Origin of the sequence: Zooshikella ganghwensis DSM 15267, from assembly GCF_000428585.1 — a bacterium.
GTDB classification, from domain to species: Bacteria; Pseudomonadota; Gammaproteobacteria; order Pseudomonadales; family Zooshikellaceae; genus Zooshikella; species Zooshikella ganghwensis.
This window is the reverse complement of the sequence record NZ_AUAF01000016.1, coordinates 1-57671: the sequence shown is the minus strand read 5'-3', so window position 1 is coordinate 57671 and position 57671 is coordinate 1. Positions and strand designations below refer to the sequence as shown.

Here is a 57671-nt window from a genome sequence, read left to right as displayed (position 1 = left end):
AGACGTCGCTAAAGGGTTGGTCAAAATGACGCAAAAAGCATGGAATGTCTATGGCCCTACCGAAACAACAGTATGGTCAACCACATACTGCTTGAATGAAATCACTAATAAAGTATTGATTGGAAAACCTTTAGCAAATACGCAATGTTATGTACTTAATGATGAGCAAAAGCCTGTAGCACCAGGTGTAGTGGGTGAACTCTACATAGCCGGTGATGGTGTTGCACAAGGATACTTCAATAAACCTGAACTGACAGCAAAAGCATTTATTGCTAACCCATTTGTTCATTTGGGCAATAATCATAGCGCTACTATGTATCGGACAGGTGACAAAGTTCGTTATTTATCATGTGGTAATATTGAATATTTAAGCCGAGCAGACTTTCAAGTTAAGTTACGTGGGCATCGTATCGAGCTGGGTGATATTGAGTCGGCTATTAAACACTATCCAGGAATAGAGCAGGCTGTTGTTCAGTTACAAAAAGACCAGGAAAGTGATGTTGAGCCTTTTCTGGTTGCTTATTATACCGCTAAGGAACCCATTGGGGTCGATCATTTAAAGGATTGGTTAAAAAGTTATTTGCCTGAATATATGATCCCTGTCGATTTTATGTTCCTTGCTTCTATACCATTAAATATTAATGGAAAGGTAGATCGCAAGGCTTTACCTGCGATAAACCTGGTGCATAACAATCGGTTTATTGCACCCGAAACACAGACTCAGCGTATATTGTGTCAGCTGTTTGGTTCAGCGCTAGGAGTAAATAAGAATACTATTGGTTTAACAGATGATTTTTTTGCTTTAGGTGGAAATAGCTTATCGGCAATTAAGTTGGTTAACTTAATCAATACTGAATTTCGCTGTGACATAAAAATTAAAGATATTTTTGAACAAAAAAATGTATCCAGCCTAACACCTTTGGTTAATGCTGGTAAGGGTGATTTTCTGTATCGTGATTTTATTATTAAATCGTCAGATATTACGCATCAATATCATCCATTTACCCTTAATAATGTTCAGCAAACTTACTATTTTGGCCGTTTTAAAAACTTTGAGTTAAGCAATGTATCGACTCATATTTATCATGAGTATGCATTTTGTTATATAGATCATGCCCGGTTAGAAAGTGCATTCAACCTGTTAATCAAACGTCATTTATCACTCAGAACTGTTTTTGAAAATGGAGAACAACGTTATTTAAACCAAGTCCCTCATTACCAAATTCGTTATCAGGAGTTTACTAATCACTCTGAGCTAGAAGAGATTCGCCAGGCGTTTTCCCATAAAGTTTATGCGGCAGACGTTTATCCACTATTTGACATATTGCTGTCTAAAGTAGGGGATAGCTACATTCTTCATGTGAGTTTTGATGCGATTATCATTGATATGAAGAGCTTTGAGATTCTATTTTCAGAGTGGATCACTTTATATCAAAATCCGCAGGCAGTGTTGCCCAAGCTATTAATTAACTACCGAGATTATCATACTCAATATGAGCGGATACGCCAGAGTGAGCTGTTCCATCAGGCTGAGCAGTACTGGCATGAAAAAACACAACAAATGTCGTTAAAAATGGATTTGCCTTTAGCTGCAAACCCATCAAGTATTGAGAAGCCATACTTCAAACGAGTAACCCGGACTGTACCGCAAGCAACATGGCAATTAATTTTAGATAAGTGCCGCTGCAATGATATTAGTCCAACGGCATTGATTGCCGAGCTATTTTGTCGTGTGCTCTGTTTTTGGTCTGATCAAGAGAAAGTCACGCTTAACTTAACGCTGTTTAACCGACTGCCACTACATGCTCAAGTAGATGACATCATTGGTGATTTTACTGTTTTAAGTTTGTTTGATTATCAATTGCGTAATGATATCTCTGCCCGACAGCAGCTGGAGTTAGTGCATTCCCGGTTGTTGGAAGACGTTGATAACAACTTGTGTGATGGTATTGATGTGCAACGTATGCTCAAGCAAGCACGAAGTTTACCCTCTCACCAAGTAGTGGCACCGGTTGTATTAACCAGTGTTATTGGTATGAATGGTAAAGCCAGCATGTTTGACTTGCCATTGGATGAGAGTTACCAGGGTACTCAATACGCTATTTCTCAAACTTCTCAGGTTTGGTTAGACCACAAAGCGTATGAGACAGATGCAGGGTTTGTTGCAGAGTGGGACTATGTAGATCAGCTCTTTTCGCCACAAACAATTCAGGCAATGCACGACAGCTATTGTGCTTTAATCGAGCAAGTTGCACATCGCGACTGGGACTTAATGGCTTTGCCTTTTGTTAAATTACCGGACTGGCAAAAAGCACAAATTACCCACTGGAATAACACTCAGGCAAGCTACCCATCAAGGACATTGGTTGAACTGTTTGAAACATCACCCAGCTTAATAAATACCTCCAAAGCTACAGCCGTTGTTGACTCACAATTACAAACGAGTTTTACCTATGCTGAGATTCATGAGGCCTATTTGAGCGTGGCCTCAGCCTTAATGGCTAGTGGAGAAACTCAAGGCCAATTAATTGCCATTTTAGCTGAAAAGGGCTATTGGCATGTCACTGCTACTTTGGGAATTATGAAAGCAGGGGCCGCGTATGTACCACTGCATCCTGACTGGCCAATTGAGCGCTTGAATGACATTTTGGAACAATCTGGCTGCCATACCGTTGTTGTGTCTAAATCACAGCATGCAAAGCTCAAACGTGAATCTTCACTTTTAAATGCAACGGTCTTGGAACTGGAAACACTTGTTCAAGCGAAAGGGCAATGTGAGGATATTGTATGGCCAAGCGTTAAGCCGACAGATTTGGCCTACGTTATCTTTACTTCAGGCTCAACGGGACGGCCAAAAGGTGTCGCTATAAGCCACCATGGTGCTTTTAATACGATTGAAGCGGTTAACCGACGTTTTAATATTAACGCCAGTGATACGGTTCTTGCGTTATCAGAACTGAGCTTCGATTTGTCTGTATACGACATATTCGGTGTGCTCGGAGCTGGAGGAAAAATTGTTTTTCCATGCCAGGCAGATTGTAAAAAACCTGAGGTTTGGCTAGAGCTTGTTCATAGACATCATGTCACGCTTTGGAATACTGTCCCGCAGCTGGCCGGTTTAGTCATTGATGAGTTTGAGTCTCGCTCGGATATTTCAATGAATATTCGGCTTTTCCTGATGAGTGGAGACTGGATACCGCTTAATTTACCTAGCCGTATTAAAACACTCAATAATAAGACAGATGTCATTAGTTTGGGGGGCGCGACAGAAGGAAGTATCTGGTCAATCTGGTACCCAGTTGAACAGGTAGACCCAGAATGGACAAGTATTCCCTATGGAACAGCGATGCCAAACCAGACGATGTATGTGCTGGATAATCGGGGCGAACACTGTGCGTTTGGGGTTACTGGTGAAATTCATATTGGTGGGGATGGTGTTGCCCTTGAATACTGGAATGCACCTGAGTTAACCAAAGAGAGGTTTATTAACCATCCAGAGTTAGGCCGACTTTATAAAACAGGTGATCTAGGTCGCTGGTCAGAGCAAGGCTTCATTGAATTTTTAGGGCGCACTGACAATCAGGTTAAACTGAATGGTTATCGTGTTGAGCTAGAAGAAATTGCAGCACATATCAATAAGCTAGAAGGAATCTCGCAAGCACTGGTTCACTTACAGCAACAAGAGACCAGCCCTGCGTTAGTGGCTTACCTGATTCCAGAAAAAGAACAGCCTGTTCCTGTCTATACGGAAGATAAAGAGCTATTCATTCTTCAGCAAAGAGGCATTGTCCCCGTTGAAAATGCTGGTTTGGCATTATCACACTCACTGCAAAAAGATGATTATCTGCGTCGTAAAAGCTATCGGAAGTTCGATGACTGTGGCATTGATAGCCACAGGGTTAATACCCTGATTACATTACGCCAGAATCGCTCTTGGTCTTCAGCTACTGGTAATGCAGCGACTTGGTATGACTTACAGCGCATTCTCTCCGTGTGTGCTGGGTTGGAACTTCCCAATCGAGTGCTTCCTAAATATCGCTACCCATCAGCAGGGAGTACCTACAGTGTTCAGGCTTACGTGGGTCTCAATGATAAGGTTGATGCGACTCGTGACGGGTATTATTACTATCATCCCACACGTCACTCACTTTATGAGTTACCTAATGTTGAGCGGCCCAATGGTGTCGCTTCAGTAAACTTCATTGATCTAGTCATTAACTGGGAGGCAATCCGGCCTCTTTATCATGACCGTGCAAAAGCGCTCGCACTTCTGGAAGCGGGACATATGCTGGCTTTACTTGCGGATCAGTGTGAGCAACTGGAAGTAGGTTATCACGTAGCATTTTTTGAGCCGGATGTATCAGCGACTAAGTCATTAGTATGTCGGTTAGTACTATGTGCTCCTCTGAATCAGTCAACACAACAAGCAGATACTAAGCTATCACTCTATAACCGGGAAGGTGCTTATTTCCGTAGCACGACAGGCAGTAATCTGTTCGACATCGAGCAGCAGCCTGTACTGGTCAAGGCTTCTGATGTTCATGCCATTGTAAGTGGTGCCCAAGGGTTAATTCATCTTGAAGGTCCTCAGAGCACATCGAACTATGTCTATGCTGGCTGGTTGTTTCAGCACCTAAGTGATGACTTAGTCAGTCATGATATTGGCTGCTGTATGCTCGGGTTAACACTGAGTGAAAATAACCTGTACACCATGGCGATAGGTGCTGTGCGGGAAGAGGATAAAGCTGTAAGTGATGTTCATGCGGATGTCCAGCCTCTAAATGCTTTGGTACGCCAATACTTAGCACAATCATTACCCGATTACATGATTCCTCAGCACTTTGTGCTGCTCAATGAGTTACCTCTATCTGCAAATGGCAAAGTCGATGCCTCCCGCTTACCACAAGTCACCGTTGATGCAAGCTTTCAGGGACCCGTCACTAAGTTGGAGCAGCAACTCTGTGAAGTCTGGGCCAAGATACTGAAGTGTCAGCCCACCGATATTGATTGTGCAGAAAGTTTTTTCAATTGCGGAGGAAATTCACTTTTGGCGATGCGCTTGGTTCGTCGCCTTGATCAGCAGCTGGGCGTCCAGCTCAAACTGGAAGATATCTATAACAACAGCACCGTGATTGCAATGGCCGAACAAGCTGAATCACAAATGGAAAATCACGAGCGAGTAGTTGGAGTTCTGTAGTGACAATTATAAGCTTATTAAACGACCTAAAATGCCAGCATATTTTTCTTTGGGTGAATGAGGCTGGAGAGCTTAACTATTCATTCGATAAAAATCGGGGTTTTCCTGATGCGATTAAGCAGCAGGTTATTGCGCACAAAGCAGTACTGATTGAGCTGCTCAATGCTAATAAAATTCATAACGAAGAGCAGGCGAAAGCTTCGCCATTTCTGTCACTGCCACGGGTAAATTGGCCAGCCAAACTAGACTCGATACAGCAAGGCATGTATTTGCAGGGTCAGATCGACAGCTTACCTTACACCTATACTATTCCACTGTTTATTGCCTTCAATGAACTGGATGCACAAAGAATGCAACAGGCTATACAGCTGTTCTTAAAAAAGCATCCACTATTTTGTCAAAGTGTTGCTGATGACTTGCAGCGAGCGTTTCTTCCAGCTTCGTTGTTTCACTGCCCAGTGAGGGAAATATCTTCCTCTGAACTACAGCAGCATAAAGATAGCCTGGCCAAAACGGTGTTTCCTCTTGAAGAAGGACAGTTTACGTGTTTTGAGTTGCTCTATCTCACGGACAAGAGTACCTGGGTACTGGCCTGTATCCATCATCATATGCTGTCAGATGCCTACTCAGTCCCTGTGATAGCAGATGAACTGGCTGCGGCTTATGAAAATCCACAACGTTTTGCAGCAACCTTAAAACAGTCAACCTATCTTGATTACTCTGCTTATCAACAGGCTCAAGCGCTTGGGGAGGCTGAAGCTCAATTCAAAGACAGGCTAATTGCCGAGCTTAATGAAGCAGAGGTGCCTCAGTTAAGGCAATGTTACTCAGCTACTGGCTCAAATGCTGCTACCCACCTAACAGCGACGCTAACTGAAGAGGAGTATCAGTACCTTACTGATTTATGTGGTAAGCATGAATTAACACTTTATCCACTCCTGTTTACCCACTTCATCCATTCAATCGCGGTGTACACCGGTCAAAACGAGTCATTTCCTGTGGGAATGACACTTGCTAACCGGCCAGAGGCATTTCAGGCTGCCATTGGACCATTTATTAATACGTTGCCTGTTGTTCCTGCTCTCAACAGAAAAGAGAGTGTTTTAGCCAATGCGAAGACTTTGCATCATACCGTTATCCAATACCAGCAAATGAATAATCTCAACATTGAGCAACTGGTGGAGGGTATTCAGGGGGGCGCGCCAAGGCTGGCTGAACTGGTTCAGGTGCTGTTTACCCTGCATAACTTTGATGAGTATTCAGCACAAACTCAAAACACTGAATATCAAATTCAACCTTATGCAGACCTGGCGGAAAAGTTCGGCATCTCACTGATTGCAGGTGTGCAATCCTCCTGTTTGTCATTCACACTGACCTATGCTGCAGAAAAGTACGAGCAGGCACAAGTTGAAGCCATATTTAATAGCTTTGTGGATTCGCTAAAACAGCAATATGAAGGTGTGTGGTTGTCTCCACTGAGCCAGTTGTTACCTATTTCAAATCGAGTAGAACATCAGCTACTCCAGCTTTGGAACGATACACGTTGTGACTTTTCTGATCAGACCCATGTCGCGGCTATTTTGGAGCAGCAGGTTGAACAAACACCTTACAATTTAGCGGTAGCAGATGCCAGGCAGCGGCTGACTTATCAGCAACTGAATGAGCGCGCTAATCAGCTTGCTCACTACCTTACAGAGCAAGGGGTTGTCCAAGGTGGCCTGGTTGCATTAAGCCTGGAGCGAAGTGTAGATACTGTCATCAGTATCTGGGCAGTACTGAAAACTGGTGCCGCGTATATTCCGCTTGAGCCAGATTTTCCGCAGGATCGAGTGGAATATATCCTCAGTGACAGTCAGGCTGCCATGATCTTGGCTCACAGTAAGCACGCAGACAGCCTCGTTGATTTTAAAGAGCGTTTGCTGCTACTCGACACTCCTGAAACTCGCTGTCTGCTTGCTGATCAGCAAACTCAAAACCTGTCTGTTGCGGTGAATCCTACCGACTTAGCTTATGTCATTTATACCTCAGGCACGACAGGCAAGCCTAAAGGTGTTATGTGTGAGCACCGTGGGTTGGTTAATCGTATAGAGTGGATGCAAAAGAACTATCCACTGGCTGTGGATGATCGTGTTCTGCAAAAGACACCCTATGTATTTGATGTGTCTGTTTGGGAGCTGCTCTGGGCTAACTGGTATGGCGCTGCGATCATTATGGCGGAGCCTGATGGACACAAAGATGCGGATTATTTGATTGATTTGATCGAGCGAGAAAAAATTTCAACACTGCACTTTGTACCCTCAATGTTAAGTGCCTTCACCCAGACCCTGGGCGCTCGACCTAACGCACTCGCACGTTTGGCCTCATTGAAATATATGTTCTGTAGTGGTGAGGCGTTGCACTTATCTCAGGCGAAGGACATAAAAGCCTTATTGCCTGATGTCCAGCTTCATAATCTTTATGGGCCAACCGAAGCTTCAATTGATGTGCTGTTTTTCGATTGTAATGATCCGGCATTATCAAAAGTGCTGATTGGTAAGCCAATCGATAATATCCAGGCTCTCGTTTTAGATGAAAATTTACGATTGCTCCCACCTGGGGCGGTAGGTGAGTTACATCTGGCTGGTGTTGGACTGGCTAGAGGTTATCTTAATAATCCTGCACTTACTGCAGAAAAGTTTGTAGAAAACCCTTACCAGAGCACGGAAGATAAACAACACGGAATCAATGGACGACTTTATAAAACGGGTGACCTGGTATACCAGCAGCCCGATGGCTCTGTGGTTTATTTGGGACGGAATGATTTCCAGGTCAAAATTCGTGGCTTTCGAATTGAGCTGGGTGAAATCACAACGAACCTAGAGTTACATCCTCTCGTCTCTCAAGCAGCGGTAACTGTGGTGAAGGACACGCAGCCCTGGCTGGTTGGTTATATCGTTGCCGCAGATGAATGTAGCGATGAAATGCTCAAGTCGCACCTATTGGCAGCCTTGCCTGAGTACATGGTTCCAGAGTCCTTTGTCCGTTTAGATGCGCTACCCGTAACAGTTAATGGCAAGCTGAATGTAAAAGCATTACCAATCCCGGAACGCACACTCACAGATAATGTGGTTGCCCCGAAAAATGAACTAGAAGCCTCTGTGCGAGACATTGTTGCAGCACTGTTAGGGCTGGAACCTCAGCAGTTGGGATGTAGCTCCAACTTATACCAGCTCGGGTTAGATAGCATCATGGCCATTCGGCTGGTCAGCCAGCTTCGTCAGGCGTCACTGCTGGACTTATCAGTAAAGGATGTGTTTGCGCTAAAAACGATAAGTGCGCTCTGTCAGTTAGCAGGCGAAGAACGATCAAGCGTTACCTATCAAGTAGAAGAAGGGGTGTTAAGCGGCGAGGTGCCCTTACTGCCTATTCAGTCCTGGTTCTTTGCGCGTCAATTTATTCAACCAGAGCACTGGAACCAAGCGTTTTGCATAGATGTACCGTTGTTAGAGCAGAATGCGTTGCAACATGCTGTGTCTGAGCTAGTAAAGCACCATGACGCCTTGCGACTGCATTACACCGATACCCCTGAAGGTCAATATCCACGCCAGTTCTATGGTGAGCAGCAGCCAGTCAACGTCATACAGGTGAATCTGGATGAGCATACTGATGCGCAAGCGTTGAGTGAGTTAATGACCAGCTGGCAAAGCAGTTTTGATCTCACCTCAGGCCCTTTATTTCAGTTTGTCTATATTGAGGGACTCAAACCAGATCGAGGACTGCTGTTCTGTGCTTTCCACCACTTGATCATGGACAGCGTCAGCTGGGGCATTATTGTTCATGACCTGCAGGTGTTATATCAAGGCAAGAAGCTTCCGCAGAAAGGCAGTAGCTATCGACAGTGGAGCCAGTGTATTGAACAGTATCCACATCAACACCCTGAAGAATTAAGGTATTGGCAAGCATTAATGGAAGATTACCGTGTCCCGCAAGGTTTTCTGTCCAATAAACAGCCATTTACTTCAAGTCAGATTAAACTGCCCCAATCATTGACCCAGTCGCTGCTTGGAGAGTGCCATAAAGCATTTAATACGCAGATTAATGATGTACTGATTGCAGCGGCAGACACCGCATTAACCGAAGTGTTAGCGGGCGAAGTCACCCATATCTCTCTAGAAGGCCATGGCCGAGAAGTCATTGCAGAGGTCATTGATAGTCCACTGGATATTGAGCGGACAGTGGGTTGGTTTACCAGTTTATCTCCCTACAAACTGCAATCCTGCCAGAATCTGCAAACAACCTTGATAGGTTGTAAAGAGCAGCTGCGGGCGATGCTTGGTAATGGCGTAGGCTATGGTACCTGGGCACAAAGCAGCGATCTGCCCATACCATCAGTGTGTTTTAACTACTTAGGTCAGCTAGATTCCTTGGTACAACCTACGTCAGAGCATACTGAGCAGTGGCATCTAGTAGTGACAGATACAGGACAAACGATAGGGCATCCTGAAGACTGGCCTTTTAGCATCACCATTTTTGGCTTTGTTGTTGATGGGCAGCTGCATATCGAAGTTAAATCCTGCCTGACTGAAGCGGTTAATCAGAAACTCCTGGACTGTTACCAGACAGCATTGGTTGCGCTGGTTGACTTGTGTGCCAACCAAAAGACGACAGAATACTCGGCGAGTGATTTTAAGTTTATCTCGGGAGAGGCTGATTTAGCACAGTTGCCTTTATCAGCTAAAGGGGAAAGCACGCAAGACTTTGCCATGACGGAAATCCAAAAAGCTTATTTGCTTGGACGTATGGGGCAGTATGAAATTGGCAATGTGGCAAATCATATATACAACGAGTATGTGTACAGCTCACTGGACATTAACCGGCTGGAAAATGCAATCAACGAGCTGATTAGCCTGTGTCCTGTGTTACGCACAGTGTTTGATGAAAACACCATGCGCCAGCGCTACTTACCAACAAGTGAGGTTGGGCATTACTGTGTGCATACCAACTACTTTGATGTTAATAAGAGCGATGCCACTCTGGCAGATGTTCGCCATAGGCTGTCTCACGCGGTCTATGATGTTTCCTGCTTTCCGCTGTTTACCTTTGAAGTCAGTCAGTTTAAAGACTGTTATGTGCTGCATGTCAGCATTGACTTAATTCTGTTGGATGTGCAAAGCCGGCTGATGATGTATTCCTTACTCGACAGGCTATATCGTGGTGAGGATATTACGGCCAGTTTGCCAAAGGTTAACTTCAAAGATTATCAGGACTATGTCGTGCACCTGCCAAACTCTGTTTGGTATGAAAAGGATAAAGCATATTGGGCTGAAAAGTTACAAACCCTGCCTTTGCGCCCCAATTTACCGCTTAAGCAAGAGCCTATGAACGTCACTCAGCCGACGTTTTCCGAGCATACGCTTTATCTGGAGCCTGAAATTTGGCAGCAGTTTAAGAAAAAGGCTCAAGATTATCAGGTGTCTTACTCTTCTGTACTGCTTGCACTATACGGTTACCTGATTGCACGCTTTTCTGGTAATGACGAGTTCTTAATTACCCTGACGCTGTTTAACCGTTATCCAGTTTGTGAGCGTGTTGATGAGATCTTGGGTGACTTTACATCGACTAACCTATTTCACTTCAAGGATGCTGGCAGTCAGCTACTTGAAACCATCAACCGCACTCATGACCGCATGTGGGATGATGTCAATCATGCACTTTATAACGGTATTCAAGTACAGCGAGAGCTGGTGAAACGACATCAGCTTGATGCGAATGCTGCTACATCACCTATTGTCTTTACTGGTGTTATTGGACAGCAGACTGATCGCTGGGAGAAACGGTCATTTCTTGTCGAGAGTGAGCTAAGGGAACAGCGTTACTGGTGTGCGCAGACATCCCAAGCATGGATTGATTTGCAGGCGGTCGAGTCGGGTGATCGATTCATGAGTAAGTGGCTGTATGTCGATCAGCTTTTTGAGCCGGATTTTATCCCCCATTTAAATCACTGCTATTGCGAGCTGATCACCCACTTGGCTACACAAGAATGGTCTAGGAGTGTGCCCCGTGGCTATTTACCGCCAGAGGATGAGCGCTGTATTGCTCTGATCAACAGTGCCAACCAGCCGGTGAGTGAAGAAACTCTGGTCAGCTTGTTTGAAAAGCAGGCCAGGGAAGCACACCGTATTGCAGTTTATGATGAGCGTTTAGGACAAAGTTATACCTACGCCCAGTTACAGCAGGATAGTGAGCGTTTAGCCAGTCACTGTGTAGCAATGGAGGGAGAGTTAATAGCCGTTTTGGCAGATAAGGGATACGCCCAGCTGTGTGCTTGTTTGGCGATAATGAAGGCCGGTAAAGGTTATTTGCCACTGCATGTTGACTGGCCTGAAGAGAGAATGAATGGTGTGTTGGCACAGGCTGAGGCAGATCATCTTTTAATCACAGAGCTTCAAGCTCAGCGTGATTTTAAGCTGATGCAAAGCATCTCAAGCCTTTGCATTGAGACGGCTTTGGCCGATGAGTTCTGTAGCGCCAAAGTGAGCTTACCCGAGGTTAAGCCAGATGATGTTGCTTATGTCATTTTTACTTCGGGCTCTACTGGCAAGCCTAAAGGCGTGACGATCAGTCATCGGGGTGCAGTGAATACCATTGTTGCGGTGAATGAGCAGTATAACGTCACTGCCAATGATGCTTTATTTGCGCTGTCTGAGCTCAGTTTTGACTTGTCAGTTTATGACTTGTTCGGTGCACTCGCTGTAGGTGCCAAAGTTGTTTTTCCTGATCAGCAACATGTGAAGACCCCTGACTGCTGGTTACCGTTGATACAGCAGGAAAAGGTCAGCATTTGGAATACTGTTCCCCAGCTTGCGGGTCTGTTGGAAGAAGCTGCCTCTGCAACCAATACTCCGCTGCCATCGCTGCGACTGTTCATGATGAGTGGAGATTGGATTCCACTCAACCTCCTCGATAGGCTCGCTTGTACATTCCCGGCAGCCAAGCAACTCAGCTTAGGGGGGGCTACAGAAGGGAGTATTTGGTCAATTTGGTACCCGATTGAATCTCGTCAGTCTGATTGGGCTTCAGTGCCTTATGGCAAGGCAATGCCGAACCAAACCATGAGTGTTTTGGATAATCAGCTGCAGCCCTGCCCGGTGGGGGTGACTGGTGAAATCTACATTGGTGGGTTAGGCGTGGCGCTAAGTTACTGGAAAAATGAGGCGTTGACCGGTGAGCGCTTCATAGAGCATCCAGACTTAGGGCGGATTTATAAAACCGGTGACTTGGGCCGTGTTGAGTCTGATGGCAATATTATTTTCCAGGGACGCAATGATTTTCAGGTCAAGGTGCGCGGCCATCGTATTGAGCTTGGTGAGATCGAAGCAGTGATTACTCAGTTTGAGGGGGTTGAGCAGTCGCTTGTCCTCACTCAGCCTGTGGATGGAGAAAACTCAGCGGTAAATCTCGTGGGCTATTATGTGACGAAAGCTCAGGTCGATGAGCAGTCACTCCGCCAGGCGCTTGAGTTGCGCCTACCAGAGTATATGGTACCGCCTTTCCTCATTGCTCTGGACTCACTCCCGCTAACGGCCAATGGCAAGCTGGACCGGGATGCATTGCCTGTGCCAAATACCCATACTCCACACCAGCACTGTCAGCCAAGCAACTCGATAGAGGCTAAACTTTGTCAGCTTTGGGCGGGTGTACTGAACATTTCCCAAGAACGGCTGGGGATTCATGATGATATATTTTCTCTAGGCTGCGACAGTGTCATGGCGATTCAGATGGTGGGCCGTCTGCGCCGTGAAATGCAGGTAGAGCTTGGGTTAAGGGAGCTGTTTACTTATCGTTCAGTAGCTACCTTGGCTGAGTTTGTCTCAGACAAACTGCAAAACTCAAACCCTCATGTTGCTGAGCCTCAAACCGGACAGCCGCCACTGACAGGGGAAGTGCCTTTACTCCCCATTCAACAGTGGTTTTTTTCAAACGAATGGGCGGTGGCCAGTCACTGGAATCAGACGGCCATGTTAGTGACGCCGCCACTGTCCCTTTCTCGTCTTGAGCAAGCTGTCAGTCAAGTGGTAGCGCACCATGATGCCTTTGCACTGCGTTTTACGGTAAATGATAGTGGTGAGTGGGTGCAGCATTATCAACCCGACTCTGCAAAACCGGCCTGTCATCGAGTGGATATTAGAGAGCTGTCGGTCAAAGAACATGAGCCTGGGTTTGATGCCTGCTTGAAAGAGACGTTCGCTAATCTTCATAGCCAGTTTGACTTGGCAAACGGTCCATTGAGTGTGTTTGCTTACCTTGATGGTTTCAGTGATGGACAAGGTCGGCTCTTTATGGCCTGGCATCACTTAATTATTGATACTGTTAGTCAGTCGGTTTTGATTGAGGATTTATATCAGGGCTATCTGAGGCAGCCACTCGGGTCCAAGAGTAGCAGTTATCGGCAGTGGAGTGAGCTGGTCAATAGCCTATCCCTTACTGATGAGGAGATGTCATTTTGGCAAAGTCAATTGCCTGGGCCAGAAGCAGCGTTACTGGCCGCGTCCAAAGGTAGTGAATCAACAGAATATCGTTTACAGCTAAGCAGTGACACCACCGATTCTTTGCTTGAGCGGACTCGTCCTTTGGGTATGCAACCCCAAGACTGCCTGGCTTGGACGCTCAGCCGTTTTCTTCAACAGTACACGGGGCAGCAATCCCACTCGTTATGGTTAGAGGGGCATGGACGACAGCATGAGCATGAAACGCTTGATGTTTCCCGCACTATGGGCTGGTTTACCAGTCGCTACCCTGTTCGTTTGACAGCGAAAACCAATGGCCGTGAACAGTTAATAGACACAAAAAATCAGTTAAGACGCTGTGCAGAAAAAGGGTTGAATTATGGTGCTGCTTTTTCGATGCCCTGTACCTCTTTGGATGGGGTGAGCCTTAACTATTTAGGCAGGATTGAGTCTACTGAGTCTTCTCCATGGCAATTGGCTTTAGCGTATAGCGAACTATCTAGCCACTCAGAAAACCCATCACTTCATCTACTGGAAGTCGTCAGTTGGCTGGCAAATGGTCAGTTACAGCTGTTAGTAAAATCCAGCCTCAGAGATATAACAGCACAGAACGTGGCGGAAGCACTTTCTGCGCAACTGGATATGCTGCTATCTGAATTGGGAGATGAGCAACGCACTTGGTTGACAGAATCTGATGTTAACTTTGTGGTGTCTCAAAATTATCTGGATCAACTGCAGAAGCACCAAGAAGTTGAGCAGGTATTTAGGGCAAATAGCCTGCAGCAGGGGATGATACATCACAGCCTGGCCTATGGTGATCAGGATGCCTCATATCGTATTGCTGTCCGTTGGGATTACCACGCTCAGGTTGAACCTCAGCTCTTTCTCCAAGCCTGGCAGCTGTTGCAAAACCAGCTTGCCTGTTTGCGCTCCCGGTTTGACTGGCGGGGAGAGATTGTCCAGGTGGTTGACCGAGATATGGACTTTCCCTGGGCTTATCATGACTTCAGTGACATGAATGATAGCGACCGTGAGCAGGCGTTAGCGCAGCTTCAGCAGCAGGACCGGCAGTGCAATTACGACCTTAGTGCTGGAGGGCTGTTCAGAGTTTGTTTGGTGAAGCTGGATCAGCATCACTATTGCTGCTTGTTTAATGTTCATCATGCCATTCTTGATGGATGGAGCAGCCCTATTTTAATGGCTCATTTACATGACACTTATGATGCGTTGCAGAAAGGCACCCCCTTACCTTTAGTTTCTGATGCTTTCAGTGCCGTACAAAACTACATACAGCAACATCAAAATGCCGATAAAGACTATTGGAGTGAGTATTTAAGTGATGTTGAAGAGGCCATGCCTTTATCTTCGCTGCTGCATCCAGAGGTTTCACCGGCAGATTATCGACAACAGCGTCAGGTTAAATCATTACAGAGACTTAGTCTCAAACTGAGCAACGCTGAACTGTCTTCTTTGAGTGGGCTGGCACAAAAGTACGGTATTACGGTGAACTCCGTGTTCCTGTTTGCTTGGCACAAGCTCTTATCACTGTATTCTGGGGCGGCACAAACGGTTGTCGGTACTGTCATTGCGGGCAGAATGTTACCTGTAGCGGGCATTGAACATGCTGTTGGCATGTTTCTCAATACACTGCCAATTAAGCACCAGCATGATACAGGTACCAGCTTACTCGCGCAGATCAGTGCATTACAGGATGCCGTGGGAGAAGCCAATAGCCGCAGTTTAGTCAGTTTGGCAGACTTACAGCAGGGTGGCAGCAGGCTGTTTGACTCATTGTATGTTTTTGAAAACTATCCTGACCCAAGTTTGCAGAACGACCTTGACCGTTTACATCATCAATTCGTATCCCGAGAGGAACATCGGGACTATCCATTGGCACTCCAGGTTGAAGAGCAAGCAGACGCAATCAATATCCATCTGGACTTTGCGACAGAGTGGTTCAGCACAACTAAGATGCAGCAGGCTTTAAATGTGTTGCAGCAGATAGTAACGCAGGTGCTGGCTGATCCTAATGAGCAGCAATTGCAGTTTGCGCCATCCATAATGACAGGTGAAAAACTGCAAAACATGGTTCCAGCAATCCCAACGCGTAACCTGGCGGCAGCGATTGGGCATTATGCTTGCCTTCAGCCAGATGCGCCTGCCCTATGTCACTCTGGTGAAGTGCTCAGCTACTTACAACTGCATCAGCAAGTATTGGCGGTGGCATACTGTCTTCAGTCGGAATACGCCATAAGCTCAGGACAGCGAGTTGCGCTATTAATGCCAAGAGATGCGTTAGCATTAACGGTCATTCTCGCTATAGGGAGGCTTGGCGCAACCTATGTGCCCCTGTCTTATGACTATCCTGCAGAGCGAATTGAGTATATTTTGCAGGATTGCCAGGCTGACTGTTTGGTTACTGATGGTTTGCATGACCAGCTATTACTAAATGTATCTATTCCTACACTTGTCCTGGACAGCGCCAAACAGGCATTACTCAATGTTCCAGCGAATTTAGCTGAGCCGGAGATCAAGCCACAAGATACCGCGTATATCCTGTATACATCTGGCACCACAGGCCAGCCTAAAGGTGTTGCGTTATCCAATAGTGCGTTTATAGCGACGTTACATGGGCTATGGCAGGCTCACTTCCCGAATAAGACTAGGCTGAATACCTTCAGCATGACCAACATGGTGTTTGATATTTTCGGGGCAGAGTTTGGTTTGCCATTCCTATCGGGAGGTACGTTGACACTGGGTGATTACAGGGAAAGTCCTATTAACTGTCAGTCACTCGACTTTATTCAAACCACGCCAAGTATGCTTGAGTTTACGTTGCCATCATTCGAGCAAACCACAAAGTGTACGCTGCTGGTGGGGGGGGAAGCCTTATCTCATCACTTGGCCCAACGTGCATTGGCTAAGTTTTCGCGGGTGATTAATGTTTATGGGCCAACAGAAACCTGCATCTGGTCTACCAGTAAAACCTATTTAGCAGGGCAAGACACAGGCGTTATCAGTATTGGGTGGCCTTTGCCCGGAGAGCGTTGCGCTGTGTTAGGTCTGCAGGGTGAGCCTTTACCATTAGGCGCATGTGGTGAACTTTATATCAGCGGTACAGGTGTAGCACAGGGGTATGTGAATAAGCCTGAGTTAAACGAAAGCAGGTTTATACGTTTGCCCTTTGCAGATGGGACTTGGTATCGAACAGGGGATATGGTCAGGCAGCTGGATGATGGCAGCTTGCTGTTTATGGGCCGCCAGGATGGGCAAATTAAAGTCATGGGGCACCGTATTGAAAAAGCGGATATTGAGCAGGCGATGCTGGCTCATCCGCAAATACAGCAAGTCACTGTTCAGCTGGTAAATAGTTCAGCAGGGTCCAGCAATGCTCAGGTGTTGGTAGGCTATTATGTGTCGTCGGCTGTTGATATGAGTTCGCTTACCCTGGCGCAGTGGGTGAAGCAAAAACTGCCTGATTATATGGTTCCTGAGCAATTTATTGCACTGGAAGCCTTACCTATGTCGGTAAATGGCAAGCTGAATTCCAAAGCACTGCCTGCACCAACCTTTGATAGCCTGGCAACTGATGATGAAGCATTTAAGACTGAAAGTGAGCCACTGGTACAGGTGTTGCAGTCTGTTTGGTGTCAGCTGCTGCAAAGAGAGTCAGTTGGGCTTCAGGAAAAGTTTTTTGAGTTAGGCGGAAACTCAATACTCCTTACCCGAATGCATGGGTTATTACCTGCAGATGTGCAGTCTACAGTGTCATTGATTGACCTGTTTAAGCTGCCGACTATTGCCAGCATTGTGCACTATGTTGAACAGCAGGCTAGCGTATCGAAGCCAGCAGTGGTTAAGCCAAAAGCACAGTCTATCGCACATAACGATATTGCAATAATCGGTATGTCGGGCCGTTTTCCACAATCCGCAACCCTGGCTGAATTTTGGGAGCACCTGAAAGTAGGCAAAGAGCTTGTGTCACGTTACTCCTTTGAAGAACTGCAGGGGTTAGTACCAGAGTCGCAGCTTAGTAACCCCAACTATGTGTTGGCACAAAGTAAACTAGAAGGCATTGAGTACTTTGATGCGGGCTTCTTTGGGCTAACAGCCAAAGAAGCCATGATGATGGACCCACAACATCGCGTTTTCCTTGAGTGTGTTTGGCATGCTTTTGAAAATGCTAACTATGACCCGTTAACCATCACGGATGATGTGGGGGTGTATGCCAGTGTTGGGAATAATCATTACGAGTCAGACTATGTGCTGCCATCGATGAAGCATGCTGACCTGGTTGATCACTATCAGGTGATGATTAGTAATCAGTCGCACTTTTTGGCAACCAGAGTCGCTTACACCCTAAACCTTACAGGGCCTGCAATGACCGTGCAGACGGCTTGCTCCTCCTCGCTGGTGGCCGTGCATCAGGCCTGCCGCGCAATACAAGCTGGTGATTGCCAGATGGCTATTGCAGGAGGTATTTCATTGGGGCAGCTTGAGAAGCAAGGTTACCTTTATCAGCCAGGAATGATTTTCTCAGCGGATGGTCATTGTCGTCCTTTTGATAGTGAGTCCACGGGCACAATTGAGGGTCAGGGTGTTGGCGTTGTATTACTCAAGCCCCTTGCTCAAGCACTGGAACACGGTGACAGTGTGATTGCTGTTATTAAGGGCAGCGCAATCAATAATGATGGCAATCATAAAGCGGGGTTCACCGCGCCGAGTGAAGACCGTCAGGCTGCTGTTATTCGGCAGGCAATGGCCAATGCACAGGTTTCTGCTGATGATGTGTCTTACATAGAAGCGCATGGTACAGGTACTAAGTTAGGAGACCCTATTGAAATTGCTGGCTTATCTCAGGCGCTTTCTAGCAGAACATCTAAACAGCCCTGCGCAATTGGTGCGTTGAAGAGTAATCTGGGACACCTTGATGTTGCGGCTGGAATTGCAGGACTCATAAAAGTCGCTTTATGTTTACAGCATAAAACCCTGGTGCCAACGGTTCACTTCCAGCAGGAAAATGTTGAACTGAAGCTGGCTATACGAGGCTTTAAAGTGCAGCAAACGACAGAGGAGTGGACGCAAGATCAAGGCAGTGGGCTAAGAACAGCGGGGGTCAGTGCTTTTGGTATTGGTGGAACCAATGCCCACGTGATTTTACAAGAGGCGCCGGAAACGAATCCTTCACTACAGGAAGGTGTTACAGGTAGACCGTTACTACTTTGCTTGTCAGCACCCGATGAAGAAGGCTTACGCCGTCAGTCTGCAGCAATGGCCGCGTTTGTGCGTGATGCGCAAACAGAGCAATTAGTGCGTGCGGGCTATACGCTAATGCACTCCAGGAGCCGATTTGATTGCCAGAGGGTGGTGACGGGCAACAACAGTAAGGAATTGGCAGAGGCTTTAGTAGCACAGCCCCAGATAATCCATAAACCTGGTCGAGTACCGTCAGTGGTCTTTATGTTCCCAGGGCAGGGAGCGCAATATAAAGGCATGACTCAGTGGTTATTTGATAATGAGCCAGCTTTCCGTTTTTGGGTAGAACAGTGCTTGGATATTGCATCCCCAATGCTAGGGAACGAGGTCTCACGTGAGGATCTGCTGGCAGCCAGCGAGCGCATCAATGACACAGCGATTACTCATCCAGCGCTGTTTATCTGTGAGTTTGCACTGGCAAAATGGCTGATGGATAAAGGCGTTTCCCCTGCAGCAATGATAGGCCATAGTCTTGGTGAGTATGTCGCAGCTTGCTGTGCAGGTGTTCTGTCACTGACTGATGCGCTATCACTGGTGATTAAGCGTGGGCAGTTGTTAGCATCTCTGCCCCAAGGTCGAATGGTATCGGCGCGCTGTACTTATGAGGAGGTTCGACCCTTTGTTGAGACTCACCAGTTGGATATTGCTGCTATTAATGAGGTGCAGTCATGTGTGATATCTGGCGCGCCTGACAAGGTAGAGGCTTTGGAAGCCGTATTAAACCAACAGGGAATAACCTACCGTAGCGTGAAAGTCTCCAGAGCTTTCCACTCTGCTATGCTTGATCCCATTTTGGATGATTTTGCACAGTTGGTTGGCTCAGTGCAGCTGAACCCTCCAGTGTTGCCTTATATTTCGAATTTGAGTGGTGACTGGATTAAGCCAGAGCAAACATGTTCTGTGGCGTATTGGGTAGAACATCTCCGCCAAACCGTGATGTTTGAAGCGGGTCTTTCGACACTGTTCAACAGCAAGCAGTTTTCCGACATGGTGTTGGTTGAAGTAGGACCTGGCACGATTTTGAGTGGACTGGCAAAACGTCACCAAGGTCGCAAGCTAACGCATCATGTCATTCAGGGCCTGGCTGAGCGCTCCCCCTATCAACATTTGATGTCGATGGTTGGGCAACTGTTCTGCCTTTCTGTCCCCGTTGATCTGCAAAAGTTCTGGCAGTTATCCCCAGAAAACAGAATTAAAATGCCAGGCTATGCTTTTGCGCGTGATCATTACTGGATAGGTGAAAATAAGGCTAAAACCGTTGTTCCTGAGGCTATAACGCAGGAAAACACCATCAGTTCTGATAAAGCGCTTAATGAGCAAGTCAGCGATATTTGCTGCCATGTGCTTGGGCTTGAGACAGTAAATCCTGATGCTGATTTCTTTGAGCTTGGAGGCGATTCGCTCACTGCTGTTCAATACAGTTCCAGAGTGACAAATCAGTTTGGTGTCACCATTGAGTTTATGCAGTTACCAAGATTGACTGTTAATGCCATTGTTACTGCGCTTAATGCTGCTATGCAAAAAGATCAGTCAGAAGCACAGGATACAATTGTATTATTGCAAAAAGGGAAGCAATCCCATCCCCCGATCATACTCATTCACCCTATTGGTGGAGATATTTATTTTTATTGGGATCTCGCAAAAGCTTTACCTGAAGACTATCCCGTATACGCCATTCGTTCCCCAATGCTCACCAGTGATGTTCACTTTAGTCGTTTGGAAGACATGGCAGAAAGTTATCTGCAAGGGGTTATCTCTTGCGTTGGGAAAAAACAAACACCGATATTTGCAGGCTCTTCTTTTGGTGGCATTGTCGCTTACGAAATGGCTCAGCAGTATAAGCATAGGTATGGCGTCAATGCACCTGTCATAATGGTAGATAGCCCATGTTACGGGAATTTACCTGATGGCATGTCTGGCGCTGAAATTCTTGATTATTTGTTGACCTTTGGTATGGCAGAAATCAATGTGGATAATGCCGTATATGCAGCACTTGAGACCTTGGAAGATAAGGTTGAGTACCTGGGGAAAATAAGCCAAGGTACAGCCTATGAATCCATTCTCTCCGCAGCGTTTTTACCGCGTTATTTGCGTGTTTGGGAATGTAATAATGGATTAATGCAAAAATACCAACCATCAAAATCGGTAAGTGATATTTTATTTTTTGCGCATACTGAAGTTATTCCGAGTTTTCCTGCGCATCAAGATCGCTTTTGGAAAAAACTTGGCCACACGTCCTTTAAGGTGATACCTGTTGCTGGAAATCATTTAACGATGAATGGACCGAAAAACTCTGCTTTTCTCGCTGAGAGTATCGCGGATTGGTATGAAAGTGAGATATGCCATGTGGTTTGAAAAAAAACGTAGTCATTGTACTGAAGAAAAAAATCATACGCTCTTGCTTTTTCCGTACTCAGGAGGAAGCTCAGATGTATTTGATGAGCTTTTGAGTCATATACGAGAAGATATAGACTGTTATGTTTTTCAGCTCCCAGGAATGGGAAAAAGGCTGTTGGAACCGCTGAGAAATGATGTCGAAAATATTGTGAGTGAAGCAGTAAGTGAAATAAGTGATATCGTAAAACTAAATAGCTTTTCATTATATGGGCATAGTACAGGAGGCTTATTTGCTTTCCTCTTTGCTCAGTCTTTACTAAGCATGGGCTTACGTTCCAATAAAATATTTATTGCTGCAGAAGCTGCACCTCATATACCTGAGTTTATGGAAGATCCTGCTTCATACAATGATGAAGAGATTTATCAAAGGTTAAAGGGGTACGGAAAACTAGATGATGAGTGTCTTCAAGACGATGATTTTAAAGAGTTCTATTATCCTATTATGAGAAATGAATTCTCGATTAATTATAGGTTAAAGAACATGATACCCCGTGAAAAATCTGAGCATGAGTTAGTGCTTGTTCATGGCATACAAGATAATCATGTCAGTTATGAGAACTTGCAAGCCTGGCAGGACTATACCCATGTTTTAGTGGATAGCCATCAGGTAGACGGGGGGCACTTTTTTGAGGGCGATATCAATAAGTTGGTCGCAAAAATTGTTTCATCCAGTTTATGATTTTTTGCTCTTTAAATTTTTATATGAGACTACCTTAGAGGATATCAAGCACAAGGTTAAAAGTTGATTATACGGCTAAGGTCTTATATATTGACCATACAGCATTATATGGTTTACGAAATGAAATTAATAAGAAGGCAAAGCTCTGTGCAGATACACGATGAAGTGTTGCTCAGAGCCTAAATAACGAAATCTTCATCAGACATACTCTCAGCGAAGCGTAATATACCCATAACAAAGGGTATACAAAGATGCGTAATTTCTCGTAGGGAGTTTATTGTCTGTGAAAAATTGTAAAAGGCCGGTGATGACACCTCATCACCGGCCTTTTTTATATCCGATAGTTAGATATAAATTAAATTGCAAAATCCTTGGGCCGGTACTTAGTTACCGGCTTTTTTTATGGTTTAAATAATATGAGCTTACTAATAGTAAAAGACCTGACATACCAAATTGCAGAAAAACGTCTTTATCAACAGGCTAATTTTTCGCTGCACCATGGTGAACACCTTGGCGTAACGGGAGAGAATGGGGTAGGAAAAAGTACTTTGCTTAAATTACTGCGTTCTGAGCTTTTACCTGATCAAGGTGAAATCCTTTGGCAACCAGACATTATGATTGGCTATCTGGATCAGCACACGACCTTTGATCCTGAACTAACCATATTTCAATTCCTATCAAGCGCCTTTGAGACATTATTTGAAGCAGAAAAAAATTTGAATAACCTTTATGCGCAGATGGCTACAGATACATCTTCTGCAGTGCTTAACCGTGCTGCGGAGTTGCAGTCTCTGTTGGAAAAAGAGCAGTTTTATAGTTTGAATTATCGTATTGAGCAAATTGCTGCAGGATTAGGAATTGATGTTTTGGGGATGGCCAGCAAGATGGGTAGTTTGAGTGGAGGGCAGCGCCATAAAGTAATGCTAGCAAAGTTATTACTTCAGCAACCTGAGGTTTTGCTGTTAGATGAGCCCACAAACTTTTTGGATACTGTGCATGTAGAGTGGTTAGCTAACTTCTTAGCTAATTATGCTGGCGCTTTTTTAGTGGTTTCTCATGATATTAGCTTTTTGGACTCTATTGCGAATGGAATCTGCGATATAGATTATCAACAAATTAAAAAATATAAAGGTCATTATTCCAAAGCAATGTCTCAGAAAGAGCAGGAGCGTCTTCAGTTGCAAAGCCAATATGATGCTCAACAGCGCCAAATACAAAAACTGGAAAATTATATTGCAAAAAATGGTGCTGGTGTGAATGCAAAGATTGCAAATGGTCGAAAAAAACAGTTAGCTAAAATTGATAGAATTGAAATAAACCAGCAAAAACAAGCTTATTCTTTTACTTTTAAACACTCCCCACTCAATGCACAGACTGTCATTGTGAGTCGAAAATTAGGTATTGGTTATACCTACTCATTATTGCCAGATCTTAACTTATATATTCAGCGCGGCGAGAAGATTGCGGTGGCAGGTTTTAATGGGGTGGGCAAATCTACGTTACTTAAGTCGTTAATTGGCGAGATTCCACTGCTTTCCGGACAGCTTGATATCGCTAAATCAATTAAATGGGGGTACTTTGCTCAAGAGTTATATTGGCCTTACCCTGAATCTACGCCAGTACAGGTGGTATGCTCTGCAAATACTACGCTTACCAATAAAACAGCTCGAAAATATCTGGCTGAGTTTGGAGTGGCTGGTAGTAAAGCAGTACAACCTATACATACTCTAAGTGGTGGAGAACAAACCAAGGTGAAGCTGTGTTGCTTGGCGGTTGAAGAAACCAATGTGCTGGTATTGGACGAACCGACAACACACCTGGATATAGAAATGAAACAAGCCTTGAAAGAAGCTCTGATTTGCTATCCGGGAACCGTTATTTTGGTGTCTCATGAACGGGAATTTATTCAAGGCTGGCCGGACCGCGTAATTGATATTTCTTGTAAAGCGCTGGTTTAGCTGATGGTGAGGAGTAAACAACACGTTAAGTGCTTTGGACTGTTTGTATAAGAAAAAGCCGCTAGACAGGTCCTGTCTAGCAGGCTAGAAGTTAATTAAGCAACGCTTGTATCTTTCGGCCTCTACCCATTGGCATTAAGCGTTGAAGTCACTACAATAGCGCGTTTTGCGGATAAGTCTCTTAGTCATGAAGTTTCCAGGCAAGCGCAAAGTTAAACACTACTTTCCCGTGGGTACGCCACGTCCCTTTTCCCCTGAGCGTGATCTCATTGCTGAAGCGGTCTATCCCTTGGTTGGTGTTGAACAGACCTTGGTCGATATTGAAGCCCATGTCACCTACGAGTTTATGGAAAAGTATGGCATTCAGCCTGGTACCTCTGTTTTACCGGCCCCTGACGTTGGTGAAGCGATCTTAGCTGATTTAACTACTCAAGGACTCATCCGTAATCAGCAAGCGGGTAGTACCATTGGTAATACACTACATAACTTTTCTATCTTGGCGGATGCACCCGCTATTCAGCTAGGCGTTATGGCTGATCCCATTCATGTGGGTTCACCTGCTTATCACTTCCTTAGAACGACCAGTACCCGTGTTAACTTAGATTATATGCAACCAGTACGGAGTATTGGTCGGGCACTGACTTTAATTACTCCAGACAGTGAGCGTAGCTTTGTTATTTTGCCTGGGGATATGGACTTGCTTAAAGCTGAGTCTATACCTGAAGAAGCCTTTGAGCGTGCTTCAGCGGTTGTGTTTAATGCGTATCTGTTTCGTACGCGTGAGCATGGCACTATCTATGAGGCTATGGAAAAAAGTATTGAGCTTGCCAAAGCCAGAAACCTGCCTGTGGGCTTAACGCTCGGTACTCATTTTATGGTTTCTGAGTACCGTGATGAAATCGAAGACTTTATCCGTGCTCATGTTAATCTGGTTGCTTGTAATGAAGATGAAGCAGAAGCACTAACAGGTGAGTCAGATCCATTAGGGGCTATAGATAAATTATTAGATATGGCTGATATGGTATTGTTGACCGCAGGACCTGCCGGTTTATATTTTGGTGGGTACACTGATAAACAATGTGCGCGAATTACAAAATACCCGTTAAAGTCAGGTGTTATCCCTGAATACAACCGCTACGAATTCTCTCGGCCATTACTCAAAGAAAATTGCGAAGAACCCATTAAAGTAATTTCCCACATAAGTCCATTTATGGGGGGCCCGGAACGTATTGTAAACACCAATGGTGCAGGTGATGGTGCGTTAGCCGCTTTATTGCATGATATGGCAGCAAATCGTTTCCACAATAAAGTGATGCCCAGCTCAAGCAAGCACGACCGTAATTACATGACATATTCTTCTTTTGCGCAGGTTTGTAAATACGCAAACCGGGTAAGCTATGAAATTCTGGTGCAAAGCTCACCACGTTTAGCACATGGTTTACCTGAGCGGGAAGACAGCTTAGAAGAAGCATATTGGGATATGTAGTGATTTTTTAGTAGCTTTGTTTTAATTGATTTAAAAAAGCCAGGATATTTATTCCTGGCTTTTTATTTTAAGATCAGCTCAAAAGTTCTACCCACAATGAAAGACATATTGTTCTTCGATACCTAATAAAGCATTAGCTTCTCGTTGAGGAGCAACATTATGGTAAGAAAAGATTGCGAATTAAACGATTTGAGTAAAAGTGATGCTTATTCAAATAACTCATGCTCCAAAAGCTCATAAATAAACTCTTGCTCTATTCGGCTACGAAGGACGCTCTGCATTTTCTTGACTGTTTTTAACTCAGTTATTTCTCTTTCAAGCTCTTCGACTTGATTGCTGAGATGCAATGCATACTCAGTAATGGTTTTTTCTCTTGAATGCTTACTGCCGCCACCAAATTTTTTCCATACTTGGTTTTGTATATCTGAACCTTGCTGTTGCTGATAATAAGCTTGATTAAGTTGTCTTATTTTATCTTCCAGTGCGGCTTGTAAGCCAGAAAAGGTTTTTTTATCAAGCTTGAACTCAAAGTCAGGAAGATGTGTTTGAGCCAGTAAAATCATTGCAACAGTATCTTTATCTTTTTTAGCTTGAGAAAGCTGTTGCATCAGCTCTTTTTTATGTTGTTTTTTCTGTGGATCATGCTCTTTATCTGGATGCAACCGGTTAGCAAGTTGGCGATATAGCATGGTGATTTCTTTGTCTTTAAAAAAAGCTAGTCCTTTCTCAGAAGACACCTGGTGTTCATGGTGTGAATATCCACGGTGATGAAAGAAATCATCGTCAAATGCATTCCCGTCAGTATCTTCATGGGTTTCATCATCAGAGTCATGAAAGGTTTCTTGAATAAACATTTCAAGAAATTTCTTTAAGTCAGTGGGTTCCTTAAGTAAATTTGTAAGTTCTTCATCACTGAGGCTGAAGGCTTTTTCGCCAATCATATCTGCGAGATCTTCCCGAAAGTAGTCGAGTTCTTCAGCATCCAAGTTGAGTTTTTGTAAGGGCTTGTGGCTGAAGTTGAGTACTGCTTGAAGAAAGTCATTCCTAAGTGGCTCTATGCTGAACTGGCGGAATGGATTGGCATCCAGTGCACGTAACTCATCTTCAATCCATGCATAAAGTGCTTCACGCTGTGAGCCTTTGATAGTTTTGCGGGGTATAAACGTCAACAAGTGACGGATGTATTTTTCGACAGCAACGCAGACGCTTTGCTCGTGTGTTTGAACCTGCCCTTTAAACTGCTCAAAGAAATCAGAGACTTTTTTTTCGTAGCGCTGGTTCCTGGCTTGCTTCTTATCTATCTCATGCCAGAGTTTTTGAAGCTTTCTCCATTCTTTGTTCGTAGCGTTATTACTATTTGATTGAGTAGCAAAATCAGTAATGGTTAATGTTGTCATGAGCTTTATCTAGTTGACTGGTACGGGACCAGCTTATCTTATCACAATATCACCAGGAAAAGTCGGCTTTTATTGTGTGTTGAGGTCAACTGCTAAGTTCAAGCGTGGTAATCAATGTTTATAAAAACTCATCCAACCACTTTTTCGCTAACAAGTGCGTTAAGTTCTTGTTGTAAGCGCTTTTTGGGTTTGTGTTCGGTACGAATTCTAGCAATACGCTTTTCCCATTCCTTTAGACGGTCATTTTTTTTAAACACAACATGCATTTTACGTAAATAATCGATGGCAGCTATATAAGATCTGGCGTTTACTTCAGCAATTAATGATTCAACTATTTGGTCCCAAATTGTTAATGCAATATTGGGGTGAGTGTCAGCAACGGCATTAGCAACATCTTTTTGATAGTGGCTGTAGCGACTGAAAACCCGGTTATTACCTCCCTGTTGGCTTTTTAAATAGAGGGCTACCACATCATCATTACGCTTTTCGTGAATGGCTATTGAAATGAGTAAGTCGTAATCAGGAAAAATCGTTTTAAACTTTTGTTCTTGAGGGTAGAGCACTTCAGGCTTAGGTAATGGCCAGTCTCGTTTGCGATTATTTTTGGCTGTCAAATCAGGTCGCTGACCCGTTTCTAAATAATTAATAATTTTATTGCGAATCTCATCCCAGCAGTCTATTTTTTCACAAGCTTTTTGTAAAACCTGATAGGTATCTAGAGAAGGCATATTAAAAAAACTTTGCGCATGGTAAGCAGCGATTAAATCATACTGACAATTTTTTTTGGCCATTTCACATAATTGCTTTTGCAGTTGGCTTGCTATTCCTGGCGAATCCTCCAATGTTTTATAAAAACCATCAATACACCACTGTCGGGCTTTTTCGACTTCACCTATGCTTAGTAATTCATCGACAAGGTCTTGGTAATTTTCGCACTGCTCCACTTCTGTTTCCAGTAGAGATACTATTTTTGCTGACTGACCACTGGCTTTTAGGGCGTCAATAATTTTTTCTACTAATTGCTTACGATAATAACGTTTAGAAAAACTTCTGTTTGCGGATAACGTAGGCATTACGTTTAATTTTTTTATAAGGCTATCAGCAACGTGTTGCCAGTCAGTCGGCGTATATCTTGAAAAATCGAATTGATTAGAGGCAATATCTAATACGCTTATATCGTCATTTAACTGCCGATCAATAAGCCACAGTAGCTGATCTACAGGGGGTAGGCTCGTATTAGGCAGTGCTTGTACAATAATTTCCATGCATTCGCCAAGTTCACTTGCTGTTTCACCTTCGTCATTGGCATTTTGTGCCTGGTCATAACTCAGCTGCCACAGATACTCCCCTAGTTGCAGAACATCATCAGCATGACCTTGCTTTAATAGCGCTTTTAACTGAATGCGAACAGGGGCATAATCTGGAATATTACTGTCATTGTCCCAGTGGTTAGACCAGGCATCGATTCGACTTAGTTCTTTTATTTTTTTGCGTAGTAATGCAACCTGTTGCTTTGCATCACTATGATTAAAGCGATGACTTTCTAAAATAGTTTTTCGTATTTCAGGATATCTATTCGTTATTTCTATTAAGAAATCACATAGCTCTTCATGGCTTTTTTTAATCAGTACTCGATGTACTTGTAATTCATAGGTGGAAAGCGTTGTTTCGCTATTAGCTTCTAAAGAAGACTCATCATCTTCACTGTTGTCATCGTAAAGCTCATAATAGAGATCATCATCTTCGGTGAGTAATGGAAATTTCTTTGAGTTTTTTAAATACTGTCCAGCTTTTAAAATCAATGCAATAGCATGTTTACAATTTGCATAGTAAGGACAGCTACAATCAGCGCTTAATTGGTTTTCTTTATCTAGAAATATACGGGTTACATAAAACTCAGTGCCTTCGACTTCAGCAACCAACTCATCTTGTTCGGTGATAAAAATATCACCCACATAACCAATATAGCTTTTACCACGCTTAACAATAGAAACACTTGCCCAGTCGTACAAATCATTAATGGTTAGCTTTGGGATAAACTGATGAATACTTGTCATTGCAACACTCTTAACTCGTCCATTTGCCATTGCTGGAGACACTTTGAGGTAGTCGTAGGTCCATAACTATACGCTGAACATTAGGTAATGAACATCTGTAGTACTTAGCGTTAATGGTTATTGGTAGCTTGAAGGGCGTCAGTAGCAACAAGGCTACAGGGTTGATTGCTTCTTGTGCTGTACTGATGCACACGATATTTTAAACAATAGTTATTTTAAAGGCGCTAGCTGGCCCATTAGGCTGAGTGCTATGAAGAAATGATTATTGAAAGATATTGAGTGATTCGCGAAGGGTATGAGGGAAAACACGACGGATAAGATTATTTACTTCGCCCGTGTCAGAAGACCATCCATGGCCTCTGCCCCTCACACTGCTCCCGGCAGTTGCTCCGTAAACAATCTCACCCGTCGTTTTGCCAACATTGTGCTTTAGGATTGTAAGCTTTGCTTAAGAGAGAACTTTGGTTTAGAAATGTCCTTTAGCTTACAGGAAGGCTGTTTTTTTTGAGTTTTGCATTAACAAAGTGGTGCAAATGTTTTTCTCGTAGTTTTTAGAAATAAGAGGCAGAGAGTGTCGTAGAAACGTTTGGGGCCTTTTGTCGAGTGATGTATCATTGGCCTTATGTAAACAGCATATACACTTGGTAATAGGCTTATAGGCATGACACCCATCAATCAAGAATCCATCAACAAAGCCCTATGGGCTGCCTGTGACACCTTTAGGGGCACCATCAGTGCAGATACCTATAAAGACTTTATTCTAACTATGCTGTTCTTGAAGTACATCAGTGATGTATGGCAAGACCATTATGAAGCATACCAAAAAGAACATGGTGATGAGCCGGCGTTGATTGAAGAGCTAATGAAGCAAGAGCGCTTTGTGCTCCCCAAATCCGCCAGCTTTTACACGCTCTGGGAACACCGCCACGAGCCTGGTAATGGTGAGCGCATTGACCAGGCACTGCATGCGATTGAAGAAGCGAATGGCAATAAATTAAAAGACGCCGGTAAGAGTGTATTCCAGGATATATCTTTTAACACTGACCGGCTCGGTGAAGAAAAACAAAAGAACACTATCTTACGCCACCTGCTAGAAGACTTTGCCAAACCTGAACTCAACCTGAAGCCCAGCCGGGTCGGTTCACTGGATGTCATTGGTAATGCCTACGAATACTTAATCAAAAACTTTGCGGCCAGCGGCGGACAAAAAGCTGGAGAGTTTTACACCCCACCTGAAGTATCTGAACTGATTGCTGAGTTGCTGGACCCAAGGCCCGGCGATACCATTTGCGACCCAGCCTGTGGTTCCGGCTCGTTATTAATGAAATGTGGCCGAAAAGTAAAAGAGCACCACAACAGCAAAAACTATGAGCTCTACGGTCAGGAAGCGATTGGCTCAACCTGGTCATTGGCCAAAATGAACATGTTTTTGCACGGTGAAGACAACCACAAAGTTGAATGGGGCGACACCATCCGCAACCCTAAGTTGCTGGATAAAAACGGTAATTTAATGCTGTTTGATATTGTTACTGCTAACCCACCCTTCTCGCTAGATAAGTGGGGCCATGACGAAGCAGAGCACGATAAATTCAGCCGGTTCCGCCGAGGCATTCCGCCTAAAACCAAAGGGGATTATGCGTTTATTTTGCATATGATCGAAACCCTCAACCCCACCACTGGCCGAATGGGTGTAGTAGTCCCCCATGGCGTATTATTCCGCGGCAGCAGTGAAGGGAAAATCCGCAAGCAATTAATTGACGAAAATTTATTAGATGCCGTAATTGGCCTGCCAGAAAAATTATTTTACGGCACGGGTATACCAGCAGCTATTTTATTATTTGCTCGTGATAAACAAGATGATTCCGTCATGTTTATCGATGCCAGCCGAGAATTTAAAGCCGGCAAAAACCAAAACTTACTCACTCAAGACAATATCGATAAAATCGTTAACACCTATCGTGGTGGTGAAAATGTCGATAAATACGCCTACGTCGCCAGTTTAAAAGAAATTCAAGAAAACGATTACAACCTAAATATCCCTCGTTATGTCGATACCTTTGAAGAAGAGGAAGAAATTGATTTGATAGCTGTGCGACAACAGCGGGAACAATTAAAGGCTCAGTTGGCAGAGCTAGAAGTCGAAATGGCAAGGTATTTAGAGGAGTTAGGGTATGAATCCTAAAGAATGGTTAGTATCTCCCTTGTCAGACATCGTGAAAGAAAAAATTTCTTACGGTATAGTTCAAGCTGGCCCACATGTTCCTAACGGAGTACCCTACATTAAAAGCTCTGATGTTAAAGGGACTATTAAACCTGACTCTTTGCAAAAAACCAGCCACGATATACATTACAAGTATCGCCGATCATCCGTGCACCCTGGTGATATAGTCTTCTCCTTGAGAGGCAATATTGGTGAATCTGCAATAGTACCTAAAGACTTGCCCGAGGCTAACCTTACACAAGGAACAGCTAGAATTTCAGTAAATGAAAATCATCACAATATTTTTCATTTCTATCAAATCTCAAGCTCTCCAGTTCTTAATAGAATAAATGCTTTGAGCAAAGGTAGTACTTTCAAAGAAATCTCTTTGGAGGAACTAAGAAAAGTTAAAGTGATATGCCCCCCCCTCCCCGAACAAAAAAAAATAGCCAAAATCCTATCCACCTGGGATAAAGCCATTACCACCACAGAACAACTACTGGCGAATAGCAAACAACAGAAAAAAGCACTAATGCAACAGTTGTTGACTGGTAAAAAGCGTTTGCCGGGATTTAGTGGGGAGTGGACGGACCACCATCTCACAGACATAGCAAAAGTAATTGTGAGTCCAGTTGATAAAAAAACTGTTGATAATGAGATTCCTGTTGAGCTTTGTAATTACACAGATGTTTATTACAACACATACATTAATCGCAAGCTTAAATTTATGAGGGCAACAGCCAAACAAACTGAAATTGATAAGTTTACATTACAGGTTGGTGATGTAATTATCACTAAGGATTCAGAAACACCAGGAGATATTGCTGTACCAGCATTAGTTGCAGAGGAGCTTGGAGGCGTCGTATGTGGTTATCATCTAGCAATCATCCGTCCAAACAATAAAAAGCTTGATGGAGCTTTTTTAAATTTTTTGTTATCAATGCCCCAAACACGATACTACTTTTTCACCCTTGCAACAGGGGCAACTAGGTTTGGATTATCGATCAATGGAATTAATAAAGCCCATTTTTCTCTCCCTCCACTAGAAGAACAACAAAAAATTGCCACCATACTCTCAACTGTTGATAAAGAAATCGAAACCCTACAACAAAAACTCGATTGCTTAAAGCAAGAGAAAAAAGCCTTAATGCAGCAATTATTAACTGGTAAACGCCGAGTTAACGTTGACGAGTTGGAGGTTGCTTAAATGGATTGGTCGGTGGAGGAGGTTTATCAGGAATTATTAGCGCTGGATGAACACCCTCGCATCGAGGCGAAACGCGCCACGCATATTGGTGACTCCATTATGCAAACCGTTTGTGCATTTGCTAATGAGCCTGGTTTAGGTGGTGGGTTTTTATTACTGGGTATTTCAGAACCTGATGAGACACACGACAATTATTGGGTAACAGGCGTTACTGACACCGATAAGTTACTAAATGAATTACAAGGCAATTGTCGCACCCAGTTTGACATTGCGATACCAGTCCAAAGCCAGCATACCACTATTGAAGGAAAACTGGTGATTGGTGTTTTTGTGTCTGAGTTAGACCCAGCCGCCAAACCCTGCGGATTTATTGGCAAGCATGGCAGTAAAAACAAGCGTAAAACGGGGGTATGGCGCCGTGGCTTAAATGGTGACTATGAATGTTCTCAACAAGAATTAGCACCATTATTACTGGCTAAATCAGGAATTAGTTTTGAGCAGGTTATTTTACCTGACGCTGAATGGGATGATTTAGACCCTTCTGCCATTGAGCTTTACCGGCAACTACGCTCCCGAGTGCGTCCTCAGGCAGAAGAGCTGCAAGCCGGTGATGAGGAAATGCTGCGTGCATTAAGGCTGGTAGAAAAACGTAATGACAGTTATCTACCCAATGTAGCCGGGTTATTGTTATTGGCTAAACCGCTCTCTCTTCGCCGTTTACTGCCTGTCGTCAGAGTAGATTATGTGCGTATTCAAGGCACCCAATGGGTAGAAGACCCAAGCCAGCGTTTTGCGACAACCCAAGATTTTCGCGAACCGATTATTCGGCTAATTACCCGGTTAGAAGCCACCATTTTGGATGATATGCCTCGTCACTTCATTTTAAAAGAAGGCGAAACGCAACGGGCTGATCAACCATTACTGCCTCACAAGGTGGTTCGAGAGGCCGTAGTCAATGCGCTTATGCATCGTGACTATCAAGTAAACCAGCCAACCTTGGTGGTGCGCTATAGTAACCGGCTGGAAATTCGCAATGCGGGTTACTCCTTAAAGCCAGAAACCATGCTGGGTGAAATGGGCTCGCAGCTCCGCAACCCGATTTTAGCCGCCGTATTATATGACCTAGACTTTGCCGAAACCAAAGGCACTGGCATTCGCACCATGCGCCGCTTATTAACTGAAGCAGGGCTTACTGTGCCCGTTTTTACCAATCACCAACTGGAAAACCAATTTACTGCCACCTACTTATTACACCAGTTAATGGTTGCAGAACAGCTGGAGTGGTTAAAGCAATTTTCATCCTTGCAACTAACCGATGTAGAAGCAAAAGCACTGGTGCTGGCGAAAGAAACAGGGGCGATTGATAATGCCACCCTCCGTTCAATAAGTGGTTTGGATACTTTAGGTGCAAGCCAAGTACTTCGTCGTTTAAGCCACCAACTAGCACTTCTTGATAAAGCAGGCGCAGGACCTTCAACCTATTACCAGCTGTCTAGCAAAGTATCGGCTGATACAAATACAAGTGAGCTCGAAGCAAATACAAGTGAGCTCGAAGCAAATACAAGTGAGCTCGAAGCAAATACAAGTGAGCTCGAAGCAAATACAAGTGAGCTTGAAGCAAATACAAGTGAGCTATCTGAATCACTACAAAATGCCATCAGCCATCTAGGCCCTAAAGCACGGAAAAATAAACTGTGGCCAGTCATTTTAGAATTATGTTCTTTAGGCCCACAGAGTGCCGAGCAACTGGCTACTTATTTAGGCAAGCAGGTTAATTGGCTTAAAACCAGTCATTTAACCCCATTACGAAAAGAAGGGCTGATTAACTACCTTTATCCGGATGTAATCAAACACCCTGAGCAAGCTTATCAAATTACTCCTAAAGGGAAAGAGTGGCTCAAGGATCACCCCATTTAAATTTGTAACTCATTATTGAGTTGATGACTTAATTGAATTAAATATAAAGCAGTAGCCGTATAAAACAAGGACTTACCATGCAAGTCGGCCCAAAATTTCAAGAAGAATACAGTGCCAAAATCCCTGCGTTAACATTGCTGAGCAAACTTGGCTGGACATTTTTATCCCCAGAACAAGCATTAAAAGTCCGTAACAATAATGCTAACGATGTCGTATTAAAAAGTATCCTCAAGCAGGAACTGCAAAAACGTAGCTTTGTATTTAATGGTAAAAGCCACAGGTTAAGTGATAAAGCAATCGACAATATGATTGGCATCATTGCCAGTCCAGCGCTTAACGAAGGTTTAATAGCGGCGAATGAAAAGCTCTACAACCATTTGCTCTATGCTATTTCAGTCACAGAGTTTATTGATGGTAAAAAAGTAAACCCAACCATCCCCCTGATTGATTGGCATAATGTTGAAAACAACAGTTTTCTCTTTACTGAAGAATTCACTGTGTTACGCAGTAATGGCATAGAAAGTCGCCGACCTGATATTGTTTGTTTTGTGAATGGTATTCCTTTTGTTGTTATTGAAGCAAAACGCCCAGATAGCCAGGCCAAAAAAGGTCCAACAGTTGAAGAAGGGATTTCTCAATGCTTGCGTAATCAGCGCAATGATGAAGTTCCACATCTGTTTGCCTACAGCCAATTATTACTATCAATTAATGGAACCGATGGGCGTTACGGCACCTGTGGTACACCGGCAAAATTTTGGGCAACCTGGCGTGAAGAAGATATCAGTGAAACTGAAATGACAGGTTTGAAAAACCAAAAACTTACCACTGAACAAAAAATAGCTATTTTTAGTCATCGACCAGCGAAAGATTTAGATTGGTATGAAACACTCATTGCTAGTGGCGAACTGATCGTAACAGGGCAAGATAAATTACTTATTAGTTTATTAACGCCTAAGCGGTTACTAGAAATGACGCGCTTCTTTACCTTGTTTGATAAAAAAAAAGGGAAAATAGTCGCCCGTTATCAACAGGTATTTGGCATTAAGCGCTTAATTGAGCGCATCAGTACTCATAATAATAAAGGCGGTCGTGAAGGTGGCGTGATTTGGCATACGACAGGATCAGGCAAGTCGTTCACTATGGTGTTTTTAAGTAAAGCATTAATATTACATGACGCACTTAAGCAATGTCGTATTGTAGTCATAACCGACCGGAGAGATCTTGAGAGTCAACTCAGTAGTACTTTTATGTCCAGCGGAGAACTTGCGGCAAAAAAAGACAAAGCTGCTGCCATGGCTACATCAGGACAACGCCTAGCAGAACAAATTGGCCAAGGCAACGAGCGTATTATATTTTCGCTAATTCAAAAATTTAATAGCGCCACCCAGCTACCGGTTTGTAAAAATAATAGTGCCGATATTATTGTGTTGATCGATGAAGGACACCGCAGTCAAGGTGGTGAAAACCATATTAAAATGAAGCAGGCATTACCAAACGCAGCATTTATTGCATTTACAGGCACCCCTTTATTAAAAGAAGACAAAACGACCAGTAAATTTGGCCCAATCATTCACGCTTACACCATGCAACGTGCAGTGGAAGATCAGGCAGTCACACCTTTGCTTTATGAAGAACGTATCCCTGATTTAGATGTTAATGAACGAGCAATCGACTGCTGGTTTGACCGTATCACTGAGGGTTTGACGAGCGAACAAAAGACAGACTTAAAGCAAAAATTTGCTAAAAAAGGACAAGTCTATCAATCTAAAGACAGACTGCGCTTAATCGCATTAGATATTGCCAATCATTTTGTCAAAAATATTGATGATGGGCTAAAAGGCCAACTGGCCTGTGATAGTAAAGAATCAGCCATTAAATATAAACAGTATTTAGATGAGGCAGGGTTATTTAAAAGTGCGGTGGTGATGAGCCCACCGGATACCCGTGAAGGCAACACGACGGTTGATGAAGCTTCAATTCCAGAAGTAACACAATGGTGGAAAGGGAATGTAGGTAATCAGGAAGAGCAAGCCTACACCAGACAAGTGATTGAGCGTTTTACTAAAGACGATGAGCTTAAAATATTGATTGTTGTGGACAAGCTGCTAACCGGTTTTGATGAGCCGAAAAATACCGTGCTTTATATTGATAAACCACTTAAAGAACACAACCTCATCCAGGCGATTGCCCGAGTGAATCGTTTACATCCACAAAAGAAGTTTGGCTTATTAATTGACTATCGTGGCATTTTAGCTGAACTTGATACCACTATCCAAAAATATCAGGACTTAGCATCTAGAACCCAAGGAGGCTATGACATTAATGACATTGCTGGCCTTTATAATCAAATGAATACTGAGTACAAGCGTTTGCCTCTGCTCTATAAAAGGCTTTGGAGTATTTTTAGTGGTGTTAAAAATAAAAGTCAAATTGAACAATTACGCCAGGTATTAATCCCAAAAATTGTTGAAAGGGATGGTGAGCTAGTTGATGCTAATTTAAAAGTACGTGATGACTTTTATGAGGCGCTTACCGAGTTTTCCAGTTGCTTGAAAGTGGCATTACAATCCGCCACCTTTTATGAAGATAAGAGTTTTACCGATGAAGATCGTCGCCACTATAAAGAAACAGTCAAGCAACTGTCTAATTTACGCCAACTAGTCAAACGAGATACTGGTGAAACCGTTGACTATGATGAATATGACAGCCAGGTGAAAAAACTGTTAGATAAGCACGTAGTTGGAGTAGAGATAAAAGAGCCTGAGGGTGTTTATGTGGTTAATAAAATGGGTCAACAACAAAAACCAGAACAATGGAGCGAAGAAAAAACGCGTAATGAGACGGATATTATAAAAACACGAGTTACTAAAATGATTGAGCAGGATTTACGTGATGATCCTTATGCTCAGGAAGCATTCTCAAAGTTACTGCGTAGAGCGATTGAAGAAGCTGAACAGCAATTTCACCACCCACTCAAGCAGTATTTAATTTTTCATGACCTTGAAGAAAAAGCCAAAGCACGTCAATTAGATGATATACCCAAGACACTGGCAGGAAATATCCATGCGCAAAAATATTTCGGCGTGTTTAAGAAAGTATTACCAGCAGCTTTTTCAGTATTGAGTGAAAATGAGCAACAGAATTGGGTTGATTTGGCCTTTAAAATAGAAACACTAGTCGAAAAGGCTGTTGAGGAAAATTCCATTAACCCACAAAATATAGAAGCAGCTATTCGTAAGCAATTATTACCTATACTATTTAAAGAATGCAAAATGATCGGTAGCGGTACGGACCAAGCAAAGGCTATAGTAGAGTGGGTAGTACAAATCACTCGTATTGGTATATCTGAAGCTTAGCAACCTAAAGTGTCTTTAACACGAATGAGTGTAACGATTGAGTCCAGTCAAAAAACACCAGTGCTAGCTAAACAAGTGCTAGGGTTTCACTATGGTGACGAGCACATTGCTTTTGAGCGTACCTATCGCATGAGCAATGCCCAACGGGTATTAATTAAAGTACACCCTGATTGTAGTGTATTAGTTCATGCCCCCGCAGCAGCCAGTGATGAAGATGTATTAAACGCGGTTAAAAAGCGTGCTCGCTGGATTTACCAGCAATTGCGTGATTTTCGTGCTCAGCTCACTCATGTTGTTCCACGCCAATATATTAGTGGTGAAAGTTATTACTATCTTGGTAAACAGCACATGTTGAAAGTCATTGCAGATCCTGGAGCCAAACAACAAGTAAAGTTGTTACGTGGCAAGCTCGAAGTGACTGTTCGCCAAAAAAATTCAGAAAAAGTACGAGAGCTATTGGATATGTGGTACAAATCTCGCGCTAAAGAAGTATTTGCTAAACGTTTATGTATCGTTTTAGAGCAAGCCCTCTGGGTATCAGAGCACCCGCCCTTACGTATCCTTACTATGAAAACCCAATGGGGCAGCTGTTCTCCTAATGGCCGATTAACTCTAAACCCACACTTGGTTAAAGCCCCTAGAGAATGTATCGACTATGTTATTCTTCATGAACTTTGCCATATAGCAGAGCATAACCATAGCCAACGATTTTACCGCTTAATGAGACAGGTGATGCCCAACTGGGAAAAGATAAAATCAAGGTTGGATGGCATGGCAACTACGCTTCTCAATGGAGTTTGTTAGTAATTCCTATACCTTTTTGATGTTCTTTTCGTCACAATCTTTATAACATTTTGTTGCTTAATACTGAGCTTATTAAAATAGCAGTAGCATTTCACCAGCCTATGGAAAGAATAAACATGGCAGTTTGGTTAATTCGAGCCGGTTCAAGTGGCGAATTTGAGCAAAAATTCATTCAAGAGAATCGCGTGTACCTCACTTGGGATGAACTTAAGCAGAATTTAGCTGATTTACGGCAACGTTCAGAGTTACTGGCGGTGCTTGAAGGGTTATATAAAGATTCAAAACCTAAGCGTTTAATTAACTATGTGAGTCAACTTTGGCCGTTTGCACATAAGATGAATGTTGGCGACTATGTGATCTTGCCTTCAAAATCTCAACCGGTGATTTATGTTGGAAAAATAAACTCTGACTATCAGTTTAACCCTGCAGGCCCTGACCCATTTTTTCACTGGCGACAAGTGAACTGGATGGATGAACCTATCCCACGCTCGCACTTTTCCCAGGATTTATTAAATAGCTTTGGTGCCTTTATGACGATTTGTCGTATTCAGCGCAATAATGCAGAGCAACGGATTCTAGCAATGGAAGCTAATGGTTGGCAGGCTGAATCTACCCAACAAATTATTGCACTAGGCAATACCGAAAAAGAACAAGATGCTGATGATGAAAGTGCTAATGTTGATTTGGAAGAACTTGCCCATAATCAAATTGTGCAGATGATTGAAGCAAAGTTTAAAGGCCATCATTTAACACGTTTGGTTCGTGCGCTTTTAGAAGCGCAAGGTTATACGACGTGGCAAAGCCCTGAAGGTTCGGATGGGGGAGTGGATATTTTAGCCAGTGATGGACCCATGGGATTTGGTCACCAAAATATCTGTATTGAAGTAAAGTCTGGTAGTGAGCTGGTTGATCGACCTACTGTGGATAAATTGCTTGGTGCCATGTCGAAATTTGGTGCGAATCAATGCATTTTTATTGCCTGGGGAGGCTTTCGACGAAATGTGCAAAAAGAGCTGGCAGGCAGTTTTTTCCGTATAAAGTTATGGAGCCAACAAGAGTTACTTGATCAGTTATTTACTCATTACGAAAAATTGGATGAATCGATTAAAGCTGAGCTACCACTGAAGCGTATTTGGACTGTTGCAACGGTTGAGTAGTGACATAGGTAAAAATTTGATTTTTTATACATGAGATGGGTGCTTTTAGGCAATAAATGCAAATAAATTACACTTATTTCATTTAATTTGCAGAGCTTGTTTCATAAAAAAATATTGGAGCAAATAAGAGAACGATAAAATGAAAGTTGGACGTAATGATCCTTGCCCTTGTGGCAGTGGCAAAAAATATAAGCGCTGTTGTATGGATGCAGTTTCAAAACAGCATTCAGAAATTGCTGATGATATTTCACAAACCATTGCTATGAATCCGACACTGACAGAGGATGAGTTAAACCGCTTAGCTCAGCAAAAAATGGTAGAGCGTAATAATCGCCCCATTGATGATTTTTGTGGTTTGTCGCCGACACAAATGTCGAATTGGCTCTATGCTCCCTTTAATGAACTAACTGACGTTAAGATAAGTGTACCTAGTGATTTGTCGGCTAGCCCTGTTATGCGTTATTTATCTGTGATGCTTGATGCTATGGTGGAGCAGGGAGGTTCAATTAAAGCAACAGCGAAAGGCAATCTACCAGCTAAGTTAGTGCAGCAAGCGAGCGCCTTACTGCCTGAATTTGCCGTGGCTGAATTTGAGACCATGCCCAGCATCAGTGATTATACTGGAAGTAACGAAGATAAATTTAATGCTTTGCATTATACCCGTGTGTTGGCCGAGTTAGCGGGCATTATTAACTTTGAGCGTGGGCGGTTTCACCTGAGTGATGGCATACTAAAACAATATCAGCAACAAGGGATAGCAGGCTTCTTTCTGCCTCTTCTAGAAACGGTAGTTGAGCAGTATAACTGGGGCTATTTGGACGGTTGGTCTGATGATGTAAGCCTAAAATCATTTTGGTTGTTTATGCTCTGGCGATTGCAATCACATGGTTCATTGGAACGGTTAATTAAAGACGTTGAGACAGCATTTCCCGATTTGGTTAAACAAGTGCCAAAGAGCAAGTATCGTTCTCAACAAGATCTGTTAGGCGTGTTGATAGAGGTTCGTTTTATTGAAAATTTTTTGCAGTTTTGGGGCTTTGTGACCATGGACCCGAAAAGAGTCCTTAATGGTGAGCCAGTGTCGCCTAAGATAGCCATTTTGCCGCTGTTAACACAGAGCTTTAAATTTTTGGTATAGATATTAATTGCTAGATTTGGATTGATCCTTACCTGGTTGAAAATATGAGCTTAAACACAATGGTTAGCGTACTCAATATCAAAATTATTTAATTAAAGTTAATTATTGTTGACCTACTTTTAGAAAAAGCCATTTTTGAATGACTATCTGGCCGGTTAGGGCAAAGGCTAAGGATAATGCACACAACATGTATTTTGGGATACAATAGTGTCTATTATTGGGCTTTTACGACTATAATGGATACTATTATATCCATGTTTCTTGTGCTATGACTCGACTCTTATTGATAGATGATACTGATGTTCAGAAGGCTTTTGCTGCGCACCTGCGTGGTTTACGTGAACGTGCAAAGCTATCCCGCGATGCGTTGGCTGCGCGTAGTAGTGTTCCTACCTCGACAATCAAAAAATTTGAATTAACTGGACAAATCTCATTTAGGCAGTTATTGCTTCTTTGGCAGAGCTTGGATGATCTTCAACGTTTGTATGCGTTAACACAAAGCACAGCAATTGACTCTGTCATGCCCACTACAATTGATGAGGTGCTCAAAGATGAGCTTTAAGCCAATTTCAAAGCTCACAGTATTGCGCACTTTAGCTACTGGAGAGGTTATAACTGTTGGTGTGTTAGCACAAAATCGACAAGGTGTTTTTTTTCAATATGACTCAGGTTACCTGAGTAGTTTTGGTAACTTATCGCCATTTACGCTAAAGGCGACCACTGAATTACAGCGTGCACCTAAAGCCCCTCATTATGGGTTACATGGTGTGTTTGCAGACAGCTTACCTGATGGCTGGGGATTATTGCTACAGGACCGAGTTTTCCGACAACACGGAGTGTTACCAGCACAGCTTACTTCAATGGATCGGCTTGCTTTTGTTGGCTCAAATGGGATGGGATCTTTGACTTTTGCTCCAACATCAGAATATCAGCTTCAATCAACTGATGATGTTGATCTGGCTACAATAGGGCTTGAAGCACAAGCATTGTTTGAAGGCCAAACGATGGATGTACTTGCTGCATTAGTGGCAGCAGGCAGCTCTGGAGGGGCTAGACCTAAAGCGCAACTGTTTTTGTCACCTAGTGACCCCCGTTGCTGTCGTTCTCAGGCCCAATTGGGGGATGAAGCTTGGTTAGTTAAATTCACATCAAAGAATCTACCACTAGGTCATGAAGAGGGACTCTGTGAGGCAGTTTACTTACACTTGGCTGAGGTGGCGCAATTACATCCGCCAAAATGGCAACTACTAGATGCTCCTAAGCAAAGTGGTGCATGTGCATGGCTTGCCGTAAAGCGGTTCGACTGGGTAGAAAGCTATACAAAACCAGGGCGATTGCATATGCATAGTGCGTGTGGTCTCCTTGATGCTGATTTTCGTGTGCCAAGCTTGGACTATGAAGATCTGATCAAGGCGAGCCGTCAACTCTGTAAATCGCCTGCTATTGGACAATTGCAATTTCGCCGAGCGATATTCAATTTGTTTGCCTGCAATCAGGATGATCACAGTAAAAACTGGGGTTTTTTGCAGGATGATAACGGACAGTGGAGTCCAACCCCCTTTTATGACACAACATTTAGCCCACACCCTTTTAAAGAACACGCCACAGCATTTGGGGGTTATGGAAAACAACCACCACTTCAAGCCATTCAAAAGTTGACGAAAAATGCAGGATTTGCTAACTGGAAACAAGCTCAACAAAGCATTGATGAAGTTGTTGATGTTTTGGCTAATTTTTCTGCTATTGCCAAAGATTTTGGTGTACATCCTAGCACCATTAAGTTGATAGCTAATCAGTTAGCAACCATTAGGGAGGAAAATAAAGGATTGTTGAAGCGTAGTTTTTTGTAAAGTTAAAAGATGTGGTTGCAATTGTTATCCGAAACTGAGGCTAAAAAGCCCTGCATTAATTTCATTTAATTAGCAGGGCTTTTTCGTAAATCATTATTAAGCTAAAAAACTACTCAATATTCTGTACTTGCTCGCGAATTTGTTCGATCAATACTTTTAAATTGACAGCACTTTGTGTGGCTGAGGTGCTGATGGATTTTGAGGCAAGGGTGTTGGCTTCGCGATTCATTTCCTGCATGAGGAAATCCAGTCTACGACCAATGGCGCCTTTTTGTTTTTTGAAGGTGTGTTGCACCTCCGTCACGTGAGTTTGTAGTCGATCCATTTCTTCATCAACATCGGCCCGCTGGGTAATCATGACCATTTCTTGCTCAAGACGAGTGGGATCTAATTCAAGCTTGATTTCTTCAAAGCGCTGGAGGATTTTTTGTCGCTGTTGATCCAGAATTTCAGGCATCGCTTGTCGTACATTGGTGACTTCTTCGCTAATAGAAGCAAGTCGTTGTTCAATATGTTGTTGTAACTCTTTGCCTTCACGTTGGCGGTGTTCAACCAACTGCTTGAGTGCTGATTCAAAGTGGGTGAGTAGCGTTTGCTTCATAGTGTCACGATCTACTTCATTCGCTTGAAGCACACCAGGCCATTGTAAAACGCCCAACATATCGATGGGTTGCACGCTGTTGAACATGGGAGTAAGGCGGCTACAGGTATTGGCGAGCTTTTCAGCTAAGGCTTCATTAACGGTAAATTCTTCAAGTAAGCCTGGGGCGATTTCATAACGTAACTGACATTCCAGTTTGCCACGAGAGACAAATTTACGGATTCGCTCTCGCAGGGCAAACTCTAGATCACGAAAGCCTTCTGGCAGCCTGAAGTGTGGTTCTAGAAAACGATGGTTAACTGAGCGAATTTCCCAACTCAAGGTGCCCCATGATTCTTGTGCTTCCAAGCGGGCAAAGGCTGTCATGCTGCATGTCATGTATGATTTCCCAAATTTGCTGTTGTGTGAACGAGGATTACCTCATTATTGGCACTGACGCATTTCAGCTTAAAAGTAGATGCCAATAGGGTTTTGTAAACTGGTTGTGGATTGTACCTTAGCATAGTCTCTTCGCGAATTACGCTTAGATCAATCTTTTAGGCATCAGTTGCGTTGTGCTCGGTTCATTTATAGTTATGAAGTGGTAGCGATAATGCGAAGCCGCAACGGTAAGGTATATAATGACTAGTCATTGTATCTTCCCGTTTAAACAAGGAAACACTATGCGTCCAAGTGGTAGAACTCCCGATCAGCTTCGCGAAGTGACCATTACCCGAAACTATACCAAGCATGCTGAAGGCTCTGTTTTAGTGGCCTTTGGTGATACAAAGGTTATTTGTAATGCGACAGTTGAAGAGAATGTGCCTCGCTTTTTGAAAGGTGCAGGTAAAGGTTGGGTTACTGCTGAGTACGGTATGTTGCCCCGTTCTACTGGCGAGCGTATGGCGCGAGAAGCATCACGTGGTAAGCAGGGTGGGCGAACCTTAGAAATTCAGCGGTTAATTGGGCGCTCATTAAGAGCTGCAGTGGACCTTACCAAACTAGGTGAGCGCACTATCTATGTTGACTGCGATGTCATTCAGGCTGATGGCGGCACTCGTACTGCTTCGATTACGGGGGCTATGGTCGCTGTGATTGATGCATTACAAACCCTACAGCAAAAGAAATTACTGACGACTGATCCATTATCACACTTTGTGGCAGCAGTTTCTGTTGGTGTTTATCAAGGTGTGCCTGTACTTGATTTAGACTATGCCGAAGACTCGAATGCGCAGACTGATATGAATGTGGTGATGAATGAAGAGGGTGGCCTGATTGAAGTGCAAGGTACAGCAGAAGATGCCGCATTTACACGCCAAGAAATGAACCAAATGTTAGATTTGGCCGAAGCAGGTATACAACAGTTGATTGCTTGTCAGCGAGATGCGTTGGCAGGCGTGTTTATGCCTTAGTATTGGCTAGCCAATAAATAAGTTAGGCGGGTCTGCCAGTTTGGCAGACAATCGCCTTAGAAGGGTACTTTTAAATCAAAAGAGCTCGCTGGGTAGCTCCCAGTCATAATAAGTAATCACGGGCGCATGGTTGGAAAAACGCTGTCCACGGTAAATACCTGCATTAAGTACACGTGATTTTAATGAGTGGGTAATTAAAGGATAATCAAAGCGCCAACCTGTATTTTGTTCAAATGCTTCCTCATTATGCCAATAGGTGTATTGTTCAGTACTACGATCTACAACACGATAGGCATCCACAAACCCCAGCTGTCGTTGTACATCTTCCATCCAGTTTCGCTCTTCTGGCAAGTGACCCGACAGGGTATGTTTGTTATCAATAGTGGCTACATCATGGTGGTCTAAGGCAATCTCCCATGAGCCACATAAAATAAAATCTCGGCGTTTGCGCTGTATTTTTTCCAGTTGTAGGAAATAGGCATCAAGAAAATTAAATTTAGCGGATTTTAATGCGGCTGTCTGATAGCACTCAGGTACCCAGATGCTGGCTATACTTAAGCGATCAAAGTCAGCTTGAATGTAAGCACCAAAGGTATTGGCTTCAGGAAAATTCAGGCCGGTCATAATAGCTTTGGGCGGCGTTCGACTATAAATGGCAACGCCGCCAGGCTGACCAGGCTCGGCAGAAAAAAAATAGTGCAGGTAATCGCTTGGGAAAATCCGCTGGTCAGTCAATTCGGCGTCATTTTCCTGAATATTTTGCAGGCAAATAACATCAGCATCCTGTCGGTTTAGCCACTCAAAAAAGCCTTTCTCACACGCACGACTGATACCGTCCAAATTGAAACTAATAATCTTCATACATAGCCCCTTGCTGAAGGAGAGTGTATGATACCTGAGCTAAACATCTGTGGAACCCTAATAGTTAATAATTAGGTTTTAACATGCAAAATTACCAACGCGATTTTATTAAATTTGCAATTGAGCACAAGGTTTTAACCTTTGGTGAGTTTACTTTAAAGTCTGGCCGAAAAAGCCCTTATTTTTTTAATGCGGGTTTGTTTAAAACGGGTGAGGCAATGCTGCATTTAGGGCGTTTTTATGCAGCAGCATTAATGGATGCTCAACTTAACTACGACGTTTTGTTTGGACCCGCCTACAAGGGTATTCCTTTAGTGACCAGTGTAGCCATCTCTTTGGCCAGCCAAGGTCATGGTGAAGCGCCTTTCGCGTTTAACCGCAAAGAAGCCAAACAGCATGGCGAGGGTGGCCAGCTTGTGGGGGCTGAATTACAAGGCAATATTGTTATTGTTGATGATGTGATTACGGCAGGTACGGCAATTCGAGAGTCAATGGCGATTATTCAGGATCAAGGGGCAAAGCCTGCGGGTGTGTTAGTAGCTCTGGACCGTCAAGAGCGCGGTAAAGGTGAGCTTTCTGCTATTCAGGAAGTTGAACAAACATTTGGAATACCTGTTATTAGTATTGTTAATCTTCAACAAGTACTAGACTTTATTAAAAGTGATGAAAACCTCAAGCAGTATGCTGAAGCCGTTGCGCAGTATCGGCAGCAATATGGTGTTGCTTAACTGCGTTGAGGTAACAGGTAGTAAAGGCTTAACACTCTTTTAAACACTCTCACAATGTTGTGCGTTTAGGTTATGTGATGATGCAAAACCATATAAAGCGGAGTTTGATAATTGCCATTACGTGTTCCTTGCTATCGGGCGTGGTGTGGGGAGCGGAGCCACTTCGTTTTTATCGCTTTGTGGATGAAAGCGGGAACATGGTTATTTCAAGCAGTATACCTCCGCATCTGGCTGCAAAGGGAGGATATACGGTCATTGATGATAAAGGTCGCGTCTTAGAAAAAGTACCCAAAGCACTTACACCTGAGCAGCTTATTGAGAAAAAACAGCAGGACTTGATTCGTGAGGCGCTAGAGCAGCAGCGAGCCCAGCAGGAGGCAAGAGATAAAACGCTATTGACCTTGTACAGCTCGACAGATGATATCGAACGAGCTATGCAGCGTCAGTTGGCTGAAATTGAAGATAAAATAAAAACTACTGAAGGTGATATTAGGCGTACTCAGCAAAACAAAGGGCAAAAAGAAGAGCAGGCGGCAAATGTTGAACGAAGTGGACGACAAGTACCAAAGCGGATCTTAGAAGAAATCAAGCACCTTGAAAGCGAAACCAAGCGGCTAGAAAAAGAAGTTGAGCGACGCCGTAAGGAACAAGAAGAAGTTAAAGCAAAGTTTGCGAAAGATATAGAGCGTTTTCGAGTGCTAACTGGCGAGGATACCCCAGAGGTTCCTGAACCCGTTGATATTTCTAAGGAAGATTTACATGGTATTTGGATTAGTGGCGCTGTCAGTGATACCAAGCATGAAATGATATTAACCAAAAAAGGCAGCTTAACCTGGGTATCTAATGCGCCTTCTGGCATTCGTACACTGAGGATAGGCAACTGGAAGTCGGAAAAGCAGGCACTGCTAGTGACGGTTAATTCTCGGCAAACTACTGATAAGCAAGGTAAAGTTGCTCTTGAACAAACCTCAGAGCAAAAGCGCTATCCCGTCAAAGGCTATCAAAGCAATATAATTGTGCTAGAGATTGAAGGGAAAGCTATTCCCTTCTCTCGCTCAGATTAAACTTTAACTCTTACAGCCAGAGATGCTGTTCAAGCTAGGTGTTTTTACGAAACACGGCGACCACCAATAAAGGCCACTGCTCTGACCATAGCTCGGTGGGACTCCGTTTAAACTCACTGCGTACAAACTGTGAAATACGGCCTTCTGCTGCCGCCATGAGTAAGTTTGCTGCTCCGCTGAGTGTTAGGTTGGTGCGCAATCCTTCCCTAAACTCTGCTTCTCGAATTATTTGCTTGATTTGTGTCTCCAGCCGGTCGAAAAACTGAATAACGCGAGAGCGAAGCCGTTCTGTTTCTCCCATTAACGCATCACCTGTCAGTATGCGAGTAATACCTGGATTTTTTTCAGTAAATGTTAACAAGAGTGTAAGCACTTGTTCACAGCGGCGAATGGCTGATTTTTCTTCCGCGAGAATCAGTTTCACCCGTGAAAAAATCGTATCTTCTATAAAGATAATTAACCCTTCGAACATTTTCGCTTTGCTGGGAAAGTGACGGTAAAGTGCAGCTTCAGAGACCCCAACCTCTTTGGCTAAACGAGATGTTGTAATGCGAGAGCCGGGGTTGTGCTCTAACATATGCGCAAGTGCCTGCAATATTTGCTCTTTGCGCGATAGCTTGTGGGTGTTTTCCATTATTACCTGTAATTGTTCTGATGTCGTAGACATAGCGGCAAGTCTTCCCCCCGGAATGGCCGATCCTTGCCAAGCTCAACTTAATTTAAAGTGGCTTAGCGTTGCAATGTCGTGCTTATTGTTGTGTGTCGTCGTATTCAGTAACAAAGAAACAGCTTACCTGGTGGTTAGGCTAAGCCTTGATCAGTGTACCCACATTGGCTTTTGCGAATAACTCAAGTAATACAGCACTTGTTACCCGACCATCGACAATATGGGCGCTTTTTACCCCATGGTTTACAGCACTTATAGCACACTTTATTTTCGGTATCATGCCACCACTGATCGTCCCATCTGCAATTAGTCGGTCTGTTTCAGTCGTATTCAGCTCTGAAATAAGTTGACCCTCTTTATTAAGCAGGCCTGGCGTGTTAGTGAGCAGTAGTAACTGGTTGGCCTGTAGCACTTCCGCCACTTTTCCTGCAACAAGGTCTGCGTTGATATTGTAAGTGTTGCCTTGAGGGTCTACCCCAATAGGTGCAATGACCGGTATAAAATCTGTCGCTAGCAGCAAGTCAATTAAATCGGTACGAATTTCAGCAACTTGACCGACAAAACCTAAGTCGACAGTTTCAGTACTTCCATCAGGCACAAGGTGTGTAGTGAGTTTTTGGGCAATAATAGTATGGGCGTCTTTTCCGGAAAGGCCTACAGCATTACCATTGTAGCAGTTGATTAAATTAACAATTTCACCATTAACCTGGCCAGTTAAGACCATTTCTACCACATCCATGGTGGGTTGGTCGGTAACGCGCATGCCATGAATAAACTGAGTGTCAATGTTTAGCTGTTGAAGGCGGGCACCAATTTGTGGTCCTCCGCCATGGACGATGACGGGGTTAATCCCTAATGTTTTCATCAGCACAATATCACGCGCAAAGCTGCGCTTTAGCGCATCACTCTCCATCGCATTCCCACCATACTTGATTACAATAGTCTGACCGGATAGCTGCTGAATATAGGGTAAGGCGTCAGTTAAGATTGAAGCAGATTGCAAAGCCGCTTCGTGTGAAAGTGTCATGCTGGATACCATCAAAAAAATCAATTACCAAGGTTAGTGTGCTTGGTAGTATACCCTTCAATAGGGGTATTGTTGTGCATAAACATTTAATTTGAAGTCAATGACAATAACACCCTTTAACTCCATAAGCTATTTGCCCCTGGTGCATAGTGCCATTGCTACCCTCACGAATCGTTTTTATGTGCGCTATCCATAGCGCTCACCCTAACGGGCCAGCGAAGCTGTTCTAATGTGTTCCCGACACATTAGTAGGGTTCGTTGTCAGCGTTCTTGACCACCAAGGATGGTGGGAATGCAGTCTATGCATAATGACATGGATGTCATATAGTAGAGCAATGCAGGAGCTATTGCCGAGGAGCATTTAACTGCCACCCCAGTCACTTATTAATATTAAGCTTCTGGGGCTTGATCACTTGATGGCCTCCCCTAAAAAAACTTCGTTATGGGTATATCTGGCTAGGGGCAGTATTAATGGCGTCGTTACTCAGGGGTTAAAATGGAATATCTAAACTAGAGTCAACGGCTAACAATTGTTTTTTAAATAATGCCTTTATTTTCTTTAGGTTTTCTTCGGTATCGGCTTCAAAGCGCAAGACTAAAACAGGTGTCGTGTTGGATGCTCTAACCAGACCCCAGCCAACTGGAAAGTCAACGCGAACGCCATCGATATCAGTGATAGTGCCTTTACCAAAGTTACCTTGTTTCGCAAGCTGATCAACCAAATCAAATTTATTTTCATCAGTCACTTGGATATTGATTTCTGGCGTACTGATTGTTTCAGGAAAAGAGGCAAAAATTTGGTCAGCATTCCGGGTTTCGGTAGACAGAATTTCAAGTAAGCGAGCTGCGCTGTAAATACCGTCATCAAAGCCATACCAGCGCTCTTTAAAGAAAATGTGCCCACTCATTTCACCGGCGAGTAGCGCGCCCGTTTCCTTCATTTTAGCTTTAATGAGGGAGTGTCCGGTTTTCCACATGATAGGACGGCCGCCGTAACCACTGATTAAGCCAGTGAGCTTACGCGTACACTTCACATCAAAGATGATGTCTGCACCAGGGTTACGTGAGACCACGTCTTTTGCAAATAGCATTAACAGACGATCAGGATAAATCAGTTTACCCTCATTGGTAATGACACCTACCCGGTCTGCATCGCCATCAAAGCCTAGTCCTAAATCGGCCTTGGTTTCTTTTACTTTGGCAATAAGGTCTTTAAGGTTTTCTGGTTTGCCCGGATCAGGGTGGTGGTTAGGGAAGTTTCCATCCACGTCACAATAAAGTGGAATGACATTACAGCCTAAGTCTTCCAGAAGTCGTGGTGCGATAACGCCACCCACGCCATTGCCACAATCAACAACCACTTTAAGGGGTTTCGCCAGGGCAATATCATTGCGAATACGCTCAACATAACTTTCTAACACATCAACTTCGATGAGTGAGCCTTGGCCTTGCTGTAAATTATTTTCTTTGATGCGCTGGTATAACTGTTGTATATCCTCGTTGGCTAGGGTTTTTCCAGCGAGAACAGTTTTAAAACCATTGTAGTCAGGTGGATTATGGCTACCTGTAACCATGACCCCAGAGTTAGACTCATCAATAATGTGGGTAGCAAAATATAAGACAGGTGTAGGCACCATACCAATACTGATAACATCACAGCCCGTCGAGATAATACCTTGCATAAGGTTTTGACTGACTTCAGGGCTGGACAGTCGTCCATCTGCACCTACTATAACGCATTTTTCACCACGTGCTTGTGCTTCTGAGCCAATGGCTTTTCCTATGAGCGTTGCAGTTTCAAAAGTGAGTGTATCGCCTACAACACCTCGAATGTCGTATGCACGAAAAATGCTTGCTGGCACTTCCACTTGAGTATCCTCTGGTTGGTTGTCAGATCCATCTTCATCCAGTTCTTCAATATCAAGCATATCTGTTGACTGGAAAAGTGGGTCTGCAAAATTAAAGTTATTTATTTCATCTGCTACAGATGATGTTGATGGAGCGATATTATCACTTGTAGGTGGCGTAGATTTTACGGAATCGTCAATTTCTGGCTGAGATTTGGATTTTGTTACTGCGGGCCTAAATTGATCTTTAAATAACTGCTCTAAACTCAATGCAATGTTATGGAATAAGTCAAGCTGGCAGTTTACTGTCTTACGTTTTTGAGCCATTCGTGCTTCTAAAAAAGTAACCAATGAGGCTGCATCTGCCCTGCTTGCTTTGGTTAGCATATTCATGGCCAACCAAGTAGTGACAGCAATACAGGTAAGGGCAATGATCGCGGCGATAATAATCCACAAGATGGAGAGTGGCAGCTTATTACTTAAGTCAGATGACGTATAACTCAGTTGCCAATAGGCATTATTGCTTTGCAGAATAACTGGGGATTCTCCGCTAGTAGCTTGCCCATAAGTAAGTTGGTTTTGTGGTTGTTGATTGGCATTAAATTGCTGTTGTAATGCTACCTGCCCCTGATTGGCTGGAATTGACTGAAAGGCATTGGTTAAAACAGATAAGTCAAAGACAGTAATGACTGCTCCTAACACAGGGCCTTGTTCAGGCTTAATGCGAGCTGTGGCAATTACATAAGGTGTGCCTTCTATTTTATGGATTTCTGCGGGAACTTGTTGGCCACGTTCAGACTTTCTTGCCATATCACGAGCAGCATAGTTCATGGGCACGGTCCCATCACTCGCCAGTGAATCATCATCACGCTTGCGGAATCGCACCTGGACCGCATGCGGTGTTGAGGCAGTAAGTGCTTTTTCAAGCTGGCGTAATTTATCTTGGTTTTTTTCTTCAAGGGCAGAGATGACGTCGAGATTTTTGCCAAGACCATTTACTGTCTGTTCAATAACAGCAATTTGCAGGTTAAGTTGATGTTGGTATTGCGCACCACGTGCGGCAATAACCTCGTCTTTGAACTGGCTGTTGCCACTGGCATAGTAGAAAAGAAAAACAATGATTAAAGTGAGTAAAACACCTAATATTGAGCCTGCACTGCTGACGAGAAAAAAATGACTAATAGGCTTGTGATTGCTAGGTGAGGAGGGGGCTCCTTTACTGGGGGCTGCTTGCTTATTGTTATCTGATTCTTTTTTGGGGCGCTTTTTAATCATAACTATCCCGTTAAGCTAAGCCTATAAAATGGCATGACTATACCTATAGCGAAGGGTATGCAAATAATTATAGAGATAAAGTACAACTAGTCGTGTAATAAGCTAAGACTAGTGTTGCCTTGTTAGGCATTTTGGCTATGAACAGGATAAGCTCAAAGCCTGTTAATGCAATGCGTTGACTCAATTTAAACGATATACAGCCTAGGGTAATCGTTTAAACGGCATTAACAGGTTTAAGAGTTGATACATTCTTCGCTGCGGCTATCCAGGAAAAACTTTTTTGAGGAGGAGGTTTACCCTCTCCCTGAGTGACCAAACCCTCCAGCCCCACGGTCAGTGGAGTCGAAGTCTTCAACAATCTCACACTGAGCTTGTACAACAGGCACTAGTACAAGTTGAGCTATACGATCACCTGGTTGAATAGTGAAGTTATCTTGTCCACGGTTCCAGCAAGAGATCATCAGCTGACCTTGATAGTCTGAGTCAATTAAGCCAACCAGGTTACCAAGCACAATCCCATGCTTATGTCCTAATCCTGAGCGAGGCAAAATCATTGCTGCGAGTCCTGGATCTGCAATGTGGATGGCTATGCCAGTGGGGATAAGTTCTGTTTGCCCTGGCGCTAGCGTAAGTGGTGCATCAAGGCAGGCGCGTAAATCCATCCCCGCAGAGCCTTCAGTCGCATAGTGGGGTAAAGGGAATTCACTACCAATGCGCGCATCGAGTATTTTAGTTTGTAACGTTGGTTTCATAGCAATTTAACTTTAACTATTACGATGTGAGTTGTTCGTGGATTAGGGAAATTAACTGCTTTGCCAAGGCCTGCTTGGTATTTTGATCGAGTGCAATGCGTTGTGTTGGGTTATAAACAGTCACGGCATTGTGATCACTGTTAAATCCAATATTGGTTTGGCTGACATCATTAGCAATAATCATATCCAGTTTTTTGCGGGTTAGCTTATCTTTAGCATGTTGCTCAAGGGCTTGAGTTTCTGCGGCAAAGCCAACGACAAAGGGTTTTGGCTGCATGCTGGCAACACTGGCAATAATGTCTGGGTTACGAACCAATGTTAATGTCATTGTTTGTTCTGCATTGTTCGGATCTTTTTTCAGCTTTTGGCTGGCTGCTTGCTCAGGGCGATAATCAGCAACAGCAGCACAACCAATAAAAATTGAAGCAGTGCTGGTGTGCTCTTGAACGGCATTATGCATAGCTTCTGCACTATCTACATTAATCCGTTTAACTCCCCTTGGGGTTACTAACTGAACAGGCCCACTGATGAGTGTGACTTCTGCCCCTGCGTCAACAGCAGCTTGCGCTAACGCGAAGCCCATTTTTCCAGAGCTATGATTGGATATGTAGCGCACAGGATCGATAGCTTCGCGAGTAGGTCCCGCAGTAATAACCACATGATGGCCTGTCAGGATTTTTGGGCTGAACTGCTCGGCACATAATTGAGCAATTTCAGCGGCTTCTAACATCCGCCCTGGACCGACCTCACCACAGGCCTGGAAGCCTTGTGCTGGGCCAAAGCAACGCACGCCACGATCAATCAAACATTGCAGGTTATGTTGTGTGGCAGCATGTTGCCACATCTGCTGATTCATGGCTGGAGCAATGCACAGTGGTGCTTCTGTAGCTAAACACAGAGTACTAAGTAAGTCATCTGCACGGCCTTGTGCCAAGCTAGATAAACAATTCGCTGTTGCTGGTGCAATGATTACCAGGTCTGCCCAGCGCGCTAACTCGATATGATTCATTCCAGCTTCAGCTTCTGGCGATAACAGCTCAGTGTGGACAGGGTGGCCAGATAGGGCTTGAAAAGTCAGGGGGGTAATAAAGGCCTGTGCACCTTTGCTCATAACAACACGGACTTCAGCGCCAGCATCTCGCAGGCGACGCACAAGCTCGGCCGATTTATACGCTGCAATGCCTCCGGTTATGCCCAGGACAATCTTTTTACTCTGTAGTTGGTGCATGGTAACTCTGGATTGGTTTAACGGTAGAAGCTGGTATTTGTTCGCATTAATTTCGAGATTAGCCCATTAAGATACTAATCCCTGCGTGGTCGTGGAAGCCATCAGTCTATAGTGGCCTTTGTCAAAAAACCATAGCAGGACTTAATGGATTCGTATTAGTTAAAAAGAGTGAATGATACATCATGGCAATAACGGACTGGCCGTGCAGTGAAAGGCCACGAGAACGCTTGCTGGCGATGGGAGCAAGTGCTCTCTCAGATGCAGAACTATTGGCAATTTTTCTACGAACAGGGGTTAAAGGTAAAACTGCGGTGGACTTAGCCCGTGAGCTGTTGACAACGTTTGGTGGGTTACGACCACTGCTGGAAGCTACGCAGCAGGAATTCTGTCAGGCTCATGGCTTGGGAACGGCCAAGTATGTGCTGTTACAAGCGGTGTTGGAAATGGCAACACGCCACCTGGAGGCGCAGCTGGCCGAGGGAGCCAGTTTACAGAGTTCAACTCAGACCAAGCGCTACGTGCAGGGTAAATTGAGGCATTATACTTATGAAGTATTTGCTGTCCTCTACCTGAATAGCCAGCACCAAATCATTCGCTTTGAGGAGTTGTTTCGTGGCACGCTAAATGCCGCTGCTGTCTATCCTCGGGAAGTGGTTAAGCAGGCCTTGATGTTGAATGCTGCTGCAGTGATCCTGGTGCATAACCATCCAAGTGGTGATACTGAACCCAGTCAGTCAGACTGTTATATCACCGAGCAGCTGCAAGCAGCACTTGAATTAATCGATGTACGGGTGCTAGACCACCTAATCGTTGGTAACGCTGATGTGTTGTCCTTTGCAGAAAAGGGCTTGCTGATAGCTGGTGTTTAATTGATCAAAATGTTGCCAATTTTATCGTGGATTTCTTGCGAATAGGCTTGTCTTCTGGTATAAAGCTGTGCTCTTTGCGGGGGTGGCACACGATTGGGCCAACTCAACACGCCTCATCAAACTGCGTGAATCAATGGCCCCCAGATGTGCGTCTCGATTGACTGAATTTCAGCTAAATTGAAAGGCACACCCGGTTGATTTAGGTAATAGGTTTACCAACCGATGAGGTTGGCAAGCGGTTGGAGAGGCGAAAAATGTCAAAGGTTTGTCAGGTAACTGGTAAGCGACCAGTCACTGGAAACAATGTATCTCACGCTAACAACAAAACCAAGCGCCGTTTCGCGCCTAATCTGCACTACCATCGTTTTTGGGTAGAGTCAGAAAAGCGTTTTGTAAGACTGCGGATTTCTGCTAAAGGTATGCGCATTATTGACAAAAAAGGCATTGACACTGTTCTTGCCGATTTGCGCGCTCGTGGCGAAAAGATTTAATTAGGAGGACTGTATCATGCGTGAGAAAATTAGAATGGTATCCTCTGCAGGTACTGGCCATTTCTACACAACTGACAAAAACAAGCGCAGCACGCCAGACAAACTGGAAATGAAAAAGTTTGATCCAGTTGTTCGCAAGCACGTGATGTACAAAGAAGCAAAAATCAAATAAGGTTTTTGTCTTTTTGTCAGGTTGCTAAAACCCGCCAAAGCGGGTTTTTTTATATTTAAAGCTAAAGTTTGTATATTTTTTGACCGTTGGCGATTGAGCAGAGCGAGTAGGTTATGAAACCGGAATTGTTATCACCTGCGGGTACCCTGAAAAATATGAAGTATGCCTTTGCCTATGGTGCAGATGCCGTTTATGCAGGGCAGCCTCGTTACAGCCTTCGGGTACGCAACAATGATTTTAAGATGGAAAACCTGGAAAAGGGGATTCAGCTAGCGCATCAGCAAGGAAAACAATTCTATCTCGCCAGCAATATTGCGCCCCATAACAGTAAAATCAAAACCTATATGCAGGACATGGAGCCGGTGATTGCAATGCAGCCTGATGCGCTGATCATGTCTGATCCTGGTTTGATTATGTTGGTGCGAGATAAATGGCCAGATATGCCCGTTCATCTCTCTGTGCAAGCCAATGTGGTTAACTACGCTTCGGTAAAGTTTTGGTACCGGCAAGGTATTACGCGAGTTATTTTATCCCGTGAACTCTCATTGGATGAGGTTGAAGAGATTCGTATGCAGTGCCCTGAGATGGAACTTGAAGTATTTGTTCATGGTGCACTGTGTATAGCTTATTCTGGTCGCTGTTTGTTGTCAGGCTATATGAACCGTCGTGACCCGAACCAGGGTACGTGTACCAATGCCTGTCGCTGGAAGTATGATGCACACGATGCGAAACAAACAGAAACTGGTGATATTGTTGCTGTTCAAGTTGTAGACCCTCAGCAAGAAGCGCAGGTTGCTCCACAACTGGGTGCTGGACAAACCACAGATCAAATCTTCTTATTGGAAGAGCAGGGCCGTCCTGGTGAGCTGATGCCTGCATTTGAAGATGAGCATGGCACTTACATCATGAACTCCAAAGATCTGCGCGCAGTTCAGCATGTAAAACGGTTAACTGATATGGGCGTGGCTTCATTAAAAATCGAAGGCCGGACCAAGTCCCATTATTATGTCGCGCGAACTGCACAAGTTTATCGCCAGGCCATTGAAGATGCTGTGCAAGGTAAAGCATTCAATATGGACCTGATGGATGACCTTGAGAAGTTAGCCAGTCGTGGTTACACCGAGGGCTTTTATCGTCGTCATGTACATGATGAGTATCAGAATTATGAGCGTGGCAATTCGATCAGTGACAAGCAGCAGTTTGTAGGTGAAATTGTTGAGGCGGATGAGCAGTTTATTGTTGTCGATGTAAAAAATCGTTTTGCGATAGGTGATGAGCTGGAGTTGCTGACACCAGAAGGTAATCAAACATTTGCGCTATCGCATATGGAAAACAAGCGTGGTGAAACGATGGAAGTTGCTCCAGGCTCTGGTCACCGAGTGAAAATTCCTTTAGCCGGCTATCAAGGAGGAGAGTTTGGTTTGCTGGCGCGTAATATTCGTCAGGCCAGTTAGTTGTGGGGGGTAATAAAAGAGAAAGACTGGCTTATTGATCACCAACCCATTGCACTTTATTCGTTAAGCTGTCTGGTAGCGTTAGTGAAAAGCGTTGCCAGGCTGATCGGTTGATGAGTAGTTGACCTTGGCCTGGTCTTACAACGCTTAGCTTACTTATAGGCACACCTTGCTGATGCTGATGGACTCGCTGGGCAAGTTGCTCTCCCAGTTCATAATAAATTGCGGTTGTCCCCAGTAATGCCCCGTCTTTTACAAAAATATCAACAGCTGCAACTGACAGCATTTTAAACGCATTGATAGCTTCTATTAACGCTGCTCGCTGCGAAATTAAAAAGCTATCTGAGGGAAGGTATACGGTATTAATCTTATCTTTAGTAATCTGTGACATGACTTTAAATAAAGGCTCTATATGGATTCCTAGGGGGTTATATCAATAGCTCTATTAGATCATTAAGTAAGCTTTTTCCTCGGCACTTTATATTGTACACAAACTCAAATAATGCTAAATAAAAAGGTAGTTTTTCTTGAGAAATACCTCGATGAGGTCTTAACCATGAGCGTAGTAATGACCAACAACCTTCAATGGTGTTAACATGTACTTCGTGAAAACCATCCCCATCTTCATCACGAGCATACTCCCCTTTCCCGTGACAAACGGTTTTATGTTGATATCCCCAACTCTTTAGTCGTGAGTAAATA

The 57671-nt window shown here is 43.8% G+C and carries 32 protein-coding genes (1 of these 32 running past the window's edge); 21 read left to right on the top strand and 11 right to left on the bottom strand.

All coding sequences use genetic code 11. The features are described from left to right. From F607_RS0105940 to F607_RS0105920, 5 genes are all read left to right on the top strand, one after another. Window positions 1–5197, top strand: partial view of a non-ribosomal peptide synthetase gene (locus F607_RS0105940; RefSeq protein ID WP_027707355.1) — the 3' portion only. 1949 nt of this gene lie to the left of the window's left edge; the window shows 5197 of its 7146 coding nt (coding positions 1950–7146); its start codon lies off the left edge, out of view; the stop codon is at window positions 5195–5197. Then, complete coding sequence (locus tag F607_RS0105935) at window positions 5197–21294, top strand: hybrid non-ribosomal peptide synthetase/type I polyketide synthase (RefSeq protein ID WP_027707354.1); 16098 nt, start codon at window positions 5197–5199, stop codon at window positions 21292–21294. The genes F607_RS0105940 and F607_RS0105935 overlap by 1 nt, the downstream gene beginning before the upstream one ends. Then, entirely contained in the window at window positions 21284–22015 is a 732-nt protein-coding gene (locus F607_RS0105930; protein WP_027707353.1) for a thioesterase II family protein, read from the top strand. The genes F607_RS0105935 and F607_RS0105930 overlap by 11 nt, the downstream gene beginning before the upstream one ends. Window positions 22016–22431: 416 nt before the next feature. Next, window positions 22432–23973: an ABC-F family ATP-binding cassette domain-containing protein gene (locus tag F607_RS0105925; protein WP_027707352.1), complete on the top strand. Its 1542-nt coding sequence runs from the start codon at window positions 22432–22434 to the stop codon at window positions 23971–23973. A 187-nt stretch (window positions 23974–24160) separates the two neighbouring features. Then, entirely contained in the window at window positions 24161–25459 is a 1299-nt protein-coding gene (locus tag F607_RS0105920; protein ID WP_027707351.1) for an inosine/guanosine kinase, read from the top strand. Between the two features lie 206 nt (window positions 25460–25665). On the opposite strand, the gene F607_RS28325 is transcribed toward F607_RS0105920, so the two are convergent. Next, the gene (locus F607_RS28325) at window positions 25666–26856 is read right to left on the bottom strand and encodes a hypothetical protein (protein WP_051310966.1); all 1191 of its coding nucleotides are present in this window, start codon (window positions 26854–26856) and stop codon (window positions 25666–25668) included. 128 nt (window positions 26857–26984) lie between these two features. After that, a complete protein-coding gene (locus tag F607_RS0105910; RefSeq protein ID WP_027707350.1) occupies window positions 26985–28943 on the bottom strand; it encodes an SWIM zinc finger family protein in 1959 nt (652 codons plus the stop codon). 631 nt (window positions 28944–29574) lie between these two features. Between F607_RS0105910 and F607_RS0105905 the strand changes: the two genes are divergently transcribed. The 9 genes from F607_RS0105905 (at window position 29575) to F607_RS0105865 (ending at window position 42542) form a co-directional block, all read left to right on the top strand. Beyond that, complete coding sequence (locus tag F607_RS0105905; RefSeq protein ID WP_038290291.1) at window positions 29575–31095, top strand: type I restriction-modification system subunit M; 1521 nt, start codon at window positions 29575–29577, stop codon at window positions 31093–31095. After that, complete coding sequence (locus F607_RS0105900; RefSeq protein WP_038290289.1) at window positions 31085–32320, top strand: restriction endonuclease subunit S; 1236 nt, start codon at window positions 31085–31087, stop codon at window positions 32318–32320. The genes F607_RS0105905 and F607_RS0105900 overlap by 11 nt, the downstream gene beginning before the upstream one ends. Then, window positions 32321–34237 (top strand): ATP-binding protein, encoded by a 1917-nt coding sequence (locus F607_RS0105895; RefSeq protein WP_027707347.1) that lies wholly within the window; start codon window positions 32321–32323, stop codon window positions 34235–34237. A gap of 77 nt (window positions 34238–34314) precedes the next feature. Beyond that, on the top strand, window positions 34315–37593 hold the full coding sequence (locus tag F607_RS0105890; RefSeq protein ID WP_027707346.1) for a type I restriction endonuclease subunit R: 3279 nt from the start codon (window positions 34315–34317) through the stop codon (window positions 37591–37593). A gap of 24 nt (window positions 37594–37617) precedes the next feature. Further along, complete coding sequence (locus F607_RS0105885; protein WP_051310964.1) at window positions 37618–38397, top strand: M48 family metallopeptidase; 780 nt, start codon at window positions 37618–37620, stop codon at window positions 38395–38397. 116 nt (window positions 38398–38513) lie between these two features. Continuing rightward, on the top strand, window positions 38514–39554 hold the full coding sequence (locus tag F607_RS0105880; RefSeq protein ID WP_027707344.1) for a restriction endonuclease: 1041 nt from the start codon (window positions 38514–38516) through the stop codon (window positions 39552–39554). Between the two features lie 139 nt (window positions 39555–39693). Continuing rightward, window positions 39694–40692: a YecA family protein gene (locus F607_RS0105875; RefSeq protein ID WP_027707343.1), complete on the top strand. Its 999-nt coding sequence runs from the start codon at window positions 39694–39696 to the stop codon at window positions 40690–40692. 268 nt (window positions 40693–40960) lie between these two features. Next, entirely contained in the window at window positions 40961–41254 is a 294-nt protein-coding gene (locus tag F607_RS0105870) for a helix-turn-helix domain-containing protein (RefSeq protein WP_027707342.1), read from the top strand. Continuing rightward, window positions 41244–42542: a type II toxin-antitoxin system HipA family toxin gene (locus tag F607_RS0105865; protein ID WP_027707341.1), complete on the top strand. Its 1299-nt coding sequence runs from the start codon at window positions 41244–41246 to the stop codon at window positions 42540–42542. The genes F607_RS0105870 and F607_RS0105865 overlap by 11 nt, the downstream gene beginning before the upstream one ends. 109 nt (window positions 42543–42651) lie before the next feature. On the opposite strand, the gene F607_RS0105860 is transcribed toward F607_RS0105865, so the two are convergent. Next, on the bottom strand, window positions 42652–43521 hold the full coding sequence (locus tag F607_RS0105860) for a YicC/YloC family endoribonuclease (protein ID WP_027707340.1): 870 nt from the start codon (window positions 43519–43521) through the stop codon (window positions 42652–42654). Window positions 43522–43805: 284 nt separating this feature from the next. Between F607_RS0105860 and rph the strand changes: the two genes are divergently transcribed. Next, window positions 43806–44534 carry a ribonuclease PH gene (gene rph, locus F607_RS0105855; protein WP_027707339.1) on the top strand — a complete coding sequence of 243 codons (729 nt, stop codon included), beginning with the start codon at window positions 43806–43808 and terminating at the stop codon, window positions 44532–44534. 75 nt (window positions 44535–44609) lie between these two features. Here the strand turns inward: rph and F607_RS0105850 are convergent, their stop codons facing one another. Beyond that, a complete protein-coding gene (locus F607_RS0105850; RefSeq protein ID WP_027707338.1) occupies window positions 44610–45395 on the bottom strand; it encodes an exodeoxyribonuclease III in 786 nt (261 codons plus the stop codon). An 83-nt stretch (window positions 45396–45478) separates the two neighbouring features. On the opposite strand from F607_RS0105850, the gene pyrE reads away from it, so the two are divergent. Both pyrE and F607_RS0105840 read left to right on the top strand, forming a co-directional pair. After that, window positions 45479–46123: an orotate phosphoribosyltransferase gene (gene pyrE, locus F607_RS0105845; RefSeq protein ID WP_027707337.1), complete on the top strand. Its 645-nt coding sequence runs from the start codon at window positions 45479–45481 to the stop codon at window positions 46121–46123. 77 nt (window positions 46124–46200) lie between these two features. Continuing rightward, window positions 46201–47187, top strand: coding sequence for a hypothetical protein (locus tag F607_RS0105840; RefSeq protein WP_027707336.1), 987 nt, complete (start codon window positions 46201–46203; stop codon window positions 47185–47187). A 34-nt stretch (window positions 47188–47221) separates the two neighbouring features. Here the strand turns inward: F607_RS0105840 and slmA are convergent, their stop codons facing one another. From slmA to coaBC, 5 genes are all read right to left on the bottom strand, one after another. After that, window positions 47222–47821, bottom strand: coding sequence for a nucleoid occlusion factor SlmA (gene slmA, locus F607_RS0105835; RefSeq protein ID WP_027707335.1), 600 nt, complete (start codon window positions 47819–47821; stop codon window positions 47222–47224). Window positions 47822–47993: 172 nt separating this feature from the next. Further along, window positions 47994–48881 (bottom strand): acetylglutamate kinase, encoded by an 888-nt coding sequence (gene argB / locus F607_RS0105830; protein WP_027707334.1) that lies wholly within the window; start codon window positions 48879–48881, stop codon window positions 47994–47996. 491 nt (window positions 48882–49372) lie between these two features. Continuing rightward, window positions 49373–50809 carry a phosphomannomutase/phosphoglucomutase gene (locus F607_RS28320; protein ID WP_206196826.1) on the bottom strand — a complete coding sequence of 479 codons (1437 nt, stop codon included), beginning with the start codon at window positions 50807–50809 and terminating at the stop codon, window positions 49373–49375. A 1487-nt stretch (window positions 50810–52296) separates the two neighbouring features. Beyond that, window positions 52297–52755, bottom strand: coding sequence for a dUTP diphosphatase (gene dut / locus F607_RS0105820; RefSeq protein WP_027707333.1), 459 nt, complete (start codon window positions 52753–52755; stop codon window positions 52297–52299). 19 nt (window positions 52756–52774) lie between these two features. Beyond that, on the bottom strand, window positions 52775–53983 hold the full coding sequence (gene coaBC, locus F607_RS0105815; protein WP_027707332.1) for a bifunctional phosphopantothenoylcysteine decarboxylase/phosphopantothenate--cysteine ligase CoaBC: 1209 nt from the start codon (window positions 53981–53983) through the stop codon (window positions 52775–52777). Between the two features lie 182 nt (window positions 53984–54165). On the opposite strand from coaBC, the gene radC reads away from it, so the two are divergent. The 4 genes from radC to trhP all read left to right on the top strand — a co-directional run bounded on the left by radC (window position 54166) and on the right by trhP (window position 56969). Next, window positions 54166–54852 (top strand): RadC family protein, encoded by a 687-nt coding sequence (gene radC, locus F607_RS0105810; RefSeq protein ID WP_027707331.1) that lies wholly within the window; start codon window positions 54166–54168, stop codon window positions 54850–54852. A 254-nt stretch (window positions 54853–55106) separates the two neighbouring features. After that, the gene (rpmB, locus tag F607_RS0105805) at window positions 55107–55343 is read left to right on the top strand and encodes a 50S ribosomal protein L28 (RefSeq protein WP_027707330.1); all 237 of its coding nucleotides are present in this window, start codon (window positions 55107–55109) and stop codon (window positions 55341–55343) included. Window positions 55344–55359: 16 nt separating this feature from the next. Then, window positions 55360–55515 carry a 50S ribosomal protein L33 gene (gene rpmG, locus F607_RS0105800; RefSeq protein ID WP_027707329.1) on the top strand — a complete coding sequence of 52 codons (156 nt, stop codon included), beginning with the start codon at window positions 55360–55362 and terminating at the stop codon, window positions 55513–55515. A gap of 113 nt (window positions 55516–55628) precedes the next feature. Continuing rightward, window positions 55629–56969, top strand: a complete 1341-nt coding sequence (gene trhP, locus F607_RS0105795; RefSeq protein ID WP_027707328.1) for a prephenate-dependent tRNA uridine(34) hydroxylase TrhP — start codon at window positions 55629–55631, stop codon at window positions 56967–56969. 31 nt (window positions 56970–57000) lie between these two features. Here trhP and F607_RS0105790 read toward each other — a convergent pair whose 3' ends face one another. Beyond that, a complete protein-coding gene (locus F607_RS0105790) occupies window positions 57001–57360 on the bottom strand; it encodes an ABC transporter substrate binding protein (protein WP_027707327.1) in 360 nt (119 codons plus the stop codon). A 37-nt stretch (window positions 57361–57397) separates the two neighbouring features. Further along, on the bottom strand, window positions 57398–57671 hold a 274-nt coding region (locus tag F607_RS0105785), incomplete at its 5' end, for a transposase (RefSeq protein ID WP_027707326.1).

Excerpts from the sequence above, each read along its gene's own strand:
- rph (WP_027707339.1), top strand. The coding sequence starts at position 43,806 with ATGCGTCCAAGTGGTAGAACTCCCGATCAGCTTCGCGAAGTGACCATT.
- F607_RS0105790 (WP_027707327.1), bottom strand. The coding sequence starts at position 57,360 with ATGTCACAGATTACTAAAGATAAGATTAATACCGTATACCTTCCCTCA.
- F607_RS0105895 (WP_027707347.1), top strand. The coding sequence starts at position 32,321 with ATGGATTGGTCGGTGGAGGAGGTTTATCAGGAATTATTAGCGCTGGAT.
- F607_RS0105880 (WP_027707344.1), top strand. The coding sequence starts at position 38,514 with ATGGCAGTTTGGTTAATTCGAGCCGGTTCAAGTGGCGAATTTGAGCAA.
- F607_RS0105865 (WP_027707341.1), top strand. The coding sequence starts at position 41,244 with ATGAGCTTTAAGCCAATTTCAAAGCTCACAGTATTGCGCACTTTAGCT.
- F607_RS0105885 (WP_051310964.1), top strand. The coding sequence starts at position 37,618 with ATGAGTGTAACGATTGAGTCCAGTCAAAAAACACCAGTGCTAGCTAAA.
- rpmB (WP_027707330.1), top strand. The coding sequence starts at position 55,107 with ATGTCAAAGGTTTGTCAGGTAACTGGTAAGCGACCAGTCACTGGAAAC.
- F607_RS0105850 (WP_027707338.1), bottom strand. The coding sequence starts at position 45,395 with ATGAAGATTATTAGTTTCAATTTGGACGGTATCAGTCGTGCGTGTGAG.
- radC (WP_027707331.1), top strand. The coding sequence starts at position 54,166 with ATGGCAATAACGGACTGGCCGTGCAGTGAAAGGCCACGAGAACGCTTG.
- pyrE (WP_027707337.1), top strand. The coding sequence starts at position 45,479 with ATGCAAAATTACCAACGCGATTTTATTAAATTTGCAATTGAGCACAAG.
- rpmG (WP_027707329.1), top strand. The coding sequence starts at position 55,360 with ATGCGTGAGAAAATTAGAATGGTATCCTCTGCAGGTACTGGCCATTTC.
- slmA (WP_027707335.1), bottom strand. The coding sequence starts at position 47,821 with ATGGAAAACACCCACAAGCTATCGCGCAAAGAGCAAATATTGCAGGCA.
- F607_RS0105910 (WP_027707350.1), bottom strand. The coding sequence starts at position 28,943 with ATGGCAAATGGACGAGTTAAGAGTGTTGCAATGACAAGTATTCATCAG.
- F607_RS28320 (WP_206196826.1), bottom strand. The coding sequence starts at position 50,809 with ATGCTTGATATTGAAGAACTGGATGAAGATGGATCTGACAACCAACCA.
- trhP (WP_027707328.1), top strand. The coding sequence starts at position 55,629 with ATGAAACCGGAATTGTTATCACCTGCGGGTACCCTGAAAAATATGAAG.
- dut (WP_027707333.1), bottom strand. The coding sequence starts at position 52,755 with ATGAAACCAACGTTACAAACTAAAATACTCGATGCGCGCATTGGTAGT.
- argB (WP_027707334.1), bottom strand. The coding sequence starts at position 48,881 with ATGACACTTTCACACGAAGCGGCTTTGCAATCTGCTTCAATCTTAACT.
- F607_RS0105930 (WP_027707353.1), top strand. The coding sequence starts at position 21,284 with ATGTGGTTTGAAAAAAAACGTAGTCATTGTACTGAAGAAAAAAATCAT.
- F607_RS0105900 (WP_038290289.1), top strand. The coding sequence starts at position 31,085 with ATGAATCCTAAAGAATGGTTAGTATCTCCCTTGTCAGACATCGTGAAA.
- F607_RS0105925 (WP_027707352.1), top strand. The coding sequence starts at position 22,432 with ATGAGCTTACTAATAGTAAAAGACCTGACATACCAAATTGCAGAAAAA.
- F607_RS0105905 (WP_038290291.1), top strand. The coding sequence starts at position 29,575 with ATGACACCCATCAATCAAGAATCCATCAACAAAGCCCTATGGGCTGCC.
- F607_RS0105860 (WP_027707340.1), bottom strand. The coding sequence starts at position 43,521 with ATGACATGCAGCATGACAGCCTTTGCCCGCTTGGAAGCACAAGAATCA.
- coaBC (WP_027707332.1), bottom strand. The coding sequence starts at position 53,983 with ATGCACCAACTACAGAGTAAAAAGATTGTCCTGGGCATAACCGGAGGC.
- F607_RS0105875 (WP_027707343.1), top strand. The coding sequence starts at position 39,694 with ATGAAAGTTGGACGTAATGATCCTTGCCCTTGTGGCAGTGGCAAAAAA.
- F607_RS0105920 (WP_027707351.1), top strand. The coding sequence starts at position 24,161 with ATGAAGTTTCCAGGCAAGCGCAAAGTTAAACACTACTTTCCCGTGGGT.
- F607_RS0105840 (WP_027707336.1), top strand. The coding sequence starts at position 46,201 with ATGATGCAAAACCATATAAAGCGGAGTTTGATAATTGCCATTACGTGT.
- F607_RS0105870 (WP_027707342.1), top strand. The coding sequence starts at position 40,961 with ATGACTCGACTCTTATTGATAGATGATACTGATGTTCAGAAGGCTTTT.
- F607_RS28325 (WP_051310966.1), bottom strand. The coding sequence starts at position 26,856 with ATGACAACATTAACCATTACTGATTTTGCTACTCAATCAAATAGTAAT.
- F607_RS0105890 (WP_027707346.1), top strand. The coding sequence starts at position 34,315 with ATGCAAGTCGGCCCAAAATTTCAAGAAGAATACAGTGCCAAAATCCCT.